The following is a 55786-nucleotide window of genomic DNA, read 5'->3' as shown; positions in this document are numbered from 1 at the left end:
AGGTGGGCGCGGTGGGGCCGGGGATGGGGCGGGTGCGGCTGCAGGGGGGGCCGCTGCAGGTGCGGCGGGTGCGGTGGGTGCGGCGGCGACGGATGTCTCGGCGGCGGGCCGCGCCACCTGCTGCGCCGTAGGCGCGGCAGCCGGCGCGGGGGTCGCGGCCGTCGGCACGGCCACCGGCGCGGCCGCGTGCACCGCGGACGCGGGAGCGAACCCGGCGGGCGGCCACGGGTCGCCGCCCTTCACGCGCGGCAGGCCACGACGCAACGGACGATCCGACACCCCGGCGGCCGGGGGCACGGCGGCCCTGGTCGCCGCAGCTGCCGGCGCCGCCACGGCGGATTCCGCAGAAGGGGATGCCGCAGCAGCGGGTGCCGCAGCAGCCGAGACCGCTGCGGGCGCGGCCGGAACCGCGGCGGAAGCAACGTCCGTCGCCGACCCCGAAGCGGCGGGCGCTGCGGCAGCAGTGGCGGTGGCAGCAGCGGCGACGGTGACCTCGCCCGCAGGCGGCCACGGGTCACCGCCGGCGACGCGCGGCAGGCCGCGCCGGATCGGACGGGTGGCCCGGGCTTCAGCCTCGACCGCGGCCAGCCCGGCGACGGCCGCCTCGGTGGTGGCCGGCGCGACCGGCACCGCCGCGTCAGCGAGCTGTGCGTCAGCGACCTGCGCGTCGGCGACCGGTGTCTCAGCGCCCGCCGCCTGGTCCGGCACGGCATCTGCGACCGGCACGTGCGCGGCCGAGGCATCCGTCGCCACCGACTGGGCCGCGACTGGCTCAGCCGGGTAGTCGACGACCGCGACCGGCGCGTCGCCGCCGGGCGGCCAGGGTTCGCCACCGGGCCATCGCGGGAGGCCTCGGCGGATCGAGCGTGAATACGTCGCCATCGCTCGCTACTTCTTCTTCGCCTCGAGCGAGCTGATCAGCTGCGGCACGACCGTGAACACGTCCCCTACGACCCCGAAGTCGGCGATCTCGAAGATCGGCGCCTCGGCGTCCTTGTTGATCGCGACGATCGTCTTCGCGGTCTGCATGCCCGCACGGTGCTGGATCGCGCCGGAGATGCCGAGCGCGACATACAACTGCGGCGATACCGACACGCCGGTCTGCCCGACCTGATGCGTCTGCGGAATGAATCCCGCGTCGACCGCGGCCCGCGACGCGCCCACCGCTGCGCCGAGCGCGTCCGCGAGCTCCTCGACCAGCACGAACTTCTCCTCCGAGCCGAGCCCGCGACCACCCGACACGACCTTCGCCGCACCACGCAGCTCGGGCCGCGACGACGCCACCACGACCTCGTCGACCGACTCGACCTTCGCCGCCTTCCGACCCGACGCGGTCACCGCGAGCGACTCGACCGCGGGCGAACCCACCGCCTCGGCGCGCGCATCGACCGCGCCCTGACGCACCGTGATCACCGGCGCACCGAACGTCACGGCCGAGTCCACGTTGTACGCACCGCCGTACACCGAATGGTGCGCGACCACGCCCTCGGCATCACGCGACACGCCGACCGCGTCGACCGCGATCCCCGACCGGGTGCGCGCCGCGAACCGGCCCGCGACCTCACGGCCCTCGACCGAGTTCGACACCAGCACCGCATCGGGCCGCACCAGCTCGGCCGCCGCGACCAGCGCATCCACCGCCGGCACCGCAAGCCCCTCGCCGGGCGCCGCGACCAGCACCGTGGACGCCCCCAGCGCCGCAGCGGCATCCGCCAGCCCATCGGCATTCGAGACGACCAGCGCCACCGGGGTGCCGACCGACGCGGCCGCACCCAGCAGCCCCGCCGCACTCTTCGCCAGCGTGCCCGACGGCGTCACGTCCAGCAGCACCAGGATCGCATCGTCGTTGTACTCAGCCATCGTCAAACCCCTCACACCAACCGGTTCTGCACCAGGAACTCCGCGAGCTGCTCGCCCGCGTCGCCCTCGTCCGAGATCTTCACGCCCGCCGCACGCGGCGGCCGCTCCGCGAGCCCGATCACGATCGACCGAGCCGCCTCGGGATCCTCGGCATCCACCCCGAGATCGGCCAGGCTCAACGTCTCGAACGGCTTCTTCTTGGCCGCCATGATGCCCTTGAAGTTCGGGAACCGGGCATCCGGCAGCCGCTCGGTGACCGAGATCACCGCGGGCAGCTCGGCCGACACCCGCATCGTGGCGCCATCGCTCGCCCGCTCCCCCGACACCCGGCCCTCACCGATCTCCACCGAGTTCAGGTTCGACGCCGCGGGCACGTCCAGCAGCTCGGCGATCATCGCCGGCAACACCCCGCCCGAGCCATCCGTCGACAGGTTGCCCGCGATCACCAGATCGAAACCCGTCCGCCTGATCGCCGCCGCGAGCACCTCGGCCGTGAGGCCGAGGTCGGCACCCAGCAACAGCTCATCGGTCACATGCACCGCAGACGCGGCCCCCATCGCGAGACCCTTGCGAATCGTGGCCGTCGACCCCTCAGGGGCCATCGACACCACGACCACCTCGGTGTCCGCGTTCCGGTCGGCATAGCTCAGCGCCACCTCGAGCGACCGCTCACCGATCTCATCGAGCACCGGCTCGTTCGCGGCACGATCCGCAAGGCCCGTCTCGAGCGACAACTTCCGGTCCCCGTACGTGTCGGGAACCTCCTTGACCAGGACGACGATCTTCATCGGCTACTCTCCTCTGCCGGGGTGGAATCGAATGTCAGCGCGCGGGCGCCGACGGACTCACGCGTACCGGATGACCCGTTCGCGTGGACGGGACCGCTAGCGTGGACAGGAATGGCCGAACGCGTCACGAAGGAGGTCGGCATGGCACCGCGCAAGCCGCTGCCGGTGGATCCGATCGCCGAGGCGAAGCGCCAGTGGTCCGAGCACGGCTGGTCGGATGCCGCGACCGGCATGTCCGCCGTCACGTCGATCATGCGGGCGCAGCAGATCATGCTCGGTCGCGTCGAACGTGCGCTCAAGCCGTTCGGCCTCTCGTTCGCACGCTTCGAGCTGCTCAGGCTGCTCGGCTTCACACGCGAGGGACGCATGCCGATGGCGAGCGCCATCGCGCGACTGCAGGTGCACCCCACGAGCGTCACGAACACCGTCGACCGGCTCTCACGCGACGGGCTCGTGCGGCGCGAGCCGCACCCCGAAGACGGCCGCGCGGCGCTCATCCTGCTCACGCCGGAGGGGCGCGAGCTCGTCGAGCGGGCGACGCTCGCCCTCAACGAGGTGTTCGCCGACTCGGGGCTGGCCGAGGACGACACGCTCCAGCTGGTGCGGATCCTCGCGAAGTTCCGCAAGACGGCGGGCGACTTCACCGACCCGCACCCGGTGCCCGACCCGCTCTGAGCGCGAGCGCGCTCAGCTGTGGGTGAACTCGGGTGTGCGCTTGTCACGGAACGCCCCCATCCCTTCGCTCTGGTCGTCGAGCGCGAACGTCGCGGCGAACGCCTGCTTCTCGATGCGCAGTCCCTCGGACAGCGTCGACTCCTGCGCGGCCTGCAGCGCGTCCTTCGCCGCGTACACGACGGGCAGCGACTTCGAGGCGATGCTCTCGGCGACCTTCGCGGCCTCGTCGAGCAGCTCGGCCGCAGGCACGATGCGTGAGACGAGGCCCGCCCGCTCGGCCTCCTCCGCGCCCATCATGCGCCCGGTCAGCACGAGCTCGGCGGCCTTGTACTTCCCGATCGCACGGGGCAGCCGCTGCGTGCCGCCGATGCCGGGGATGACGCCGAGGTTGATCTCGGGCTGGCCGAACTTCGCGGTGTCGGACGCGAGGATGATGTCGCACATCATCGCGAGCTCGCAGCCGCCGCCGAGGGCGAAGCCCGAGACGGCCGCGATGATTGGCGTGCGGAGTCGGCCGAAGTCGCCCCACGACTTGAACGGGTCGTTGAGGTACATGTCGACGTACCCCTTGTCGGCCATCTCCTTGATGTCGGCCCCGGCGGCGAACGCCTTCTCGGAGCCGGTCAGCACGATCGCGCCGATGCCCGGGTCGTGGTCGAACTCCTTGCCTGCCGTGACGATCTCACGGATGAGCGTCGAGTTGAGGGCGTTCAGCGCCTCGGGCCGGTTGAGCGTGATCCATCCGACGCGTCCGCGCGTCTCGACGATGATGGTCTCGTAGTCGGTCACTGGAGCTCCCTCATGCCTCGACGCTCGCGGCGTCCGCGAGCGACTGGTCCCGAATCGTGTTGATGATGCCCGAGAAGTCCTGGCCGGCTCCCTCGCCCGCCGCGAACTCGCCGTAGATGCTGCGTGCGAGCAGGCCGAGCTTGGCGTCCACCCCGGTGAGCGCGATGGCGTGCTCAGCGAGGCCGAGGTCCTTCGACATGAGCGCGCCAGCGAAGCCGGGCTGGTAGTCGCGGTTCGCCGGGCTCGTCGGCACGGGGCCGGGCACCGGGCAGTTCGTGGTGAGCGCCCAGCACTGGCCCGACGCGTTCGAGGCGACGTCGAACAGCGCCTGGTGCGTGAGGCCGAGCCGCTCGCCGAGGACGAACGCCTCGGCGACCGCGATCTGCGAGATGCCGAGGATCATGTTGTTGCAGATCTTCGCGGCCTGGCCGAGTCCCGATCCGCCGCAGTGCACGATGCGCCGGCCCATCGCCTCGAGCACCGGCAGGGCCTCGGCGAAGTCCGCTTCGCCGCCGCCGACCATGAACGCGAGCGTCGCGTTCTCGGCGCCGACGACGCCGCCCGAGACGGGGGCGTCGAGGCTGCGATGCCCGGCGGCCTCCGCGAGCCGGTGCGCGGCGCGGGACTCGTCGACCGCGATCGTGGACGAGTCGATGAACAGCGTCCCGGGACGCGCGGCGCCGAGCAGCCCGTTCGACGTCCCTGCGCCGTCGTAGGCGTCTTTCACGTGACGGCCGCTCTGGAGCATGGTGATGACGATGTCGGCCGAGGCCGCGGCCTCCGCGCCCGACGCCGCGACCGTGATGCCCGCGGCAGCCGCGGCCTCGAGCGCCGCGGGGACGACGTCGAACCCGACGACGTCGTGGCCGGCCTTCACGAGGTTCGCGGCCATGGGACCGCCCATGTGGCCCAGTCCGATGAATGCGATCGTGCTCATGATGTCTCCTTCGACGCGAGTTCCAATTCTGCGGGCAAGCCGAGGCCGTCTGCGGCCGCCAGGCCGAGGTCGCCGTCGGAAGGCGTCTCGAAGACCGCGCTGACGTCGGGCGCCGCCACGGCGGCGTGGCTCGACGGGCTCCACTTCGGGTTGCGGTCCTTGTCGACGAGCTGGGCGCGGATGCCCTCGGCGAAGTCGGGCGCGGCCGACGAGTGCCGCGACACGCGATACTCCTGGTCGAGCGCCGCCGTCAGGCCCGGGAGCTCCCGGGCCCGGCGCAGCGACTCGAGCGTGACGGCCAGTGCGAGCGGCGATTTCTGGTCGATGCTCTCGGCGAGCGCGGATGCCTCGGGGGCGGCGTGGTCCCGAAGCCGCTCGATGATGTCGGTGACCGAGTCGCCCGCGAACACCTCGTCGGTCCAGTCGCGCTGCGCGTCGAGCACGCCCGGCCCGGGCTCGGTCGCGAGCGCCTCGATGACCGTCGCGGCGTCTTCGAACTCGAGCGCCTTCAGCAGCTTGGGGAGGCGATCGCTCGGCACGAACGAGTCGGAGAAGCCGACGAGGATCGCGTCGGCCGGCCCGATGCTCGCGGCCGAGAGCGCGAGCCGGGTGCCGAGCTCGCCCGGCGCACGCGACAGCAGCCAGGTCGCGCCGACGTCGGGAACGAAGCCGATGGTCACCTCGGGGAAGCCGAGCTTGGAGCGCTCGGTCACGATGCGGTGCGAGCCGTGCGCCGAGACGCCGATGCCGCCGCCGAGCACGATGCCGTCCTGGATCGCGACGAACGGCTTCGGGTAGCTCGCGATGCGCGCGTTCATCGTGTACTCGTCGCGCCAGAACGCGGCGGCGCCCAGGCCGTCGGCCTCGGTGACGTCACGGTACAGGCTCACGACGTCGCCGCCCGCGCACAGCCCGCGCTCGCCCGAGCCGACCACCGCGACCGTGGCCACGGTGTCGTCGTCGGCCCATCGGTCGAGCGCCTCGGCGATGAGGCGGACCATGCCGTGCGTGAGCGCGTTGATCGCCCTGGGCCGGTTCAGCGTGAGCAGCCCCAGCCGGCCACGCTGCTCGACGATGACCTCGGCGGGCTCGGCGCCGGTGTCGGCGCCGGTGGCGGCGCCGGTGCCGGCGCCGGGCCCGGTCTCGGCCGGTGCGGCGCTCATCGGGCGCTCGCGAGCAGGTCGCGGCCGACGATGAGCTTCATGATCTCGTTCGTCCCCTCGAGGATCTGATGCACCCGCAGGTCGCGGACCACGCGTTCGATGCCGTACTCGTGCAGGTAGCCGTAGCCGCCGTGCAGCTGCAGCGCCGCGTTCGCGGCGCCGAACGCGGCATCCGTCGCGTAGCGCTTGGCGAGCGCGCAGGCCGGCGCGACGTCGGGCGCGTTCTCGTCCATCTTCTCTGCGGCGCGCTGCAGCAGCGCGCGCGCGGCCTGCAGCTCGGTCTCCATGTCGGCGAGCGTGAACACGATCGACTGGTTGGCCGCGAGCGGCTGGCCGAACGCGTGCCGTTCCTGCACGTACTGCAGCGCGCGCTCGAGCGCCCACTGGGCCCCGCCCAGGGAGCACGCGCCCATGTTGACGCGGCCGCCGTTGAGTCCCTTCATCGCGATGCCGAAGCCGTCGCCCTCGGCGCCGAGCCGGTTGCCGACCGGTACGCGCACGTTGTCGAAGATCACCTGGCGGGTGGGCTGCGCGTTCCAGCCCATCTTGTGCTCGTTGGGGCCGAAGCTCAGCCCCGGTGTGCCGGCCGGCACGACGATCGCCGAGATGCCGCGCGAGCCGGAGCCCGGTCCGCCGGTGCGCGCCATGACGACGTACACCGCGGAGGATCCGGCTCCCGAGATGAACTGCTTGACGCCGTTGATGACGTAGTCGTCACCGTCGCGGACCGCCGAGGTCGTGATGGCCGCGGCGTCGGAGCCGGCACCCGGCTCGGTCAGGCAGTAGCTGCCGAGATCGGTCATGGCCACCATGCCCGGCACCCACGTGTGCCGCTGCACGTCGTTGCCGAACGTGTCGATCATCCACGCGACCATGTTGTGGATCGAGATGTAGGCGGCGATCGTGGTGTCGCCCTTCGCGAGCTCCTCGAAGATCGCGACCGCGTCGCCCCGGGACAGACCCGAGCCGCCGACGTCCTCCTGCACGTAGATGCCGCCGAGTCCGAGCTCCCCCGCCTGCGCGAGCGCGTCGACCGGGAAGTGCTTCGACGCATCCCACTCGGCCGCGTTCGGGGCCAGCACCGTCGACGCGAAGTCGCGCACCGCCTCGACGATCGCGAGGCGTTCTTCGGTGATGATCGTCATGTCCGTCGCCCGCCTCAGTGCATCGTGGGGATGACGAAGCTCGCGCCCTCTTTGATCCCCGAGGGCCAACGGCTCGTCACCGTCTTCGTCTTGGTGTAGAAGCGGAACGCGTCGGGACCGTGCTGGTTCAGGTCGCCGAAGCCCGAGCGCTTCCAGCCGCCGAAGGTGTGGTAGGCGATCGGCACCGGGATCGGCACGTTCACGCCGACCATGCCGACGTTCACGCGGGCGCTGAAGTCGCGCGCCGCGTCGCCGTCGCGCGTGAAGATCGACACGCCGTTGCCGTACTCGTGGTCGGTCGCCATGGCGAGCGCCTGCTCGTAGTCGTCGGCGCGGGCGATGATGAGCACCGGGCCGAAGATCTCTTCTTTGTAGATCGTCATGTCGGTCGTGACGTGGTCGAAGAGGGTCGGGCCGAGGTAGAAGCCGTTCTCGTATCCCTCGACCGTGAGGCCGCGGCCGTCGGCGAGCAGCGTGCCGCCCTCGTCCACACCGATCTGGATGTAGTGCTCGACGCGCTTGAGCGCGTCGGAGGTCACGAGCGGGCCGTAGTCGTTGCCGGCGTCGAGCGCTGCGCCGACCTTCAGGTCCTTGACGCGCTCGGCGAGCTTGGCGGCAAGCGCATCGCCCGTCTCCTTGCCGACGGGCACGGCGACCGAGATGGCCATGCAGCGCTCGCCCGCCGAGCCGTAGCCCGCGCCGATGAGCGCGTCGGCGACCTGGTCGAGGTCGGCATCGGGCATCACGATCATGTGGTTCTTGGCGCCGCCGAAGCACTGCGCGCGCTTGCCGTTGGCCGCGGCCGTCTCGTAGATGTACTGCGCGATCGGCGTCGAGCCGACGAAGCCGACCGCCTTGACGCGGTCGTCGTGCAGGATCGCGTCGACGGCCTCCTTGTCGCCGTTGACGACGTTCAGCACGCCCTCGGGCAGGCCCGCCTCGAGGAACAGCTCGGCGATGCGCAGCGGCACTGAGGGGTCGCGCTCGCTCGGCTTGAGGATGAACGCGTTGCCCGCGGCGAGCGCGGGGCCCATCTTCCACAGCGGGATCATGGCGGGGAAGTTGAACGGCGTGATGCCCGCGACGACGCCGAGCGGCTGGCGCATGGAGTACACGTCGATGCCGGTGCCCGCACCGGTCGAGTACTCGCCCTTGAGCAGGTGCGGGGCGCCCGCGGCGAACTCGATGACCTCGACGCCGCGCTGGATGTCGCCCAGCGAGTCCTCGACGGTCTTGCCGTGCTCGCGGGACAGCGTCTTCGCGAGCTCTGGGGCGTCCTTGGCGATCAGGTCGAGGAACTTCAGCAGCACGCGGGCCCGCTTCTGCGGGTTCGTGGCACCCCAGGCGACCTGGGCCGCCTCGGCGTTCGCGATCGCGGCCTCGACCTCGGCGGTGCTCGCGAGCGGCACCCGGGCCTGGACCTCGCCGGTGCTCGGATCGAACACGTCGCTGAACCGGCCGGACGTGCCGGCGACGTGGCGGCCGCCGATGAAGTGGGTGAGCTCGCGGGTCTTCGTCTCGCTCAGCGTGTCGGTCATGTCGAACATCCCTTCGCGCGCACGTCTGGGGTATGCGCCGGTTCCACGATAGTTGGAGGACAGATAATTTACTAGGTATTGCTACTAATTATTCGGAGTGCCGATCAGACGGGTCGGGTCGGCGGACTACTTCGCGATGAACGCGGCGCGGAGCGCGGCGGATTCCTCGCTGTCGGCGAGCCGCGCGATCGAGTCGCGCTCCCGGTCGAGGTGCTCCCCGTAGCCCGGCAGCCATGCGGCCGCGAGGAGCCGTTTCGACGCCGCACGGGCCGGCGCGGGCACGCGCGCGAGCTTCTCGGCGACGCTCGAGGCGGCCGCACCGACCTCGTCCGCGGGCACGACCGCGCTCACGATGCCCCAGTCGTGCGCGGACGCCGCATCGAGCACCCGGCCGGCGAGCACGAACTCGGTCGCGCGCGTCGGGCCGGCGATCCTCGGCAGCAGGTACGAAGTGCCGCAGTCGGGGCTGAGACTCACCTTGGAGTAGGCGCTCACGAAGGTCGCCTTTTCGGAGGCCACGACGTAGTCGCAGTTCAGCACGATCCCGAACCCGCCGCCCGCCGCGGTGCCCTGCACCGCGCCGACGAGCACCTGGTCCGACTGTGCGAATGTGAGCAGCGCCTCGTGCACAGTGCCCGCGAGCTCGTGCACGTACTCGGCGGGCACGGGGGCCGCGGACATCGCCGCGAGGTCGCCGCCGCCGCAGAACAGGGGGCCTTCGGCGTCGATGAGCACGACCGCACAGGTCTCGTCGGCACGGAGCGTCTGCGCCTGGTCGCGCAGCGCTCGGGCCAGCTCGAGGTCGAGGGCGTTGCCCGCGGCGGGCCGGCTGAGCGTCAGCCGCGCGATCGCGCCCTCGCGTGCGACCCTGAGCACGCTCACTGCGGCCCCATGCGCAGGGCCGCGTCCATGCGGATGGTCTCGCCGTTGAGGTAGTCGTGCGCGGCGATCATCGTCACCAGATCGGCGTACTCGTCGGGCCGCGCCAGCCGCGCGGGGAACGGCACCGACTTCGCCAGCGACGCGCCGACCTCTTCGCCGAGCGACGTCAGCATGGGCGTCGCGACGATGCCCGGGGCGATGGTGTTCACCCGGATCCCGGATCGTGCGAGATCCCGCGCGGCGGCGATCGTGAGGCTCACGACGCCGCCCTTCGAGGCGGCGTAGGCGGCCTGCCCGATCTGCCCCTCGTACGCCGCGACCGACGCGGTGTTGACGATCACCCCGCGCTGGCCGTCGCCATCGGGCTCCTGGCCGGCGATCAGCTCGGCGCTGAGGCGCAGCACGTTGAACGTGCCGACCAGGTTGACCTCGACGGTCCGCCGGAACACGTCGAGATCGTGCACCCCGCGCCCCGACAGGATGCGGACGGCGGGCGCGATGCCGGCGCAGTTCACGACGAGTCGCAGCGGGCGGCCGGTCTCGCGCACGGTCTCGAGCGCCGCCGCGACGTCCTCCGGGCTCGTGACGTCGGCGGCGACGTAGGTCACGCCTTCGATGGCCGGCGCCGCCTCGATGCCCTTGGCCAGATCCAGGCCGACCACCCGCGTGCCGCCTGACGCCAGGCGCGCGGCCGTCGCCGCTCCCAATCCGGATGCCGCTCCCGTCACGAGTGCGACGGCGTTGTCGATCTTCATTCCTCGTCCCTTCAGACTGCGACTCTGACCTGGGCGGCGAGCTGGTTCACGATGACCTCTTCCGCCTCGGCGACCACGGACTCGACCACCTCGCGCGCGCTCAGCACCTCATGGATGAGGCCCTGCGACTGCCCGGCCCACCAGACGCCGCCCTCCATGTCGCCGCCCGCGAGCACGCGCTCGCGACCCCGGACGCCGGAGGCCAGATGCGCGATGTCCTCGAACGTCGCGCCGGGCCGCGACGAGATCTCGACGATCTCCTCGGAGATGGAGTTGCGCGCCACGCGCGCGGTGTTCTTGAACATGCGGAACACGAGCACGGTGTCGCGCTCCGAGTTGGCGACGATCTGGCGCTTCACGTTCTCGTGCACCGGCGCTTCGTGGGTCGCGACGAACCGGGTCCCCATGTTGATGCCCTGCGCTCCGAGCGCCATGGCCGCGGCGAGCCCGCGACCGGTCGCGAACCCGCCCGAGGCGATGACCGGGATGGTCAGTGCGCGCGTGGCCGCCGGGATGAGCACCAGCCCGGGGATGTCGTCCTCGCCCGGGTGGCCGGCGCACTCGAACCCGTCGATGCTGATCGCGTCGACGCCGAGCGACTCCGCCTTCAGCGCATGGCGCACCGCGACCGCCTTGTGGATCACCTTGACCCCGGCCGCCTTGAAGTCGGGAAGATGCGGCTCGGGGCTGCTGCCCGCGGTCTCGACGACCGTGACCCCGCTCTCGATGATCGCCTGCCGGTACTCGTCGTAGGGCACGGGGCGGATCGTCGGCAGGATCGTGAGGTTCACCCCGAACGGCTTGTCGGTGAGGTCCTTGGTGCGCTGGATCTCCGCCACGAGCGCTTCGGGCGTGGGCTGCGTGAGCGCGGTGAGGAAGCCGAGCGCTCCCGCCTCGGCGACCGCGGCGATGAGGGGCGCGGTGCCCACGCCGGTCATGCCGCCGCACGTGATCGGATGCTCGATGCCGAAGGTCCGGGTGAACTCGTTGTCGATCACAGTGGTCTCCTTGGCTCAGGACTTGATGAGGTGCGGGAACTTCGCGTCGACGCCGCCGTCGACGATGAGGTTCTGCCCGGTCACGTAGGCGCTCGCCGCCGTCGTGAAGAACATGAGGGCGCCCGCGATGTCCCGCGTGTCGCCGAAGCGGCCCATGGGCACGTTCGCCTCCTGGGCGGCCACGAACTCGGGGTCGGCGAACAGGCTGTCCTGCGTGCGCGGCGTGAGGATCACGCCGGGCGCGACGGCATTGACGCGGATGCCTCGGGGTGCGAGCTCCACGGCGGCCGAGCGCACGAGCGCGATGAGGGCCGCCTTCGCGGAACCGTAGGCGCTGTGGCCCTGCGCTCCGCGCACGCCCGACACCGAGCTGACGAAGGCGAACGTGCCGCCGTCGGTCAGCTTGGGCGTGAACGCCTCGAGCACGTGCAGGGCCTGCACGTAGTTGAGCGCGAACATCCGGTCGCGGACCTCGGCGGGAGTCTGGTCGGCGGCGTGCCACGCGGCCATGCCGACCACGTCGACGACGCCGTCGATGCCGCCGAGCGCCTCCGAGGCCTGGTCGGCCAGGGCGAGCACGGCGTCGCGGTCGGTCACGTCGACCGATGCCGACCCGCCGCCCACGAGCTCGGCGGTCGACGTCGCACGTGCGCCGTCGAGATCGACCGAGAACACCGAGGCGCCGAGCTGGTGTGCGGCCACGGCCGCCTCCCGGCCCATGCCCAGCCCGGCGCCGAGCACGACGATCCGACGGCCTTCGAGGCGGAACCGATCCGCGTAGACGCTTTCCTCACCAGACAACTTCGTCCTCCATCGTCATCGGCCGATGAGCGCTCGGCCGGTTCCAATCATATCAATCGTCTATAGGATTGACCAAGTGACACGAGACCGGCGATCACAGCGCGTGCCGTGCTCGGCTACGCCGCCGAGAGCGACGGCCATTTGCCGCCGATCCGGCGTGTGACGCGCCGGGCCGCACCGAGCGCGATCTCCCCGAGCTCCCTGAGCCGGTCGCCGCGCACCCCGGACAACCCGGTGAGCGTCATCGCGAACACCACGGCGCCCTCCGCGTCGAACACTGGCACGGCCAGGTTCGCGACGTCGTAGACCCCGTCGGGGCGGATCCCGTCGGCGACGTACGCCGGGCCCTGCCTCGGAATGGCCTCCCACAGTCGACGGCGCACCTCGTCGCGATCGACGACGGTGAGCTCGTCGATCAGGGCGATGACCTCCTCGACGGGATCGTTCGCGAGGCCGATGACATAGCCGTCCTCGCGGACCCGTTCGAGCGACGCGAGCAGCCGCTGCCGGAGCAACGACTCCTGCTCCCCCGGGCCGATGGCGCCGAGCCAGCGATCGATCTCGGCGTCCGAGGTCCACGCGACGAACACCTGCCCGAACGGGGGCACCATCGGGACCCGCTGGCCGACCCAGGCCTCACGCGACTTCGCGCCGGGGTGCCCCTCGATCGCCACGAAGAGGATCTCGCCGGCCGTCGCGACCGTGCCGACGCACTCGTTGCCGAGATCCGCGAGCTCGCGCATCTCGGGCTCCGCGGCCTCGATGACGGGGTACTGGAGCGCCGCGGCATGCCCGAGCGCGACGCCCGCTGGCCCCAGCGAGTAGGTCTTGCGGCGCGGATGGCGCGTCACGTAACCGGCGTCGGTGAGCGCGAGCAGCAGCGCCGACAGCGAGGCGGCGTTCACGTCGAGCGCGCTCGACAGCTCCGAGAGCGTGAACGAGACCCCAGGATGCGCCGTCATATGGTTCAGGGCGGACATCGCGCGCACCACTGCGGGAGCCGGCTTCATTGATGACACCCCACGAGCGTAGCGGCATCCGGTCCGCCGATCCGGGGCGCGCGACCGAGGCAAGCCAACCTTGCAAGGCTTGTACTGTTGGTAGGATGTGTCGGGTCAGCGGATCGAGGACGTCTCAGGCCCTGAGACCCACCCGGCCCGACGAAGGAGTCATCATGTCCCAAGAAGCCAGCGACGGCGTGATCGCGCCCCGGCAGTTCCGAGACGTGCTCGGGCACTTCCCGACCGGCGTCGCGGTGATCACCTCGGTGGGCGACGACGGGCAGCCGATCGGCATGGCCGTCGGATCGTTCACCTCGGTGTCGCTCGATCCGCCCCTCGTGGCCTTCCTCCCCGATCGCGGCTCGTCGACGTTCCCCGCGATCCGGGCCGCCGGGCGGTTCTGCGTGAACGTGCTCGCCGGCGGGCAGGAGCACATCTGCCGCACCTTCGCGATGCGCGGGGCCGACCGGTTCTCCGCGGTCGACTGGCGCCCCGCCCCGCACACGGGCTCGCCCATCATCGACGGCGCGGTGGCGTGGATCGATTGCGAGCTCGGCGACGTGCACGAGGCGGGCGACCACGACATCGTCATCGGCAGGGTGCAGGGGCTCGAGGTCCAGACACCGACCCTGCCCCTGCTGTTCTTCCAGGGCGGCTACGGCACCTTCGCACCCCGGTCGCTCGTCATGGCCTCGCGCGGGCGCCCGAGCGAAGCGGTCCGCGTCGCAGAGGCGGCGCGCGACGACCTCGAGCGGCTCGCCGACACGGTCGGGCTCGAGGTCCGCGTGCTCGCCAGGGAAGAGGACGGCCTCGCGATCGTCGCGACCGCCGGCAATGCCGGAGGAGCTGACCCGGTGGGCGCGATCCTCCCGTTCTACCCGCCGTTCGGCGGCACCATCGCCGCCTGGGGCTCCCCCGAGCTGCGCGCCGAATGGTACGACAGCTTCCCGGCCGAGCTGAGCGCCGAGCAGCGCGCGGAGTTCGACGTCGACCTCGACCGCGTGCGCGAGCGCGGCTGGACGCTCACGTTCCGCAGCGAGGCCGCGACCGAGGCCGAGACCCTCGTCGAGGCCATGGCCGAGTACGGTCGCACGCCGAGCCTCGAGCGCCGGCTCTTCGAGGCGGGGAAGCAGATGAGCGGCCTCGACGATCCCGACCTGCTGGACGAGTCCACGGCCGGCCAGGTGCGCACGATCACCGCGCCGGTGATCGGGGCCAACGGCCCGCTGCTGCACCTCACGCTCTACGGGTTCCCGGCCGACCCCTCGCTCGACTTCGTCGAGCGGGCGCGCGACGTGCTCGTGGCCGCGTCCCGCACGCTGAGCGAGCGGTTCGGCGGCGCCATCGACTGATCGCGCGCGCTCGCGGCCGAGCGCGGGTCCGGCCACGCCCGTCCCGGCCGCACCCCGCGGGTCAGCTCCGCGTGTAGGCCGCGGTGATGGTCTGCCGCACCAGCTCGGCGACCTCGCGCGCGGCCGCCGAGAGCCTGTGCGCCTGCGAGGTCACGATCCCGTAGTTGGCGTCGGCGTGCGGCGCCACGTCGATGTCGAGTCGCCGCAGCCCGAGCTCGGGCCGGAGCGTCTCGATGAGCTCGGTCGCGAGCAGCACGGCGTCGGTGCGTCGGACGAGATCGGCGAGCAGGTCGTAGTCGTCGAGCACGAACGCGGGCGCTCCGAACCCGTGGCGCTCGACGTCGGCGCCCACCGAGGTGTCACGCGCGAACGTGCCCGCGACGACCGGGAACCGCCCGCGGAGCTCGACCTCTTCGGGCGACTCGAGGAGCGGATGACCCTCCCTGGCGAGCAGCGCGAGCCGGGAGCGCGCGCGGATCGAGTCCATGCGCAGTCCGTCGCCGCCGGCCCCGTGCGACTCGCGCGGCACGCCACCGACGTAGAAGTCGAGCTCGCCCGCGTCGAGCATGTACCGCAGCTCGCTGTTCGAGCCCACCTTGACGCGGATCGGGAACCGCTCGCTGAGCCCGAGCAGCGACTCGAGGATGCCCGGCAGGAACAGCGTCGCCGAGATCGGCCCCGTGCCGACGTTCACGGCCGCGTCGCGGCCCGCGCTGATGTCACGCAGGTCGCTCTCGACCGACGCCGCGTGCCGCACGAGCTGCTCGGCCTGGGCGATGAATCTCGTGCCCTCGGTCGTGAGCTTGGCGCCCGCACGCCCTCGCTCGAACAGGCGGACCCCGAACTCGGACTCGAGCGATTGGATGCTCCGGGTCAACGCACTCTGCGACAGGTGCAGGCTGAGCGCCGCGGCACCGAACGTGCCGTGTTCGGCGATGGCGACCGCGTGGCGCAGCCGGTTGACGTCGATCATCGCGTTCTATGCGCCTTCCGCATCGTAAGTGGCTTTACTTGCACTGTACACACCGCCGCCAACGATCGACGATGGGAAGAGGCCGATCGGCGAATGTGAGACGAAGGAGTCCGACGATGACCATGACCGACGCTGGAGCGCCCCCGCTGATCCAGGACGAGTTCCGCATGGCGATGGGCAACGTCGCCACGCCGGTCTCGATCGTCACCGCACACGAGCATGACGCACCGCACGGCACCACGGTCAGTGCGTTCGCCTCGCTCTCGATGACGCCGCCGATGATCCTCGTCTCGCTCGACCGTCGCTCCGAGCTGCTCGAGATCGTTCGCCGGACCGGCTGGTTCGGGGTCAACGTCCTCAGCGCGCACCAGGCCGACACCGCGATGCGGTTCGCCTCGAAGGCGGTCGACCGGTTCGCCGAGGTGGCGTGGTCGCTCGACGCCGGTGTGCCGCGGATCCACGGCGCGGCGAGCTGGGTCGCCTGCGAGGTGCAGTCGTTCGTCGACGGCGGCGACCACGAGGTCGTCATGGGGACGGTCGTGCGCGCCGACCACCACGAGCTGGCCCCGTTGACCTACCACAACCGGCGGTTCGGCACGCATTCCACGCACGAGTGAACACGGCGGATGCCGCGGCGCTCGTGCGCCGCGGCATCCGTTCCCACTCGGCCTGCGTGCGGTCAGTCCTCCAGGTAGGCGTCCAGGATCGGCCCGACCGCGCGGAGCATCGTCAGCGGATTGATCAGCAGGTGGTTCTTGGCCACCTGGTAGTCGCGCGTGCAGCGCCCGATCGCGCTCGGGTTGCGGAGCGCCTGCGAGCCGGCCCAGAGGTGGGCGAAGCCCACCACGCCGTCGGCCACCTCGTGGATGTAGGTGGTCGCCTGCTGGATGCGCGCCCCCAGCTCGGACGAGACCTCGTTCGTCGTCGCCGCCGAACGCTCGATCTCGGCGAGGGTGTCGAGGAAGTACGCGCGCGCGGCCTGATAGGAGGCCTCCCGTGAGGCGAACTCCTTCCGGAACACGTCCGACTCGGCGAGCGTCCCGCCGACGCCCTCCCGCGACTTGGTGCTGGCGATCCGCGCGACCTCCTGGAGGGCGCGCTTCATGATCCCGAGCACGACGCCGCCGTGCCCGGCGACACCGAGCGACGCGCGGCTGATGTGCGGACCCGAGCTGCCGTTCGCGGCGCCCAGCCGGGCATCGCGCTGCTTCATCACGAACGCGTCGGGGATGAACTGCTCGGGCACCCGGTAGTCGTAGCTGCCGGTCGCGACGAGGCCCATCACGTCCCAGTTCCCGAGGATCTCGAACCGGTCGCGCGGAATGTAGACGACCCGGGTGAACGGCGTGCCGTCTTCGAGGTAGCGCTGCTCGCCCTGCTGGTCGACGATCTTCATGTGCGCCGCGATATTGGTGATGTACGTCGAGCCGCTTCCGAAGGGCAGGCGATCCGCGCGACCGCGAAGCCCGCCCTCGACCTCGACCGCTTGCCCGAGCGGGCCTCCGAACCCGCCCAGGATCGCCTTCTCGGGGCCGCCGAAGAGGGCCTGACGGCCCTCCTCCTCGAGGTACATCGCCGCGTTCCGCGTGCCGATGGCCGTGGCCATCAGGACCCATCCGGTCGATCCATCGGCGCGCGAGATCTCCTCGATCGCCTCGAATCCGCTCACGAGGTCGGCCTCGAGCCCGCCGAGCTCCTCGGGCACCCACATCCAGAACAGCCCGGCCGCCTTGAGCGCGTCGGCCGCGACGGCCGTGACGTCGGTCGCGGCCTCGCCCGCGTCGGCCTCCGCGACGATGATCGGCGCAACCGCCTTCGCGCGTGCGAGGGCGCTCCCCGAGATCGTCGCCTCGACGCCCTCGTCCTGCGTGATGGTCATTCGGATTCCTCTCTCAACAGGGTGCTCGGTGCGGGCTCCGGTGCCGTGCCCGGTGTGACGACGGCCTTCACCGCGGTGCCGTCCCGCATCGCGGCGAGCGCGCCGGCCACGTCGGCCAGGTCGTAGCGGTGGGTGACCACCCGCGCGAACGGGAATCGATCGCGATTGGCCTGCACGAACCGCAGGGCCTGCAGTCCGACCTCGGGCCGCGAGCCGAGATTGCCGATGATACGCGCCGACTTCAGCGTGATCGGGACCGGATTGAACGCGACCTCGCGCGTCCCCGAGTACAGGCCCGACAGCAGGTACCGGCCGTGGCGCGCGAGCAGCGAGACGCCTTCGGGGAACGCGTCGGCTACGCCGGCTGCCTCGATGACCACGTCCGCTCCGCGTCCATCGGTGAGCTCGTGCACGCGGGCGAGCCGCTCCTCGGCGCTCGTCGCCCCGAGGTCGATCGCGACGGTCGCACCGAACTCGCGTGCGAGCTCGAGCCGGTGCGCCGGCGCGCCGATCACGATCACGTGACGCGCCGGGCTGAGGGACGCGACCATGGCCGCGGCGATACCGACGGGCCCCGCGCCCTGCACGACGACCGTCTGCCCGGCCTCGATGAGCCCCAGACGCCGTTGGCCGCTGATGGCGGTCGGCAGCGCGCAGCCGAACGCCACGAGCTCCTCGTCGGTCACGGGTCCGTCGACGCGGAAGAACGGCACCAGCCGGGAGAGGCTCGCGACGTCCCGGTACCCCGCGGCGTTGGGGACCGACGCAGGCAACGGCCACTGGCGGTCGTCGCAGGCCTCGCCGGTCGTCCGGCACCCGCGGCACTGCCCGCACGGCGTCGACCCGGCGTACCAGATGATGCGATCGCCGACCGCGACCGGAACCCCGCCCCAGTCGGCCGTGAGGCCGTCGCCGAGCGCTTCGACGACCCCGACGGCCTCGTGCCCGAAGGAGACCGGGCCGGCCGCGTCGTGCACGTGCCCCGCGATCCGGTGCACATCGCTGCCGCACACCCCGGCGAGGGTCACGCGTGCGATGAGCCCGCCCGGCTCGGCCACGGGCGGCGGAGCCGCCTCGACCGAGAGGGCGAGCGAGTCCATGTCGAAGACGGCCTGCGTGCCGGCCTCGACCAGCGGGGTCGTGGGTGACGACATCCGATCCTCCTCAGGTGAGCTCATGACGCTGCCGCGTCGGGTTCATGACGCCGCCGCGTCGACGCGCGTGATGCCGTGCACCTCGTCGCTCCACGCGGAGACGAACGGCTTCGCGCCCACGGGCGGGGCTTCGTCGGAGATGAATCCGTTCCAGGTCGTGAGGTACCGGATGAACCCGTCGCCCACGTCCTGCGATCGCAGGTACGACGCCGAAACCGGCAGCCACCCGGGCACGAGCTCGGGGTCGTCGCGCACCATGCGCGGGAAGTCGGGATACAGGATGCCGGCCTTCCCGATGGCGAGATAGTCGCTGCCCTCGTCGGCCGCCGCGCGCACCGCCGCCCCGGTGCGGATCCGGCCGGCGACGCCCATGCGCACCTCGCCCCGCGGAATCCGCAGGAACTGCCGCATGATCGGGACGCGGTCGGCACGCTCGTCGTCGGGCAGCTTGCCCGCGTCCCACAGCGACAGGTCGATGGAGTCGACCTTCCGCTCGTCGATGAGCCGTTCGACGATCGCGGTGATCTCGAACAGATCCTGGCCGTAGCGTTCCGGCGAGAGCCGGACCCCGACCTGGAAGTCGGGACCGGTCGACGCCCTGATGGCGTCGATCACCGCGAACAGGAACCGCGCGCGGTGCTCCGCCGAGCCGCCCCAGTCGTCGGTCCGCCGGTTCAGCGTGCCACTGAGGAACTGCCCGATCAGGTAGCCGTGCGCGCCGTGGATCTGGACCCCGTCGAACCCGGCCGCCTCGCACCGCGCGGCCGCGCGGCCCCACGCCGCGACGACCTCGGGAATCTCGTAGTCGCGGAGCGCGCGGGCCCCGGTCTCGGCATCCGCCGACGCACTGACGCGCTCGGCAGCGCGGTGGCCGCGCATACCGGCGTGGTTCAGCTGCATCGTGGCGAGGCTTCCCGCGGCCTTCACGGCCTCGGCGAGCCGGGCGAGGCCCGGGACGTGCGCATCGGAGTGGCATCCCGGCTCGGTCGCGAAGCCGCGCCCGCGTGCCTCGACTCCGCTCTCGCTCGTGACGATCCCGCCGAAGCCGCCGCGCGCACGACGGACCAGCCACCGGATCTCGGCGTCGAGCACGGTGCCGTCGCGGGCGCTCTGCGTGTTGGTCATGGGCGCGAGCACGAAGCGATTGGGCATCGCGCGCCCGCGCAGGAACGTGAGCGGCGAGTCGAGCACCGTCACACCGTGCCGCCCGCGTCCGACGTCTGCGCGACCGGGGCCAGCCGCGCCTCGAGCTCCGCGACGTCGTCGTACGTGATCGCGAGCAGGGCCTCACCGGCCCCGACCCACGCATCGGTCCCGCGGAAGGACTCCACATACGCCCGGTAGTCGTCGACCGGCGCGAGCTCACCGCTCTCGGCCACGGCGCGGAGCAGGTTCCAGACCTCGTGCACCCCGGGCAGCAGGAACGGGACGATCTGGATCGCCTGGCCCATCCGCGTCATCTCCGCCACCGACGGCGTCGGACCGGCGTTGCGGTGCGGGATCGCGTACGCGGGCCCCGGCGTCTCGCGAAGCGCCGTCTCGATCTCCGCCCAGGTCTCGAGTCCCTCGTAGAAGATGACGTCGACCCCCGTCTCCTCGCGGTACAGCTGTCCGCGCCGGATCGCCTCGTCGAGCCCGCCGCCGTCGACCGCGCCGTAGCCGTCGGTGCGCGCGACGAGCACGAAGTCGGGATCGACCCGGTCGCGTTCCTCCACGGCCGCGGTGAAACGCCCGATGGCCTCGGCGTCGGACACGAGGCGGATGCCGCCCCGGCCACCGGCCTTCTTCGGCTCGGCCTGGTCCTCGAGATGGATGCCCGCGACGCCCGCGTCGATGAACGCGCGCGTGGTGCGCTGCACGTTCACCGGCCCGCCGTAGCCGGTGTCCGCGTCGCAGAAGACGGGGATGTCGACCGCACGCGCCACGCGCGCGGCGTGCTCGACAATCTCGGTCATCGTCAGGTAGCCGACGTCGGCCATGCCCGCGAGCCAGAACGAGGAGTAGCCGCCCGAGACCTCGAACGCCGCGAACCCGGCCTGCTGGGCCATGCGCGCGTGCAACGGCAGGACGCCGAACGGCATCAGGGTCGTCTCCGTGGACTCGAACAGCGCGCGCAGTCGCGCCCCCTTCGAAGCATCCGTCATCGCGTCAGTCCTCTCGTGGTGTGGCGTGCCTGTCCTAGGTGGCGCGGTTGCCCGCGCTGATGCCCACGCTCTCGTCGGGAAGCGGGATCCGCGGTCCGTCGGTGCGGTCGATCACCGTCTGCGCGAGCGCCGCGAACGTCTCGATCGCCTCGTCGTCGTCGGCCGGGTCATAGGCGTCCAGCGTGTGCACGGATGCCGCGATGCCGAAGAGGATCGACACGACGGCCTTCGCATGCCGCTGGTCCGGGGTCGAGTCGCCGATCATGGCGGCCATGTTGTGCAGGTACCGGTCGCGGATCTCATCGCGGATCTGCTCGGGCTCGGGAGCCGACGCGATGTGCAGCGGGGCGACCGCGTACGGATCGCCCGCACCCATCCTCCGGCGCGCGAAGATGCGTCGGACGAGCTCGCGCCCGACATCTGCCTTCGGGACGAGCTCGCGTTCCTCCTCCAGGCCGGCGGTCGAGGCGACACCCGGCGCGACGAGCCAGAACAGCTGTTCCTTGCTCCCCATGAGCTTCATGACCATCGCCGCCGAGTACCCGGCCTCCGCGGCGATCGAACGGATCGTCACGTCGCGATATCCGACCTCCGCGAACTTGGTTCGGGCGGCCTCGAGGATCGCCTGGTAGGCGGTGTCGCTCATCTGAGCTCCTATTCGACGGTGAGCGGGGCCAGTTCGGCGCCGACTTGGTACACATCGCCGAGGATACGCACCCCCTCGAAGGTGAGCTTCGGCGTCGCCGTCCACGGCCGGCCTGGCCGAGGCGGCTCGGTCGCCTCGATCGTCGCGATGGTCACCCGCGCCGCGATCGACGCCGGCCCGACCAGCGCGGACACCCGGGCACCGTCACCGTCGACCTCGATCATCGGGTCGACGAGCCGGACGTCCAGCATGCCGGCGAAGCCCGTGAAGCGGACTCCGCCGGAGAACAGGTGCTCGCCGTCCTTCGCCGACTCGCCCGGGAACTCGAAGCCGCCCTCACGCTGCTCGCACCCGTCGAACGTCTCGATCGCCCCGTCTTCGAGCCCGCGGATGTATCCGATGAACGACTCCTTGACCGCCCAGTGCAGGCCACGCGCCGACTCGGTCATGCGAGCTGCGACTCCGTCACGAAGGACTTCAGCGGCACCGACGGATCGGCCAGCCGCGGGTCGTCCGCGAGCACCGTCCGGCCGATGAGCGCCTTGGCCTGCGCGTAGTCCTTGACGTTGTTGATCGCGTCGACGGCCGCGACGGTGTTGCCGCGCAGGTACACGACGCTGAACTTGCCCGTCGACGGGTCGCCGCGCAGGACCGGCGCGTCGTAGCCGGTGAGCACCCCGGCGGTCTGCAGCCGGTCGTCGTACTGGTGCGACCAGAACCAGGGCAGCGCGTCGTACGGCTTCGGGTCGCCGAGGATGGCGCCCGCGACGGTCTTCGCCTGGTCGTTCGCGTTCTGCACCGACTCGAGGCGCAACCGGTCGCCCGGAACCCAGTCGGACTCGAAGCTCGCGCAGTCGCCGATCGCGTACACGTCGGCCAGCGACGTGCGGCAGAGCTCGTCGACGAGCACCCCGTTCCCGACCTCGGCGCCGGCCTCGGCGAGCTGAGCGACGTTCGGGATCAGGCCGATCCCCACGATGACGAGGTCGGCCGGGAGCACGCGCCCGGAGGTCAGCTCAACGCCCGTGACGTGGCCGTCGGCGCCGACGATCGCGTTCACACCGGTGCCCAGCAGGATGTCGACACCCTCGCGTTCATGCCGCGCGCGGAGGTACTCGGCGACGTCGACTCCGGTGACGCGCTGCAGCAGTCGCTCGAGCGCCTCGACGACCGTGACCTGGACGCCGAGCTTCCGAAGCGATGCGGCGGTCTCGAGGCCGATGTAGCCGCCGCCGATCACCACGGCGCTCCGGATCTCACCCAGTCGCTGTTTGATCCGCTCGGCGTCGCCCAGCTTGCGCACCACGTGCACGCCGTCGAGCTCGGCCCCGGGCACGGGCAGTCGCCTCGCCTCGCCCCCGGCGCTCCAGACAAGGGTGCCGTAGCCGATGACGCCGCCGTCCTCCGTCGTCACGGTGTGCGCCTGCGGGTCGACGGCGATCACCCGGGAGCCCAGGTGCCGTTCGACGTTCGAGCCGGCCCACCAGGACTCGGAGCGGAAGGCGAGGTCCTCGGAGAGGGTCTCGTCGGCGAGATAGCCCTTGGTCAGCGGCGGCCGTTCGTACGGCGTGGCGACCTCATCGCCGATGAGCGCGATCGAGCCGGTGTAGCCTCCGCCGGTCAGGGCGAAGACGAGTTGCGTGCCTGCGTGGCCCGCACCGACGACCACGACGTCGTAGTGCGACATGTTGGGGTTCCTGTCTTATCCGGGGATCCGGGCGGCGATGCCGTCGATCTCGCTGGTGTACTTGATCTGGCAGCCGAGGCGGCTCTCGTCGCAGAAGTTGTCGTCGGCCTCGAGGAGGTCCAGCTCGTCCTGCGAGGCGCGCCGCAGCTTGCCGGCCCACTCGTCGCCGATCCAGACGTGGCAGGTGGCGCACGACATCTCGCCGCCGCACTCGCCCTCGATCGCCGAAACGCCGGCTTGCACGGCGACCTGCATCAGGCTCTCGCCCTCGCGGGCCTCGACGACCTGCTCCCCGCCGCCCGGGAGTACGTAGACGACCTTTCCCATGTGTGGTGCTCCTTTCAGACGCTCGCGGGAACGAGCGGGGTGTAGGTGACGTCGAACCGGCTGAAGCCGGTGGTGATGTTGTCCGGGATCCACTCGGGCTCGCCCGCGATCTCCATGTCGGGGAACGCCTGCAGCACCTTCGGGAAGAGGCACGCGAGCTCGAGGCGCGCGAGATAGCGACCGAGGCACAGGTGCACGCCCTCGCCGAAGCTCAGGTGCGGGTTGGGGTTCCTGGTGATGTCGAACTTCGCCGGGTTCTCGAAGACGGTCTCGTCCCAGTTGGCCGAGACCTGCGAGCCGAACACCCAGTCGCCCGCGCGGATCTCCTTGCCGCCGATCTCGACGTCCTCCATGGCGATCCGGAACCGCGTGCGGGCCGGGGTGACCCAGCGCAGGACCTCGTCGATCGCGCTGTTGATCAGCGACGGGTCGTCGAGCAGCAGCTGCCGCTGGTCGGGGTTCTTCAGGAACTGCCAGATGCCGACGGCCGCGGTGTTGCGGGTCGTCTCGAGGCCGCCGCCGATGAGGATCGTGAAGTAGCTGCGCATCTCGTGCACGCTGAGCGGGTCGCCGTCGATCTCGACGCGGCTCAGCACCGTCGCGAAGTCGTCCTTCGGCTCATCACGTCGTGCGAGCGCGAGCTGTTCGCAATAGCCGAGCAGCTTGGCGTGGCCCTGCCGGTGGGTCTTCAGCACGTCGCCGTCGATCAGGTACGCGGGGTGGGCCGGCGCCAGCCACTGCCAGGCGGCCTCGCGGAGCATGTCCCAGTCCGCCTCCGGGACGCCGAGCAGTCGCAGGATCACCTTCACCGGGAGGTCGCCGGCGATCTCCTCGACGACGTCGGCGCGTCCCTTGCCCGCGACATCGGCGATGATCTCGTCCACGATCTCCTCGACGTGGCCGCGCATCTTGTTGATCGCCGGGGCACTGAAGTGCTTGTTCACGGGCTTGCGGTACAGATCGTGAATGGGCGGATCGTTCCGCGCCATGCTCGTGTCGAAGCCCATCTCGAAGCGCTCCTCCGGCGTGTAGCGCTTGGTCGTCTTGGGCGGCCGCGTGTCCCAGCGCGAGCTGAAGACGCGCGGGTCGAGCAGCATGTTGCGGACGTCCTCGTACCGGGTCAGGAACCAGTAGTGCTTGCCGTACGCGTCGTCCTGCGCCCAGTGCACGGGGTCCTCATGGCGGAGCCGCGCGAACACCTCGTGGTACTCCTGCGTGCGGTACCAGTCCGGGTCCTGCAGCTTGTTGTCGATCTCGTACCACTCGGACATTCGTGCTCCTGCTTCGTCGCGGGTCGAGGCCGCTCGGCGGCCGGCGGGCCCCCTCGCGGGGCCCGGAAGTGGATGGACGGTCGGTTGGTGAACACGTGTTCACCTCGGTGTCTCATATGAGCACATCGGCCGGTGACTGTCAAGACGGCCACCGGCCGATGCCTCACCCGAGGTCAGGGACGGAAGTCGGCGAGGTACTCGTGCAGCGCGTCGGCGTAGGCCTCCCAGTCGATGTCCTCGACCGACAGGTACAGGTCGATCCAGCCCTCCTGGGTCGTCGGGCTCCCGGACTCGATCTCGAGTCCGCCGCCGACGGTCGCCCATTCCTCGGCGAGCCCGTCGAGCTCCGCCGCGAACGCCTCGGGGTCGGCGATCCCCGCCGGCGCGTTGGCCAGCGCTTCCTCGGTGTACGCCTCGCGGGCCACGTCGATCGCCTCGTTGAACGACGTCGGATCGGCGAACACGACGCCCTTCCCGGGCGCCTCGTTGGCCCATTGCACGTTGCGCTCGAGCGAGGCCTCGACGATCTTCGCGAGCAGGTCGACCCTCGCGTCGAACAGGATCTGCTGCGCCTCGAGCGGCAGCGACTCGAGCACCGACTTCTTGATCACCAGCTGGGAGCCCGACGAGGTCGCGAAGTGCGCCGGGATGAAGTACTTCGCCTCATCCCAGACGCCGAGCGTGATGAACGGGCTGATGACGTTCATGAAGCAGTCGATGACCCCGCGCTGGAGCCCCTCGAACACGTCGGTGACCGGGAGCGTGACGTTCGTCATCGACAGCTGCTCGACCTCTTCGAGGTAGGGCGGACCGGGCGTGCGGATCGTCTTGCCGGCGGCCTGCTCGGCCGTCGTGACCTCGGGCTTGCACATGACGCTGTTCTGCGCGGTGCCCCAGGTCACGAGGGTCTCCGCGTCGTAGGTCGCGAGCTCGTCGGCGAGCGCCCCGCCCTGGTACGCGGCGAACTGGACCGGGGTGCCCTCGATGAGCGACATCGGGAACTCGGGGTTGATGGCGTTCTGCGAGATCGTGGTCTCCCAGACCCCGGTCGGCATGAGGTCGGGCACGTTCGTCGGCGAGACGAACGTGATGTCGGTCAGTCCGGTCTGGATCGCACTGAGTGCCTCCGTCACCGGATGCAGCGCGGCCGCGTAGTAGGTCTCGAAGGTGATCTTGCCGTCCGTGGCCTCGGTCACCTGCTCCATGAACTCCTGCATGGCGATGACGTGCGCGGCGGTCTCCACGTTCGAGTCGCTGTACGTGAGCACGATGGGCTCCATGTCACCGAGCGAACCACCGCCCTCGGAGGGCGCAGGGCTCGAACCTCCGCCTGAGGCGCAGCCGGTGAGTACGAGCGCGGCGGCCAGGCCGCCCCCGATGAATACGCGATGTGACGCCGTCTTCCGCATGAGTTGTCCTTGTCCTCCAGGCACGCCGTTGGCCCGGATGCACGCCACCTTACTCTCAATCTATGTAATGAAAGCAATGTATACACGATTGTGATCAGGCCGCGCCCTGGCGCCGGTCGAGCAGCGGCCCGCGGAGGTACGAGGGGTCTTCGGGGCTCATGCTGCCGGCGGGGAAGCCCGCGGCGGCGTGCTTGTCGACGTCGGCGTCTGACGTCGCGTAGAAGAACGACATCATCGTCTTGCGCTCGAGGATCCGCCACTCGCCGTTCCGGCGCTCGAGCCGGTCGATATACCGGCCCGGGCTCGCGTACGTCACGCCGTCGGGGCGGAGCGAGTGCTGCACGAAATAGGTCTCGGAGTAGGCGAAGTCGCCGTCGAGTTCGGTGCAGGTCTGGCCGAGCACGTGCTGCAGCACCGCGAACCGTTCGCGCACCACCGGGATCACCCACTCGATGTACGCCTCGCGGTCACCTTCGAACGCGCCGTGCTCGTCGTAGCCGTCCTCCCAGTACACGGTGCGCAGGATGTCGGCGTCGGCGCGGTCGATGCCGCGGCAGTACCGCTCCTGGACGTTCCGGATCTCCGCGATGCTCGAGAGTTCGTCAAGCGTGTAGGACATGTCCGCTCCTCATTGATTCGGATCCTGATGCGGTTATCGTATCAATCACTGCAATGATCATCAGGAGAACTCCATGACCCGGTCCAGCGCACTCCCGGTCGAGCTCAGCATCAACTTCCCGGCCTTCGCCCTCGACCGCATCCCGGCGCTCGCGCAGGCGGCCGAGCGCGCCGGATTCGGCGCGCTCCGCGTGGGCGACATGCAGTCGACGCATCGCGAGCTGTACACCGCGCTGACCGTGATCGCGGCGAGCACCTCGCGCGTGCGGTTCGGCCCGGGGGTCACCAACCCCGTGACCCGGCACCCCGCGGTCGCCGCCTCGGCGATGGCGACGCTGCACGAGTTCTCAGGCGGCCGCGCGGTGTTCGGCATCGGCACGGGCGACAGCGCCGTGCACAACCTCGGCGAGCGGTCGGCGACGGTCGCCGAGCTCGAGGCGTACATTCGCGCCATCCGCGACCTGCACTCGGCCGGGCGCGCCGAGTACCGCGACAACACACTCGTGCTCGAGTGGTGGTCCGGCGGACCGATCCCGATCGTCGTGTCCGCCCACGGGCCGCGCATGCTGCGACTGGCCGGCCGGGTGGCCGACGCCGTCGTGGTCGGTCTCGGCATGGGCGAGCCGGCGCGCGAGTACGCCGCCGAGCAGATCGAGGCGGGCGCGCGCGAAGTCGGCCGCGACCCGGCGAGCATCGAGGTCTGGTACCTGGCCTATCTGAACCTCGGGTCCACCGCAGACGACGCCGCCCGCGAGGTGAGCTCGGCACTCGCCGTCGGCGGCAACCTCCTCGCGAAGTCGGCTGCGAAGACGATCATCCCCGACCCGCTTCGCCCGCGTTTCGCCGAGCTGGCGAGCCGGTACTCCTACCTCCAGCACGCCGGAGGCGACGCCTCGAACCCGAACGCCCGGCTCATCGACGAGCTCGGCCTGCGCGACCATCTCGCCGAGCAGTTCGGGGTCTTCGGCACGCCCGCCGACGTGCGAGCGCGCCTGGACTCGCTGGCGTCGGCGGGCGTATCGCGGCTCTGGGGCGCCTACGTCCTGCCCGACCTGGTCGACTTCTTCGACCGGTGGCGGGCGGGCGTCAGCCGTCAGGAGCCGTAGTTCGCCTTGACCACGTCGTTCAGCACGAGGTCGAGCCACGGGCCGAAGTCGGGCAGCTCGCCGTCGTGCGCCGCGACGTACTCGTTCCAGTTGGCCGGCGCCCCGTCGTAGCCGGCCTCCTCGACCAGGCCGAGCCACTTGTCGCCGGTCTCCAGGTAGAGGTCGAGGGACGCGGTCGGGTCGGCCAGCGGTGTCCCCGTCGCAGACCGGCGCGAGTCGAGCACGGTCTCGTGGAACTCGTCGAGCACGTCGACGATCTCACCGCTCGGCTCGAAGAAGTTCAGCTGCTCCATCTGCGCGACCTCGACGTTCGCGGTCATCTCGGCCTGCACGAACGCCTCGAGGTAGGCGGGAAGGCCCTCGTCGAGGAAGGCTTGACGGACGAACTCCGGCAGACCCTCCCACACCGCGGTGTTGACGCCGAAGACGTTGGAGGACCAGCCGCTGAAGGGCACGAAGACGAAGTTCTGCGCCGCTTCTTCGAGTCCGATGTTCACGATGTCGGTGAGGGTCGCCACCGTGCAGTCGATGACGCCGCGCTGCAGCGCTTCGAAGACCTCGGTGTTGGGCAGCGCGACCGGCGCGCCGCCGAGCGCCTCGACCTCGGCCGTGTGCGCCGGCCCGCCGATCCGGATGCGCTTGCCCTGGAAGTCGTCGAGCGTCGTCACCTCGTCCTTGCACAGCAGGTTGTACGCGTGCGAGGTCTGGATGCGCGGAAGGAGCGGCGTGATGCCCTTCGCGGTGATGTCTTCGAGGTATTCAGGGGTCTGATAGGCCCAGTCGAGCGTGGTTCCGATCGCCTGCAGGCTTCCCACGACCGGGGAGTCGTCGGGCGTGAACGCGAGCGGCGACGCCCATTCGTCGGCGGGGTAGTCGGATGCCGTGTACGCCGGGAAGAACGTCCCCATGTCGGTCGTGCCGTTGGAGATCGCGATGCCCTGCTCCGTCGAGGGCACGAGCGCTCCGCCGTAGAAGATCTCGAACGTCAGCTTGCCGCCGGACACCTCCTCCATGGTCTCGGCGAGCGCGTTCAGCGGCTGCGAGTGGATGTTGTCCTCGCCCCCGAACGTCGCCATCCGGAACTCCATGGGTTCCAGCGCGTCCCAGGACGCCCCTTCGACGGTCGGTCCGGCCTCGGTGGCGTCGCCGGACGAGCAGGCGGTGAGCCCGAGTGCGAGGGCGGCAGCGGCTGCTGCCGCCCGGATCGCGGATCTCTGATGCATGGGTGGACCACTCCTTCGTGACGGCCGTCGGCGAGCTCACCGGCCCGCCTCTTCACCCATACAACATTTAAATGATTACGATCTCAAGCACGCTTTGATAACGAGTGCGCGCGCGTCACTTCCAGGAGTCGATGATCGGCTTCGCGGCATTGTCGAGCGTGACCACGTCGATGAGCGCGTGGTTGCGCGCGACGATCACGTCGCGGACCGCGCGGCCCAGGTAGCTGGGATTCCGGATCGTCTGGGTGCCGCCCCACAGGCTCGCGAAGAGCACGACCTCGGTGGCCACGGTGTGCACGTGCGTCGTCGCCTGCCGGATCCGGGCCATCTGCTCGAGGCTCAGCGAGTTGGTCTCCTGCGCGGCCGCGATGCCCTCGCGGACCACGCGGAAGAAGTAGTCGCGCACCGACCAGAATTTCGCGTCGGCTTCGACGAACTCCTTCTTGAAGACCGCGTAGTCGTCGACCGGCACGGTGTAGCCCATGCGCTTCTTGCCCTCGACGATGGTCGCCACCTCGTGCAGGGCGCGCCGCATCAGCCCGAGCGCGACGCCGCCGTGACCGATCACGCTCGACGACATGAGATCGAGGGTCCGCCCCCGGTACGCCTCGCCGGGCTTCGGCAGGAGCGGGGCCGAGTCGAACGTGAACTCGTCGGGCACGAAGGAGTCGTTCCAGCCGTAGCTGTAGCTGCCGGTTGCCGCCATGCCCATGACGTCCCAGTCGCCGTAGACGATCGTCTCGGCCTTCGGCGCCCGGATCGCGCGCGTGAGCGGCGCGCCGTTCTCCCGCAGGACCGGGTTGCCCGCGTCGTCCATGATCCGTACCGTCGTGCCGACCCAGTCGGCGGCGTCCATGCCGCTGCCGAACGGGATCGGCGGGGTGTTCACGCGGTAACCGCCCTCGACCTGCACCGCGGTGCCGAGCGGGTTGATCGTGCCGCACGAGATCGGCTTCCGGCCATCCAGGAACAGCTGACGGAAGCCGGGATAGAACAGCGACGTGTTCCAGGTGGAGACGGCGCTTGCCATGAGCGCCCAGCCCGTCGAGCCGTCGGCCTCGGCGATGACTTCGAAGACCTCGAGCGCGACATCCGCCGGCGCCGCTCCCCCGCCGAGCTCGCGATCGACCAGCATCCAGAACAGGCCGGCGTCCTTGAGCGCCTGTATGGTCGCGGCCGGCATGGCGCCGGCGGCCTCGCCCTCGGCGGCATGCGCCTCCACGATCGGCGCGATCGCCCGGGCCCGTTCGACGTAGTCCGATGCGGCGAGGGCGGCGCTGCCGGTCGATTCGCGGGTGTCGGTCATGGGGGCGTCTCGCTTTCGTTCGTGTCCTGGGGGTGGTCAGTGGCCCTGCATGGTCGGCAGGATGTCTCGGACGAGGCGCGCGCGCATCTCATCGTGCTCGGGCTGGTCGGGGGTCGAGTGCGACAGCACGAACCGGTCGACGCCGAGCTCGGCCAGGCCGTGCAGCCGGTCCAGGCAGTACGCCGGCTCGCCCACGATCGTGTATGCGCTGATGTAGTCGTCATCGAGGCCTCCGCGGCCCTGCCCGCCCTGAGCGTGCTGGCTCACGTCGTAGGTGTCGAGCATGCCCTCGAGCACGGCCCGGTCGCGCTCGGTCGCGAATCCGCGGACCTGGCGGTCCATCACGCGGAATCGTGAGCCGACCGCGACGAACGGCACCACGAGTTCGCGTTCGCGGCGGCCGTCGCCGCCGTCGGTCACCGCGACCGACGTGAACGCCGTGAAGCCGAGCGAGTCGGGGTCGCGGCCGGCCTCCCGTGCACCGGCGCGCACGCGCTCGATCGCCCAGGCGACGCGTTCCGGATCGGCGCCGACCATGAGTGCGACCCGATCCCCCACACGCCCGGCCATCTCCAGCGCCTTCGGCCCGGTCGCGGCGATCTCGACCGGGACCCGGGGCTGCGCACGATCCAACCAGACGAGCGAGCTGCCGTCGGGACCGGTTCCGACCGCGAGGTCCTCGAAACCGTGGATCGCGCCCTCCATGACGGGCGCGACCTCGGGCAGCGGCAGCGTGTCGCCCGCGAGATAGCGCTTCACGAGCGCGGCGAATCGCTCGAACGTGCCGAGGCGGGTCGGCGAGAGGCCGAGATAGGCGAGTGCGGTGTCGCCACGTCCCAGCGCGAGCTGCATGCGGCCGCCCGAGATCTCCTGGACCGCCGCGGCGGCGCTCGCCACGACCGCCGGCTGCCGGGTGAGCGGCACCGTGACGCCGGTCGTGAACCGCAGCCGCTCGGTGCTCATCGCGATCGCGGTGAGCATCACGAAGACGTCGGGCGCGATCGACTGGCTGTCCGCGAAGACGATCCCGTCCCAGCCCTCGCGCTCGTACGTCTGCGCCGCGCCGATGATGCCGGACGGCCGGGGGTCGTGGAAGCGGACGATCGACGTCCAGCACTCCGCGATCGGATGTGTCACGCCACCGACCTCCAGGAGTCGATGATCGGCGCCGCCGCGTTGTCGAGCGTGACCGGGTCGATGAGCGCATGGTTGCGCGCGACGACGAGGTCGCGCACGGCACGGCCCAGGAAGCTGGGGTTGCGGATCGTCTGGGTGCCGCCCCACAGGCTCGCGAACAGAGTGACCTCGGTCGCGACGGTGTGGAGGTGGGTGGTCGCCTGCCTGACCCGCGCCATCTGTTCGGCGGTCAGCGACTGCGTCTGCTCGACCGAGGACATCGCCTCGCGGATCACGCGGTAAAAGTAGTCGCGGATCGACCAGAAGGCAGCGTCCGCCTCGACGAACTCCTTCGCGAAGACGGGGTACTCGTTGACGGGCACCGCGTAGCCCATCCGCTTCTTGCCGTCGACGATCGCGGCGACCTCGCGCAGCGCACGCCGCATGAGGCCGAGCACGACCGCACCGTGCCCGACGACGCCCGAGGACATCAGGTCGAGCGTCGCACCTCGGTAGTCCTGCCCGGGCGGCGGGACCAGCGGTGCCGCGTCGAACGAGAACTCCTCGGGCACGAAGTACTCGTTCCAGCCGTAGGTGTAGCTGCCGGTCGCGGCCAGCCCCATGACGTCCCAGTCGCCGTAGACCGTGGTCTCCGCCTTGGGGGCGCGCACCGCTCGGGTCAGCGGCGCACCGCCCTCCCTGAGCACCGGCGTGCCCTCCGCGTCCACGATCCGCACGGTCGTGCCGACCCAGTCCGCGGCGTCCATGCCGCTGCCGAACGGGACGGGCGGCGTGGTGACGAGGTATCCGCCGTCGACCTTGACCGCGGTGCCGAGCGGCGCCTGCGTCCCGCACGTGATGGGGCGCTCGCCCTCGCCGTAGAGGCGCCGCAGGCCCGGGTAGAACTGCGAGGAGTTCCAGGTCGAGACCGACGACGCCATGAGCGCCCAGCCGGTCGAGCCGTCGGCCTCCGAGATGATCTCCATCACCTCGAGTGCCTCGTCGATCGGGATGCCGCCGCCGCCGAGGTCGCGTTCGACGAGCATCCAGAACAGCCCGGCGTCTTTGAGCGCCTGGATAGTCGCCGCCGGCATGGCGCCGGCGGCCTCGCCGGCCGCGGCGTTGGCCTCGATGACGGGCACGAGCGCCCGGGCGCGCGCCAGGTAGTCGTCTGAGGCGCCGGCGGATGCCTCGGTCGAATCGATCGTTCCGCGGGTCAGGGTCATCGTCTGGTTCCTTGGTCTGCTCGGATCAGGTGCGTCTGCGCTGATCACGCCGTGAACGTGGGCGTGACGACCACGTTCACACTCTTGGTGCCCGGCACCTTGGCCTCGAGGGTGTCGAGCGCCTCTTCGAACCGGTCGAAGCCGAACACGTGCGTGCGCATCTTGTCGAGCTGGACGCGACCGTCGATCAGCAGGTCGGCCGCGGTGCGGTACGCGGCGATGCTGGAGTTCGCCGCGCCGATCACCCGGATGTTCTTCGACGTGATCCGGCCGATCGGGAACCCGTCGACGGTCGCCTCCTTGACCCCGATGTTGACGAACGTCCCACCCGTCTTGACCATCTGCAGGCCCTGCAGGGTCGTGGACGTGATCTTCGGCACGGTGTCGATGACCAGGTCGGCGCCCTGGCCGCCCGTGAGCTCGAGCACGGCCTCGACGGGATCCTGCTGCTCGACGTCGATGACGGCGTCCGCACCGAACTCGAGCGCGAGATCGAGCTTGTGCCGATCGCGGGTCAGGCCCGTGGCGACGATGAGGCCGGACCCGACCGCGCGCTGCGCGGCCACGATCGCGAGTCCGCGCTGACCGCTTCCGAGCACGACGACCGACTGGCCCGCCCGGTGGCCGGGCGTCATGATCGACCACTGGATCGCGCCGCCGAGCGGGTTCCAGAGCGTGGCGGTCAGCGGGTCGAAGTCCGCGGGGAACGGGTAGACGACCGTGTCGGGGTCGAGGTACACGTGCGTGCTGTAGCCGCCCCAGAGGCCGGGCGACACCGTGGTCGGGATGAATCCGTAGACGGGCACGGCGAACCGGCCGGCCGCGCACATGTGCATCCGCCCGTCGGTGCACGGCTCGCATCGGCCGCAGGGAATGACGGGATTGACCGCGACCCGGTCGCCGATGTTCAGGCCCTCGCGGTGCTTCGTCTTGGGGCCGAGGTCCTCGATGACGCCCACGATCTCGTGCCCGTTGATCCGCGGATACTTCCGGTCTGCGGGGACGATCCGGTCCTCGCCGAGGAACGACTCGACGTCGCTGCCGCAGATGCCGTTCGCCTCGACCCGCAACAGCGCGGCGCCCGGCGGGAGCTTCGGGAACGGGATCTCCTCGAAGTGCTGCTCTTTGGGTCCGGTCTGGACGAGCGCGGTCGCGCTGCTGGTCATAGTTCCTCCTTGATACCCGACCATCCTGAGGGTAGCGCTTCATGTCAATAATTGACTACATTCGCTCGCAGACCTGATTCCGTCGCCGCCGGCGGCGAGCGGTCCCGGCTTCATCGAGGAGGCAGCGCATGACCGACTGGAGCGAGATCGACAATTCGCTGCTGGATCCGGCCTGGCTCGCGACGCAGCAGTTCCACGACGTCTACCGCCGGCTCCGCGACGAGGATCCGATCCACTGGACGCGCAACGACGCGTACGGCCGCCACTACTGGTTCGTGACCCGGCACGAGGACGTCGTCGCGTATCTGCACGACCACGAGCGGCTCAGCAGCCGCTGGGCGAGCCGGGTGCCCAAGTCCCCGCAGCGCATCACGCCCGAACAGCGGTTCGCCGAGGGTGGATCGGTGCTGGCCCATCTCGACCAGCCGGTGCACACGCTGTACCGGCGCCCGATGAACAAGCACTTCAGCGTGCCGGCCGTGCGCAAGCTCACCGCGGACATCGAACGGTACGTGGACGAGGTGATCGCGTCGATCGGCGGCCGCACCGAGGCGGACTTCGTCGAGGAGATCGCGGGTGAGCTGCCCGCGCGCGTCATCCTCCGCCTCCTCGGCGTGCCCGAGACGGACTGGCCCGAGCTGCGGGAGGCCGTCTGGCTGTACTTCTCCTCGGCCGACCCCCGCTGGGTGATCGACGACGACCCGGTCAAGACGCGCGCGATCGGGCTGAAGCGGCTCTCGGACTACACGACGCAGATGGCGCTGGATCGCCGCGAGCGGCCGCGCGACGACTTCGCGACCGTGATCGCCAACACGCTGATCGACGACGACGTGCTGAGCGTGATGGAGATCCGCGCCTGGCTGACGGCCCTCATCGCCGGCGGGCTGGAGACGACCCGCAACGTCGCCGCGGTCGGCACCTGGCTGTTCCTGAAGAATCCCGCGCAACGCGAGCTGCTGCTCAGCGACCCGTCGCTCACCGCCGGCGCCGTCGAGGAATGCCTGCGCTGGGCCTCACCCGCGAGCAACCGGCTGCGCGTGGCATCCGTCGACTTCGACTTCCACGGCCGGGAGATCCGGGCCGGCGACTGGGTCGTCGGCTCGCTCGCGTCGGCGAACCGGGACGAACGCGTCTTTAACGATCCGCACCGGTTCGACATCACCCGCAGCCCCAACCCGCACGTGAGCTTCTCGGACGGCATCCACCTGTGCCTCGGCCGCAACCTCGCCAGGCTCGAGCTGCAGGTGTTCCTGCCGCGCATCCTCGCCGCCCTGCCCGACCTCGAGCCCGTCGGCGAGCCGGTCTGGGCCGAGGACAACGTGATGAACGGCTTCGCCGAGTTCCCGGTCCGCTTCTCCAGCCCCGTCATGGCCTGACACCGAACGGCCCGAGTGCGGGGAACACCCGGGCCACGTGGCATTCGTGGGCCTCAGACGCCCGCCATCAGCTGCTGGACGCCGCGCTCCCAGTCGATCTCGGGGTAGAGCTCGCTGAGCCTCGCGATGAGCTTGCGCTGACCGTTCGACACGATGAACACGTTGCCCTCGTGCCAGCCCACGAGCTCCTTGAGCGACGTCATCTTCCAGCCCTCGTCCGTGCGCGTGAACGTGTCGCGGTAATAGCCGACGGTCGTGGAGATGTGCTCGCCGGTCCGGGTGCTCGCCCAGTGCTTGCCCTGCATGACCGACAGCACGGTCGCGTGCTCGCGCGCCTCGTCGAACTCGAACCCCACGGGCGTCTTCAGGTGCTGGCTGAACTCGATCTCCGAGAAGAACTCCTTGAGCGCGTCGACCCAGTCGTCGGTGCGGATGGTGCTGCGGCCGACCTGACTCCCGGAGAGCTCGATGAGGTCGGTCTTCATGTCGTCGGTCCAGGCATTCCGGTACAGGTCCCAGTCGCGCGAGTCCATGCCGAAGCAGTAGCGGCCGATGACGTCGGTGATGTCGGCGCGGTCGAGCAGCTCGCTGAGCCGTGCGGTGTCGGCGTCCCGGCGGGGTCGTGTCGTCGGTTCATTGTGAACGGTGCTCATGATTCGTCCTTTCGTCGGTCGTTTCGTCGGTCGTTCGGTTCGGCGCTCGGGGCCGATCGGTCGCGATCCGCGGTCCGTCAGCTCACCGGATCGGGCAGGTCGAGTCTGATGAGGTCGAGCCCCGCGACGCGGTCGAGCAGGTAGACCAGGCCGCGACCGTCGACGGTCACGTCGTTGGACGAGACGCGACTCGCACCCGGAGCCGGGTCGGGCAGGTAGGAGGCGACGAGCCGCGGCGCGAGCGGCTCGGCGAGGTCGAAGACCTGCAGGCCGTGCGCGAACCACGCGAACGGGATGATCGTGCCGTGGAAGCGCTCGCTCGGCTGATGGCACCCCGTGAACGGCTCCTGCGGCGATCCGTCGACGTCGACGCCGGGCACGGTGATCGTCGAGACCGACACGGGGAGCGTCTCGTCGGTGATGTCGTAGACAATCGCGAACGCGGGCGGTGCGGGATGGATCTTGGAGACGTCCTCGTCGGCGACGACCATGTACCGCCGATCGCGTACGCGATCGGGCAGCACGAGGCAGGTGTGGGTCGGGTGCGGGAACGCCGGGCTGCGTCGCGAGTGCCCGACGGCGACCGGATGCCTCGGGTCCGAGATGTCGAGGATGAAGAAGCCGTGATGCCAGTAGCTGACGTAGAGCCGGTCGCCGACGCGCAGCGGATGGTGGCAGCGGGGCGGCACGAAGTCGTCCCACGGGTACTCCTCGCCGCCGTCCGTCCACTGGCCGGGGATCCACCAGCGCGAGACCTCGCGGGGGTCGGCCGGATCGCGCACGTCGATGATGAACACGAGGTTCCCGCGGTAGCCCTCGGCGGTGGCTGACAGGTACACGTACTCGCCGTCGAAGTCGAACCGGTGCACACCCTTCCCGCCGGTCTCCCACTTGCCCGTGAGCCGCGGGTTGGAGGGGTCGGAGACGTCGTAGATCGCGAGGCCGCCACGGAACCCCTCCGGCCCGCCCTCTCCCCACTGCTCGTGGTTCACGACCATGACGTCGCCCACCGCGCGCACCTTGTGCGAGTGCCAGCCCTGCGGCATCTCGATCTCGGCGAGCTTCACGGGGTGCGCCGGGTCGGCGACGTCGTAGATGCTCGTGCCGTGCGGGGCCTCGATGTGGGCGACGTAGCAGCGGTCGCCGTCGACCCAGACCTGCCCGCCACCCGGCACATCGAGGTGGCACACGAGTTCGGCATTCACGGCCGTGGTCATCTGGCTCCTTCGTTGCGGACGTACCCGCGGTCGAGTGCGCGGACGTCGGGGCAGCCCAGCTGGGCGAGCGTCTCGACGAGCTCCTCGCGCAGGATCGAGAGCACGTCGGCCACGCCGTCCTCACCCGCGACGGCGAGGCCCCACCACGTCGGTCGCCCGATCATCACCGCGCGGGCGCCGAGCGCGAGCGCCTTGGCGACATCGTCGCCCGTGCGGACTCCGCCGTCGAGGTACACCTCGGCCCGCGCGCCGATCGCGTCGACGACCTCGGGAAGCACGTCGACCGCGGCCGGCGCGGAGCCGGACTCCCGGCCGCCGTGGTTGGAGACGACGACGCCGGACGCACCGGCCTCGACTGCGGTCGCGGCATCGTCGGCGCGGAGCACGCCCTTGACGACGACCGGCAGCGACGTCGTGGCGCAGATCCACTCCAGCGTGGCGCGGAGCACGGGGCGCACCTCGGGCGCCCCGTCGGGGAAGTGTGCGAGCTGGACCCGGCTCGAGGGCCGGAACCCGTTGCGGCGATCGTGTTCGCGCATCCGCGCGCGGCGGGGCACGTCGATGGTCACGCAGACGGCCGCGCATCCGGCGGCCTCGGCGCGCTCGAGCAGCCCCTCGGTGTGCGCCCGCCCGTAGTCGTAGAGCTGGAACCACACGGGTGCGCCGGCCGCGGCCTCCACGATGCGCTCGAGCGGATGCGTCGCCAGCACCGCGGCCGGCGCGACGGTGCCGGCTCGTGCCGCGGCGCGCGCCGTCGCGACCTCCCCATCCGGGTGCGCGAGCTGCTGGAGCCCGGTCGGGGCGATCAGCACCGGACTCGAGACGACCGCTCCGAGCACGGTGGTCTCCGTCGAGATCCGGGAGACGTCGACGAAGCGTCGCGGGATGAGCACGTGCCGCTGGAACGCCTCGAGGTTGCGGCGCACCGCCCGCGAGCCGCCCGCGCCCGATTCCACGAAGGCGGCGACGTCGGGGTCGAGCAGGTACGCGGCGTCCGCGGCGTAGTCGGCGAGCGAAAGCAGCATCCCCACCCCGTTCCGGCGCCGTCGCCTCGCGATCAGCATAGTCCGAAGCTGGACTAAGCTATAAATGTTTGTAATGTCCGTCGACGATCGCGTCGCGGGATTCGCACACGGAAGGTCGACGATGACCGAGAGAGAACTGCAGCACCTGCTGGACCAGGCCGCCATCGAGCGCGTCGTGTACGACTACGCGACCGGCCTCGACACCAAGGACTGGGCGCTCTGGCGCTCGATCTTCACCGACGAGGTCCAGGTGAGGTTCCGGCCCGCGGCCGAGGCCGAGTTCACGGGCCTCGGTCAGGACTGGGTCGCCATGACGGCCGACGAGTGGGTCGAGGGGCGACGCGTGCTCTTCACCGGGCTCGCGACCACCCAGCACCAGATGACCAACCCGCGCATCACGATCGACGGCGACACGGCGACCTGCATCATGTACATGCAGGCCATCCACTTCCTGCCCGGGGCACCCGAGGCCGAATACACCCTCGGCGGGTACTACGTCGACGACCTCGTGCGCACCCCCGAGGGCTGGAAGCTCGCACGCGTCAACCTCAACGTCACGTGGGAACGTGGCGACGCGACCATGCTCGAACGCGGACGCGAGCTCGGGCGCCGGCTCGTGCACGGCGAAGGCACCACGATGACGAAGGAGCTGTGATGACGAAGTGGGACACCGACGACCGGATGCTCGACCCCTCGTGGTACGTCACCCCTGAGTACAAGGAGGTCTTCCGCCGGCTGCGCGACGAGGACCCGGTGCACTGGACCGAGGACGACAGCTACGGCAAGCACCACTGGACGATCAGCCGGTACGACGACGTCAAGCAGTTCCTCACGAACCACGCACAGCTCAGCAATCGCTGGGACACGCGCATCCCGGCCACGCCCAAGCGCTACACGCCCGAAGAGCGGTTCGCCATGGGGTTCGACACGAGCATGGCGCGCAACGACCCGCCCATCCACGACCTGTACCGGCGGCCCGTCAACAAGCACTTCAGCGTTCCCGCGATCAAGAAGCTCACGGGGGATGTCTCGTCGATCGTCGACGAGATCTTCGCCGAGGCGCGCGAGAAGGGCGAGGTCGACCTCGTCGACGAGATCGCGGGTGAGCTGCCCGCGCGCGTGGTGCTCCGGATGATCGGCGTCCCGGAGTCCGACTGGGACGACCTCCGCGTCGCCGCATGGCGCTGGCTCTCCCCCGCCGACGACCGGTATCAGGTCGACGGCGACCCGGTGAAGACGTCGCGGCTCGGCCAGCAGACACTCCTCGACTACTGCGGAGAGCTCGCCCTCTCACGCCGACGCGACCCCAAGGACGACTTCGCGACGGTGCTCGGTCAGCTCCGCATCGACGACGACCCGCTGACCGCGCACGAGATGCGCAACTACATGTCGGTGATCATCGGCGGCGGGCTCGAGACCACGCGAAGCGCGGCCTCCCTGGGTCTGCTGAAGTTCATCTCCGACCGCGATCAGGCGCAGCTGCTGCGGGACGACCCGTCGCTCGCACCGTCCGCGGTCGAGGAGGTCCTGCGCTGGGGATCGCCCGTCAGGAGCAAGTTCCGCGTCGCGTCGGCGGACTTCGAGTGGCACGGCAAGGACATCAGGGCGGGCGACTGGGTGGTCGGACTCCTCGCCTCGGCGAACTGGGACGAGCGCGCGTTCGACGCTCCCGAGACGTTCGACATTCGCCGCAACCCGAACCCGCACCTCACACTGGGCGAGGGCATCCACCAGTGCCTCGGGCGCAACCTCGCGCGCCTCGAGCTGGCCACGCTGTTCAAGCGCTTCGTGGTCGAGTTCCCCGACGCCGAGCTCTCGGGTCCCACGGTGTACATGGCCGACCGCATCATGAGCACCCTGCGCGGCCAGTCGGTGCGGTTGAATGCGTCTGCGCCCGCGTTGGCCTGAGAGAGGAAACGGATGTCCAACCCGCGACTGATGACCGATGACGAGCTGCCCGCGGTCTTCGAGGCCGTCTCGAACTGGGGGCGCTGGGGTGCCGAGGACGAGCGGGGAACCGTGAACCTGATCACCCCGGCGGTCACCGCGCGCGCCGCGGCCGAGATCCGCGAGGGCGCGGTCGTCGGATTCGGCTCGATCGACCTCTCCGGCGCGCTCGCCTCGGCCGAGCCGCCCACGCGACACGTCATGCTCAAGCACGGCGAGGACGCGGCCGAGGGCTACGCGTCGGCCACGGACTTCGTCGGCATCGACTATCACGGCGTGCACACGAGCCACTTCGACGCCCTGTGCCACGTCTTCTACGACGGCCGTATGTACAACGACCGGCCGGCCGAGCTCGTGCGAGCCTCGGGGGCCGAGGCGAACACCATCGACGTGTTCCGGGACGGCATCGCGACGCGGGGCGTGCTGTTGGATGTCCCCGCGGTACGGGGCACCGCCTTCGTGGAACCGCTCTCCCCCGTCGTTCCGGCCGAGCTCGACGCCGCCCTCGAGGTGCAGGGCACCGAGCTGCGCGAGGGCGACGCGCTCTTCGTCTACGTCGGGCGATCCGCCCGTCGCGCCGCGACCGGTGGCGACTTCGTGGACGGCGCGCTGCACGTCGCGGGTCTCGACGCGTCGTGCCTGCCCTGGCTGCACGAGCGAGGTGTCTCGGTCCTCGGGTCGGACGGCGCGAACGACGCGCTGCCTCGTCAGGCGGGTGCCGAACGGGTGCCGCTGCATGTCGGCGCGATCGTCTACATGGGGATGCCTCTGCTGGACAATGCGGCGCTCGATCCGCTCGCCGAGGCGTGCCGTGCGCGGTCGCGCTGGAGCTTCTTCACGACGATCTCGCCGCTGGCCATCGGCGGCGGCACGGGGTCTCCCGTGAACCCGGTCGCCATCTTCTAACAGCGCCTCAGCCCCACCGGCGATCGGAGCCCGCTCGTGACCCCAGACCCGTACTACCCGGCGGTCTACCATCTCGGTTTCGTCGTGCCGGACCTCGAGGCGACGCGCGAGACCAACGGCGCCTTCCTCGGCGGGGTCGACTTCTACCGGCACTTCTCGATGGAGGTCCCGGACGTCGAGTATCGCGGCCAGGTGGTCACGTACACGGCCGACGTCGCGTTCTACGACTCGGACAACATCCGGATCGAGCTCATCCAACCGACCGGGCCGGGCCCGTCCCCGTACCACGAACACCTCGCCGCCGGCGGCGGCACGAGCGGCGTCCATCACGTGGCGTACCTCGTGGAGTCGATCGACGAGCACCTCGCACGCGCGCGAGCCGGCGGCAGCGAGCCTCGGCTCGTGCTCGAGTCGCCGCTTCCGGCGGGCAACGGCAGATACGCCTACTACGAGGGTCTGCTCGAGGGCATCGTCGTCGAATTCATCGAGCGCCACGCCTGAGGGCCGCCCCTCATCGGAGACGCCCTTCGACCGGATACGCCGGATCGTTGTATCCGGGCGATGACGGATGCCCCGGGGCGACGAGCGCGTCGACCGCCGCCTCGTCCTCGTCGTCGAACCGCGTCCGGGCGGCCGCGAGGTAGGCCTCCCACTGGTCGAAGGTCCGCGGGCCGGCGATCACCGAGCTGATGGCGGGGTTCGCGAGCACCCATCCCAGCGCGAACTCGGTGAGCGTCATGCCCTTCGCGTCGGCGTGCCGGGCGAGCCGCTCGGCGACCGCGAGCGATTCCGGCCGCCACTCGGTCTGCAGCATGCGGGCGTCGCCGCGCCCGGCGCGACTCTCCGCGTCCGGCGTCGTCCCAGCGCGGTACTTGCCGGTGAGCACGCCCCTGGCGAGCGGGCTGTAGCTCACGAGCCCGACGCCGTAGTGCACCGAGGCCGGGATGACCTCGCGCTCGGCGGTGCGCTCGACCGCGCTGTACACGGGCTGGCTCGCGACCGGCCGGTCGAGTCCGAACGCATCGGCGAGCTGGCACACCAGCCCGATTCGCCAGCCCGCGAAGTTGGATACCCCGAAGTACCGCAGTTTGCCCTGCCTAATCAGGTCGCCGAGCGCCCGCACCGCCTCGGGCAGGGCCGCGTCGCTGAAGCTCCGATGGAGGTAGACGACGTCGAGGTAGTCGGTGCCGAGCCGGCGCAGGCTCGCGTCGACGGACTCCACGATCCACTTCCGCGACGACCCGCCCTGGTTGGGGCCGGGTCCCATCGAGCTGCCGAGCTTCGTGGCGAGCACCCAGTGGTCGCGATCCTCCCGGATCGCGGATCCGGTCACCACCTCCGATTCGCCGCCCTGGTACACATCAGCCGTGTCGATGAAGTTGACGCCCGCATCACGTGCACTCGCGATGATGCGGTGCGCCGTCGCACGATCGGTCGGACCCCCGAACATCATGGTGCCGAGGCAGACCCGGGAGACCTGCAGGCCGCTTCGTCCGAGCGGGCTAATCGCCATCGCGGAGCCCACGCGTCACCGTTCCGTTCGGAAGAAGCTCCGGAACGCGTCGGCGACCGCCTCGGGCTGTTCGAGCGGCGGCACATGGCCCGCGCCCTCGATGCCGACCAGGGTGCCGCGCTGGACGCCCTCGGCGATGAACCGCATCTTGCCCTCGGCGTCACCGAGGTCGAACTCGGACCAGATGGAGAGCACGGGAACGTCGATCTCGGCGAGCCGCTCGCCGATCTCGTGCGCGTCGAGCGCGTCGAGGTAGCGCGCGTACGTCTCGTCGTCGGCGCCGACCAGCGACGCGACGAGTGCATCGATCTCTGCCCCGCGCGTCTCAGCAGCGCCGGGGGCGAACCAGCGGTCGCCGACGTCCGCGGCGCGGGCCACCGTGCCCTCGTTCCGCACGGCGGCGGCCAGCGGCGCCATGCTCGGGTCGCTCGCGGTGCGCGCGACGCTGCACACGGCCGCCACGGCCGCGACCCGGTCCGGGTGCCGGAGGGCGAGCTCGAGCGCGACCGCGCCGCTGATGGAGTCGCCCGCGAAGAACGCCCGCTGGGCGCCGACGTCGTCGATCACCCGGACGACGGCGTCGGCGAGATCACTGATCGTGAACGCCTCGTGCACGACGGGTGCCCCGTTGAACCCGAAGTGCTCGAAGGTCACCGTGCGGTAGTCCGGTGCGAGCCGGGCGGCGACGCCGTCCCACATCGAGGCCGGCGCGCCGAGCGCCGGCCCGAGGACCACCAGCGGGGCGTCGGCCGGGCCGACGGGTTCGCGCGTGTACAGGTTCAGGCGAGGCATCCGTGATTCTCCTATAAACCTTGTTGGGATTGTAATGACAGCCAAGCACACTGCTACGCTCGGAGACAATCCCCGCAGTGATCACTGCCGATCCGCTTGGAAGGATGCCTTCGATGACGAGCTCTGCGTCGTTCGCCCGCGCCGCGGCCTATCGCGCTCCGGAGCACATGACCCTTGAGGAGTTCCCGCTCCCCGAGATCGGCGACGACGACCTGCTCCTCGAGGTCATCATGTGCGGCGTGGACGGCTCGGAGCTGGCCATGTACCGCGGTGCCTTCGACTACGTGAACGAGCGCGTGCCCGTCATCTTCGGTGACGAGATCATCGGGCGCGTCGCTCAGATCGGTCCCGTGGCCGCCGAACGCCGTGGGCTCGCCGTCGGCGACCGGGTCGTCGTCGAGGCGCGCTGGCCCTGCACCGAGGGGTGCCACGCCTGCGACCGGGGCCAGTACTACCTGTGCGAGCGGCGCGGCCTGAAGAACGGATACGGCACGCTGTCGGCCGAGGCGCCGCCGCACCTCTGGGGCGGCTACTCGACGCACACGTTCGTCCCGCCCGAGGCGCTGGTCTACCCCGTGCCCGACGACCTCTCCGACCGCACGGCGCTCATTGCTGGCTCGCCGTTCGCGAACGGCCTCAGATGGGCGGATGCCACGGACGTGCCGGTCGGCGGACACGTGGCCGTCATCGGACCGGGGCCACAGGGCCTCAGCTGCGCCCTGGCCGCGATCGCGACCGGCCGGCGGGCGACGCTGATCGGCCTCGAGGCCGATGCGGAGCGCCTGAAGCTCGCCGCCGAGTTCGGGGCGACCACCTTCGTCACCGACCGCGACGGCTCTCCCGAGGCGGTCGCGCGAACGGCCGCCGAGATCGTCGCCCGGCACGGCGACGTCGACGGGGTCATCGAGGTGTCCGGCTCTCCCGCCGGGAAGGCGCTCGCGATGCACCTCGTGCGCGTGCTCGGCACGATCGTGAGCTCGGCCTCCCCCAACCCGTCGACGCAGCCGTTCGACTGGCGGCTGCTGATGTGGAAGGAGATCACGCTCAAGGGCCGGCTCTCGCACCCGCACACGGTCGAGACCGCGTTCGAGCGTGCGCGCGAGCTGCAGCGGCGCGGCATCGACCTCGGCGACTGGATCACGCACGTCTTCCCGCTCGGCGAGGTCGCGAACGCGATTCGCACGGCCGCGTACCAGACCGACGAGCGGCCGATCAAGGTCGCGCTCGACCCGCGAGCATGAGCGAGCAGGGTCACACCGGCCACCCCGGCCCGACGACCCACGACCGATCGGAGTGAGCGTGGCATTCGACGTCGCCGGACGTGTGGTCTTCGTCACCGGGGCCGCGAGCGGCATCGGCGCGGGCATCGCCGAGGTCTTCGCGGGCGAGGGCGCGACCGTCGTCGCGGCCGACCTCTCGGCCGGTCGCCTCGCTGACGAGGTGGCCAGGATCGACGCGCTCGGCCTGCCGGGATCCGTGCACGCGGCCCCGCTCGACGTGACCGACCCCGGCGCCGTCGAGCGAGCCCTCGACGCCGTCGCAGCGCAGCACGGCGACCTCGACGCGGTCGTGAACTCCGCCGGGATCTTCATCGACATCGACCCGCGCGACATCGACCGCGACGCCGTCCGGAAGGTCATGGAGGTGAACTTCTTCGGCACGCTCAACGTGTGCCGGGCGGCCACCCCGCACCTCATCGCGAGCCGGGGCAGCATCGTCAACCTCGCGACCGGCGGGCTCGACCGGCCGCTGCCCGCCCAGCTCGCCTACGTGGCCTCGAAGGCCGCGGTGGTCGAGCTGACCCGGACGATGGCCCTCGCGCTCGGCGCCGATGGCGTGCGCGTGAACGCCGTCGCGCCCGGCTACATCGACACGCCCATGATCCGGCGCAACCACACCCGGCCCGACGGCACCCTCTCCCCCGAGTGGGAGGACCAGCTCGAGACGTACCGCTCGTACTCCCCGCTCCACGTGGTCGGCGAGCCGAGCGACGTCGCCTGGGCCATCGTCTATCTCGTGTCCGACGCCGCGAAGTTCGTCACCGGCCAGACCCTGCGCCCGAACGGCGGGTTCGTCGTCCCGCGCTGACGCGGGACTGCAGGCGACCGGATGCCTCGTGGACGACGACGCCTCGACGATCGGCTCGGCGTTCGTGGACACGCCGGCCGGGCGGGTGCACGCGCTCACCGCGGGCACCGGCGACCCGCTCGTGCTGCTGCCGCACGGCGGGAAGCTCGGTGCCGCGATTGCGGCGAGGCATCCTGAATCGCTCACCGGGTTCGTCTTCGCCGGCCTGACGCACAGCATCGTGCTCGGAATCGCCGCCCGCGCTGTGACGCTCGGCGACCACCCGACCGTGCGCGCCCTGCTCGGAGCCGAGGCATGCGGCGACGCGTGGCGACGCGCGTTCACTCGCGCGGTGCTCGCCTTCGACCTCGAGTCCGCGCTGCGCGACGCGCTCGCGTTGCGCTGAACCGCGAACCCCCCGAAGTCCCGGAGGACCTCGAGGGGGTTCGCGATCGGCGTGCGCCGCTACTGGGCCGACGATATCCCCGGCAGCCAGAGGGCGAGATCGGGCCAGGCGATGAGGACCACGAGCATCACGATGCAGGCCGCGATGAACGGCATCACACCCTTGAACACGTCGGTGATCTTGAGCCTCAAGCCCATGCCCTTGGTACTGGACTGTGCGATCGCGAGGACCACGAAGTTCAGCACGCCCAACGGCGGGGCCACGAGGTCGATCTCCGCGAGGATGATGAGGAAGACCCCGAACCAGATCAGATCGACGTCGAGCGCGACCAGCGGGCCGATGAACACCGGGATGGTCAGCAGCATCATCGCGAGCGTGTCGAGGAAGAAGCCGAGGATGAGGTAGATCGGGATCAGCAGCAGGAGGAATCCGAGCTGGTCCAGGCCGAGCTCGATCACGCCGTCGGCGACCCACTGCGCGAGCCCGCTCAACGCCATGACCCGGGTGAGCAGGTTCACGCCGACGAGCAGGAGCATTACGGCGGCCACCGCGGACACGGTCTCGAGCAGGGTGCTCGAGAAGTAGGACCCGACGACTTTCCGGGTCGGGACGGTGGAGGCGCCCGTCTTGAGGCTCTTCCTCGAACGCGTGATGACGAGTCCGAGTCCGAGGATCAGCGTGACCAGCGCGCCGTACGCGCCCGCCTCGGTCGCCGTGAAGACGCCGAAGTAGATCCCGCCGAGGACGACGACGATGATGATCAGCATCGGGACCAGGTGGATGAGCGAGGCGAACCGCGCCTTCCACGGGAAGCTCGACCCACGCGGTGCCGAGCTCGGGCTGATCCACGCCCACAGGATGATCACGATGGTGAACAGCAGGGCGAGTGCGAGACCCGGCACGATTCCGGCGAGCAGCTGCGGGCCGACCGGGGTCTCCGCCACGCCCGCGTAGATCACGAGCAGCACGCTCGGCGGGATGACCTGTCCGAGGGTTCCGGCCATGCCGGTCGCGCCCATCGCGAGCGAGGGCTTGTAGCCGGAACGGATCATCTCCGGGATGGAGACGCGGCCGATCGCGTAGGTGACGCCGATCGTGCTGCCGCTCGTGGCCGCCATGCCGGCACCCGCGAAGTTGGTCGCGATCGCCAGACCGCCCGGAAGCCGGCTCAGCCATTTCCGCGCCGCGTCGTAGGCGCCGCTCATCAACCCGCTCTTGCCCATCGCGACGCCCATGAGCACGAACATGGGGATGACGCTGAGCGACCACGAGGCGAAGGAGTGGAATACGACCTCTTTCAAGGTGCCGACCACGGCATTCGGTCCGACCAGGAGATACAGGCCGAAGATCGCCGCTGCCGACATCGCGATCCCGATCGGGATCTTGAAGAGCATGAGAGCCATCATCAGGAGGATGATCACGAACCCGACGATGAGTTTGCTCGACGGCACGACGAACAGGTACACCGCGAGCAGGATCGTCACCGCTGCCGTGACGATGAGACCGATCGTGAAGCGCTTCGCGGTCAGCGCCTCCTTCATCTCGATCGGGGTCTTGACGTTGGGCGGCTGAGGCGCATCGCGCAGCATCGTGCTCATCGGGTCTCCACCTTCCCAGCGGTCGTGGACTGCGTCTTCGCAGCGCCGATCTCGGGCTCCAGGTCGTCGAACACCGTCTCCTCGGCGTGGATCGCGTCCAGCGCCTCGTCCTCGTCGTTTGCGCGGAACTCGGGCACGGTGATCGCGCGCAGCAGCTGCGCGAACGCCTGCAGGAAGAGCCCGACCATGCCGACCACGATGACGAACCGGTAGGGCCAGATCTCGAGCCACGGCGTGCCCACGGCCTTCTCGCCGAAGTTCATCGCCTCGACGGCCTTCTCGGTGCCGAACAGGATGAACATGGCCGTCGTCCCGAGCGTGAACACCATGCCGACGATCTCGATGATCCGCTGGGTCCGGGGCCTGGTCGGCGCGGTCAGCAGGTTGACGCGGAGGTGCTCACCGCGCAGCAGCGCGTAGCCGAGCCCGAGCGAGACGAGCGTCGGCATCCACGCGAACTGGGTGAGGTCGAGCGTGCCGGGCAGCGGGCGGTTGAAGAAGAACCGTCCGAGCACGTCGAAGACGACGTTGAGCATGAGGCCGACGGTGGCGATCCCGCCGAGCACCGCGAGCAGCAGGCTCAGCCGATCGATCCACTTGAGCCACGGCATGCGTTCGGTCGCGTTGTCGACAGCCGTCATCTCACCGCCCCCTCACGAGTGCGTCCACGTCCCTGAAAGGGCCCGGGTCACGGAAATCCGTCATGGTTCAACCTCTTCGTTGATGTCTCGCGACAGGTGGTTCGGGGCTTGCGCCTGAGCGACGATAACACAGAAGACACCCCCGTGCTATTAATCCTTATTAGTTTAACAACTTCGCCGTCCGCGGCGGCGAAGCACCGCCGCGAGCACCGCGAGCACGACCGCCCCAGCGGCGCTCGCGACCGCCGCCACCGGTGGGATCCAGAGCGGGCCGGCCGCATCCAGCACCCCTGCGCTCACGGCCGCGCCGACCGCACCGCCCGCCTGGACGAGCGCGGCGAACAGGGCGAACGTCGTCGCCGGGTTGTCGGGATGCAGCCGCCCCATCTCGACCTGGGCGGCCGGGAACGTGGCGTTCTGCGCGAGGCTCCAGACCACGACGACGATGGCCGCGACGAGGAAGCTCGGCGCGATCGAGAACAGCGGAGTCGTGAGGCTGATCGCGACGAGCCCCCAGGTGGCGACCGAGAACCCGCTGAACCGGTCGATCAGTCGCCCGCCGAAGAGTGCGGCGACCACGCCCGCGAGTCCGTAGATGACCAGCAGCACCGGCACTTCGAGGTCGGTGACCCCGGCCGAGGCCTCGACGATCGGGGCGAAGTAGGTCGTGATCGAGTACTGACACCACGCGAAGAGCAGCGCGACGAGCCCGAGCACGAGCACGGCGGGCCGGCGGAAGGGCGCGAACTGCTCGGCCAGCGTCGCCTTGGGAGGACGCGGCGTCGCGGGGACGAAGCACAGACCGATGAGCCCGATCGCCCCGAGCGAGGCCAGGAACAGGAAGGCGCCCGTGTAGCCGAGCCAGACGCTGAGGAGCGCCCCGAGCGGCACACCCGTGGCGACCGACAGCAGGATGCCGGCCGAGAGCATGCCGAGCGCACGACCCTGGCTCCCGGCCGGGGTGATCGCGATGGCGATCGCGGCCGCCTGCGGCGGGATCGCGGCGGCCGCCACCGCGACGATCGCGCGCGACAGCATGAACGTGGCCACGTCGGGCGCGAGCCCCGAGAGCACCGTGCCGCCGATGAAGAGCAACAGTCCGCCCGCCATGATCGACCGGCGCCCGAACCTGGACAGGACGATCGGCAGCAGCGGGCCGATCACGGCGTACGTGAGCGCGAACACGGTGAGGCCGAGGCCCGCGACCGCCGCGCTCGTGTCCAGCCCTTCGGCGATCGCGGGCAGGATGCCCGCGAGGATGAGGGCGTTCGTGCCCACCGCGTACACGGCGAACAGCACGAAGATCAAGCGCCAGTTCATGCGGCTGCCTCCGTGGGCTCGGTCTGGCGGGGCTGGCGGGTGCGACTGGCGCGCTGGGCGCGCCGGGCGCGCAGCAGCCCCGCGCAGACGATCGCCGAGAGCAGTGCGGCCACCCCGGCTGCGTACGCGATCCAGTTCGCGCCGGGCCCCGTCAGCATGAGGGCGCCCACCGCTCCCCCGGCGGCGGCGCCGAGCTGCACGGCCGACATGTTCGCGCCGACCAGTGTCGCGGGGTTCGTCGGATGCATGTGCCCGAGCAGCGCATTCGTCGACGGGCCCACGAGGGAGCCGGTGAGGCCGAACGCCGCGATCGCCGCGAACGCGACCACCGGGCCGAGGGGCACCCCGAGGACCGGGGTCGCGACGCTCATGACCAGCACGCAGACGAGGATGACGGCGAGGCTCCCGAACCGGTCGATCAGGCGCCCGCCGACGGCCATCGAGACGATGTTGCAGATCCCGAACAGCGCGAGGGCCGCGGTGACCATCGCGGCGTCGGCGTCCGCCGCGAACTCGAGGACCGGGAACATGTAGGTCAGCACGCTGAAGAACGAGATCGAGTACAGGAACGTGAAGAGCAGGACCGCCAGGACGACGGGCTCGGCGAGCGGCCGGAACTGCTTGCGCAGGGTCGACCGCTCAGCCCGCACCGACATCCGCACGGAGACGAGGCCGGCGAGCGTCACCGCGGCGATCGCCGCGGTCAGCAGGAACGCCGACCGGTAGCCGAACGCCTCGCCGAGCAGCGTGCCGACCGGGACGCCGAGCGCCATCGAGACCGCGAAGCCCATGCTCACCCAGGCCGCGGCGGCCCCCTTCCGCCCGGGCGGGGAGATCTCGATCGCCGCGGCGATCGCCTGCGCGGTGTACGCCGCGGTGCCCAGCGCGACGACGGCGCGCGCCGCGTAGAAGCTCCAGATGTCCCACGCGAACGCGGACAGCACGACGCCTCCGAGGAAGACGATGAGCGCCGCGATGGCGATCGCGCGGCGGCTGAACCGCGAGAAGACGATGGGGATGAACGGGGCCGTGAGCGCGTAGGTGCAGGCGAGCACGGAGACGCTCACGCCCACGGCCGCCTCGCTCGCACCGAGCGTGTGCGCGATCTCGGGCAGCAGCCCGGCGATGAGCAGCGAGTTCATCCCCGACGCGACCATGCCGAGCGCGAGGAAGAAGATCCTGACGTTCACCGGCGGCGCCGGAGCGTCGCCCGCGGGCCCACGACCCCCGCGTCGGGGAGGCCCCGCGGGCGCCCGGCAGAGCCGGTCACCAGTCGACCACGAGATTCCGGATCCCGTAGATGAATCCGTCGTTCTGCATGGTGACCGCGTCGGGAACGTCCGCGACCCGCATGCCGGGGATGCGGGTGAGCAACTGCTCGAACGCGAGGTACAGCTCGGCCCTCGCGAGGTTCTGGCCGAGGCACATGTGCGGCCCCGCGCCGAAGCTGATGTGTCCGCGGTCGTTGCGGTCGATGTTCAGCTCGTACGGGTCCTCCCACCGGCGCGGGTCGTAGTTCGGCGCACTGATGTTGACGATGACCCCGTCGCCCGCGGCGACCGCGTGCCCGCCGATCTCGAGGTCTTCCTTGGCGACCCGCGACAGCGTGCCGTCGACGAGCGAGTGCATGCGGATCATGTCCTCGACCATGGCGGGGATGAGCGACAGGTCCGCCGTCACGCGCGCGCGGATCTCGGGCCGCTCGAACAGTTGCAGCATGCCCATCGAGATCGTGTTCGCGGTCGTCTCGTGGCCGGCCACGATCGTCATGAACACCTGCCCGAGGATCTGCCGGTGCTCGATCCGACCTTGCTTCGACTCCTCGATGAGGGTGCCGATCAGTCCATCCCGGGGCTGCTCGTACTGCGCGGTGATCTCGGCGTCGAGGAGGCCGTACATCTCCTGCGCCGCCGCGGCCAGTTGATCGGCAGGGGTCGAGGCGGCCGTGGTCAGGTTGGACAGGCGCTGGATGTCGCCGCTGATCGCGTAGTCCACCCCCAGCAGCGCGCAGATCACCCTGGTCGGGATCACGAGACTGACCTCTTGGTGCAGGTCGACCGGGCCGCCGCGGGCGAGAATGGCGTCCACGGCCTCGGTGACGATCCGCTCGAGCTCGGGGTGCAGCTCGTTCACGCGCTTGGCCGTGAACTGGCGCGCCATCATCCGGCGGTACGTGCCGTGCATGGGCGCGTCCATGTGCCGCAGCATGGTGTCGTTCGCGCGTGATGTGACGCCCTTTCGGACCTTGGGGAAGTGTGGATGCTGCGCATCCACGGAGATGCCGGGATGCTCCAGCGTCTGCCGGACCTCGTCGTATCGCAGCACGACCCACGCCCGCTGGTCGCTGTGCAGCTCGGCCTCGACGAGCGGAGCCTGCTCGCGCCAGCGCTCATAGGGCTCGGGCGGCCGGAAGGGCTCGTCCCGGAGCTGGGGGAACCAGGGCGTGTCCGAGCGGGGGCTGTCTGCGAGCGCTGCTTCCGTGGTCATTCGACTTCGACTCCTCATGCACGACGTTGTGATGGGCGCAGCCGATCGGTCGTCGGCTGTAATCATTTAAATCATAGCGTGTACGCGGCGGCGCGCCCGGCTGATCCACCGGGCCCGTCTGGGTACTGTTGGAGCAGCTCGACGGGCGGATCTGGCGGATCTGGCGGACCGAAGGAGATGCGGAACATGGACTTGAGGCACCTGCTGCTCGGAGTCGACTCGATCGACGAGGGCCGGATGCTCCGTGTGCCAGCCTCGGCGATGGAGCGGTGGGCCGCTGACACGATCCAGGCCGCGCGCGTGCCCGCGGGCGCTCGGATCGGCTTCACCGGCGACGCGGAGGCCGTCGAGGTCGACGTGCGGACCGGAGACGCGCTGCAGCTCGCGACACCCGCCGAGCACGGCGAGTTCACGGTCTATGTCGACGGCGAGCGCCGGCAGGCCACCCGGGTCGAGGACGGCACGGCCGCGACCGTCCGCGTCGAGCTGCCGGCCCGCGATCCCGGTGCACGCGTCGAGATCCACGTCCCCGAGCGCGCGGAGCCGCGCATCTTCGGCGTTCGCGCGCTCGGCGGCGAGGCACGACCCCTCGAGCCCGGCCCGCGGTGGGTCGCCTACGGCGACTCGATCACGCAGGGCTGGACGACGAGCGACCCCGGCGCCGCCTGGACGGCCGTCGCCGCACGCGCCACCGGGTTCGACCTGCTGAACCTCGGATTCGCCGGGGCGGCTCGGGGCGAGCTGCCCGTGGCGGCGCACCTCGCCGCCACGCCCGCCGACGTCATCAGCCTCGCGTGGGGCACGAACTGCTGGGCGCAGATCGAGATGGACGCGGCCTACATCCGCGAGCTCATGCGACTCTTCCTGGCCATGGTTCGGGCCGGACACGCCGAGACGCCGATCCTCGTGGTGAGCCCCGTGATCCGGCCGAACGCCGAGCAGGTTCGGAACGGGTCGGGCGCGACCCTCGCCGACCTCCGGGCCGGGCTCGAGGATGCGGTGCACGCGTTCCAAGACCGGAACGGCGACGCGAACCTGCATCTGCTGCCGGGCGTGCCCCTCATCTCGGCGGACCAGCTCGACCCCGACGGCATCCACCCGAACGACGCCGGTCATGCGGCGATCGGCGCGGCGGTGGCCGAGCGACTGAGGCAGCTCCGCCCCTGATCCCGGCGCCGCCGCCGCTCATGAGCGATCGAATCGCTCGATCACACGCTCCACCGGACCACCTCGAGCGGCCCCTCCTCGGGTGTCGGCGGCTCGAACCGCTCGAAGTACTCCGCCGCCGTCTGCTCGGTGAGCGGCCAATCGTCGGCCCGCCTGCCGTGCCGGTCGCCTACGCGGCTCAGGATCGTCTCGAGGTTCGTCGCCATGTAGACCGTCTCCGGCACGATGCCCTGCGGTGCGAGCAGTGCGCGGAACTCATCGCGTTGTCGCCGGAACCAGAATCCGAAGTCGAGCACGACATCGTTCCCGGTCGCAACATGGCGCAGCAAACGCGCCTTCAGGTCCGCTGCCACCTCGGCGACCACGTCGGCGGAGGGCATCGTCGTGATTCCGCGCTCCCAGAACTCCACCTCGAACGACAGACGCGTCCAGCCCTCGCGTTCAAGGCGCTTGGCGTAGGTGGTCTTCCCGGCACCGCCTGGCCCGCACATCATCACGACGCGGGGTGCTCGTGTCTTGTCCGCCGTCACCCGGCCGACGTTACGCGCCGCCACTGACGTCGAGACCGGTCGCGCTCCGCTCACCGCGACCGACGCGCCGGCATCGTTCCTCCGCAGGAGGGACTCGCGCATACCCGGAGGAGTTCAGCGACGTCGATCCCGCGACGCGATGCCCAGACCTGTCAGGCCGCTCCACGGAGGGGGTCGAGTCGGCCGGCGTGCCGTCGGTGTCGGGGAGCACCGCCTCGATCTCGAACCGTATTGGCCTACGCGCTGCGCGCGCACCGAGGAGCACCTCGGCCGCGCGGGCGCGTGGCTGCGTGGCTGCGTGGCCGCGTGGCCGCGTGGCCGCGTGGCGGTGTGGCGGCATGGCGGCTTTGGCGCGTTGGCGCGTTGGCGCTCGACCGCATGACCGCGTGACCCAGCGACCGCGTGAGCGCGTGGGCGCGTGGACGCGTGGACGCGTGGGCGCGTGGCCGCATCACCGCGTAGCCGAGTGACCGCTCGAGCACCTGACCGCGTGGCGACGTGGCGACGTGGCGACATGGCGGCGTGGCGGCGTGGCCGCGTAGCCGCGTGGCCGCTCGACCGGCTCATGCCGTGGTCGGATCGTCGGCTGCTGCTCCGTGCTGGAGTCCATGGCGGGAGTGGATGTCGGTGGGTGCGTGGATACTGGTGCGCATGACGAACTCTCCGCTCGACCGGCTGCATGCCGAGGTGGCTGAGCTCGCCGCCGAGTGGGCGGCGGCGCTGCCGGCACTCGGCGGTGAAGCGGCGAGGGGTTCGATGGGTGCGGGTGCGGGTGCGGGTGCGGCAGACTCGAGCGCCGTGTTGGCCCCGACGCGGGGGGCGGGCGGTGCAGGGGCGAGCGGCGCGGGCACGAGCGGCGCGGGCGGCGTTTACGCACACGGTGCTGGTGGCGCCCGTGCACGCGTTACCGGGGGCGCACCCGCAGGCACCACGGCCGCTGCTCGCGCGTCCGAAGCGGGCGCGCCTGGAGCCGGCACGGCCGACGCGGTTCCCACCGAGGCGAGCTCGACCGAGACTGCGCGCGATGGCGGAAGGACTGAGGTCGCGGCGGCTGGTGGCCCGGCGGTTGCCGACGCGGCGGTTGCCGACGCGGCAGTTGCTGGTGCGTTGGGTGGCGGTGCAGCAGTTGCTGGTGCGTCGGCTGGTGGCGTTGATGCCGGTGACGTGGCCGGCGCGGGTGGGAGTGGTGGGGGCCGAGGGTTCGAGGCGCTGAGTGGTCCCGGGTTGGTGCGGGTCATCGAGCGGGCGGGGCAGGTCAAACGGATGGTGGACGCGTTCCTCGCCCATGCCAGTGCTGAGGTGGCGCGGCGGTCGGTGCCGGAGTTCGGTGCTGAGGGGTTGGCGAAGCAGCACGGGCATGCCAGCCCGGTCCGGTTGATCGAAGCCGCGACCGGCGGCGCGTCAGGTGAAGCAGCCCGGCTGGTCGCGGTCGGGCAAGCGATCCAGGAACGTCAGTCGTTCACCGGGACGGTGCCGGCGAAGTTCCCGCACGTGCGCGCCGCGCTCGACACCGGGCGGTTGAGTGTGGAGGCGGCGAACCTGATCACCGGGATGCTCCGCCGGGTCGAGCTCCGCGCCGACCCCGACCGGGTCGGCCGGTATGAGCAGAAGCTCGTCACGCTCGCGGCCGGGCAGCCGCTATCGCTGGTGCGACGCGCGGTCACCACCGCGCACGCCCAACTCGACACCGACAGCATCGGACCGGCCGATGAGCGGTTGCATGCTGAGCGGTCGTTGACGTTCCGTGAAGACCCGGACGGGGTGTTCCACCTGCGGGGCCGGCTCGACCCGATCACGGCCGCACCGATCAAGGCCGCGCTCGACGCGATGGTCAGCGACGCCCTCCGCCAACGCGGCTCCGGCGGCACCACCACCGCGGTGGCTGCAGGTGGTGCCGGCGGTAGGGGTGGTGCGGCGGCCTCGGTCACGCGTGGGAGTGCGACCGCTCTCGGTGTTGCCACGAACACTGGCGCGGGTCCGGGGGCTGGCGCGGGTGCTGGGGCTGGCGCGGGTGCTGGCGCTGGCGCTGGGGCTGGGACTGGGGCCGAGGCTTGGACCACGCGGGCGCGTACGACCACGTTCGGAACTGCCCTTGGCGCCGGGGCTGGAGGCGGAGGCGGAGCTGGAGCTGGGCGCGAGACCGGGTCCGAAGGTGTGGGGCCGGTGGTTGAGGATCGGCGGTCGATCCCGCAGATCCGGGCCGACG

55 protein-coding genes and 1 pseudogene are annotated in these 55786 nt (G+C 70.6%); 15 read left to right on the top strand and 41 right to left on the bottom strand.

Annotation, left to right across the window (positions count from 1 at the left end):
- The 3 genes and pseudogenes from RH864_RS17440 to RH864_RS17430 all read right to left on the bottom strand — a co-directional run.
- Window positions 1–882 (bottom strand): annotated as a pseudogene (locus RH864_RS17440) (cytochrome b/b6 domain-containing protein); the annotation flags it as partial.
- A gap of 6 nt (window positions 883–888) precedes the next feature.
- On the bottom strand, window positions 889–1860 hold the full coding sequence (locus RH864_RS17435; protein ID WP_310518851.1) for an electron transfer flavoprotein subunit alpha/FixB family protein: 972 nt from the start codon (window positions 1858–1860) through the stop codon (window positions 889–891).
- Between the two features lie 11 nt (window positions 1861–1871).
- Window positions 1872–2648 (bottom strand): electron transfer flavoprotein subunit beta/FixA family protein, encoded by a 777-nt coding sequence (locus RH864_RS17430; protein WP_310518850.1) that lies wholly within the window; start codon window positions 2646–2648, stop codon window positions 1872–1874.
- Window positions 2649–2789: 141 nt separating this feature from the next.
- Between RH864_RS17430 and RH864_RS17425 the strand changes: the two genes are divergently transcribed.
- Entirely contained in the window at window positions 2790–3323 is a 534-nt protein-coding gene (locus RH864_RS17425; RefSeq protein ID WP_310518853.1) for a MarR family winged helix-turn-helix transcriptional regulator, read from the top strand.
- Between the two features lie 12 nt (window positions 3324–3335).
- Here RH864_RS17425 and RH864_RS17420 read toward each other — a convergent pair whose 3' ends face one another.
- From RH864_RS17420 to RH864_RS17375, 10 genes are all read right to left on the bottom strand, one after another.
- Window positions 3336–4112, bottom strand: coding sequence for an enoyl-CoA hydratase (locus tag RH864_RS17420; RefSeq protein ID WP_310518849.1), 777 nt, complete (start codon window positions 4110–4112; stop codon window positions 3336–3338).
- A 10-nt stretch (window positions 4113–4122) separates the two neighbouring features.
- Window positions 4123–5049: a 3-hydroxyisobutyrate dehydrogenase gene (gene mmsB, locus RH864_RS17415; RefSeq protein ID WP_310518848.1), complete on the bottom strand. Its 927-nt coding sequence runs from the start codon at window positions 5047–5049 to the stop codon at window positions 4123–4125.
- Window positions 5046–6212: an enoyl-CoA hydratase/isomerase family protein gene (locus tag RH864_RS17410; protein WP_310518847.1), complete on the bottom strand. Its 1167-nt coding sequence runs from the start codon at window positions 6210–6212 to the stop codon at window positions 5046–5048. The genes mmsB and RH864_RS17410 overlap by 4 nt, the downstream gene beginning before the upstream one ends.
- Window positions 6209–7357 (bottom strand): acyl-CoA dehydrogenase family protein, encoded by a 1149-nt coding sequence (locus tag RH864_RS17405; RefSeq protein WP_310518846.1) that lies wholly within the window; start codon window positions 7355–7357, stop codon window positions 6209–6211. The genes RH864_RS17410 and RH864_RS17405 overlap by 4 nt, the downstream gene beginning before the upstream one ends.
- A 14-nt stretch (window positions 7358–7371) precedes the next feature.
- Complete coding sequence (locus tag RH864_RS17400) at window positions 7372–8895, bottom strand: CoA-acylating methylmalonate-semialdehyde dehydrogenase (protein ID WP_310518845.1); 1524 nt, start codon at window positions 8893–8895, stop codon at window positions 7372–7374.
- Window positions 8896–9021: 126 nt separating this feature from the next.
- Window positions 9022–9777 (bottom strand): enoyl-CoA hydratase/isomerase family protein, encoded by a 756-nt coding sequence (locus RH864_RS17395; protein ID WP_310518844.1) that lies wholly within the window; start codon window positions 9775–9777, stop codon window positions 9022–9024.
- Window positions 9774–10532, bottom strand: a complete 759-nt coding sequence (locus RH864_RS17390; protein ID WP_310518843.1) for an SDR family NAD(P)-dependent oxidoreductase — start codon at window positions 10530–10532, stop codon at window positions 9774–9776. The genes RH864_RS17395 and RH864_RS17390 overlap by 4 nt, the downstream gene beginning before the upstream one ends.
- An 11-nt stretch (window positions 10533–10543) precedes the next feature.
- Window positions 10544–11530, bottom strand: a complete 987-nt coding sequence (locus RH864_RS17385) for an NAD(P)H-dependent flavin oxidoreductase (protein WP_310518842.1) — start codon at window positions 11528–11530, stop codon at window positions 10544–10546.
- Between the two features lie 15 nt (window positions 11531–11545).
- Window positions 11546–12331, bottom strand: a complete 786-nt coding sequence (locus RH864_RS17380) for an SDR family NAD(P)-dependent oxidoreductase (RefSeq protein WP_310518841.1) — start codon at window positions 12329–12331, stop codon at window positions 11546–11548.
- A gap of 116 nt (window positions 12332–12447) precedes the next feature.
- Window positions 12448–13341, bottom strand: coding sequence for an IclR family transcriptional regulator (locus tag RH864_RS17375; RefSeq protein WP_310518852.1), 894 nt, complete (start codon window positions 13339–13341; stop codon window positions 12448–12450).
- A gap of 164 nt (window positions 13342–13505) precedes the next feature.
- On the opposite strand from RH864_RS17375, the gene RH864_RS17370 reads away from it, so the two are divergent.
- The gene (locus tag RH864_RS17370; RefSeq protein WP_310518840.1) at window positions 13506–14684 is read left to right on the top strand and encodes a flavin reductase family protein; all 1179 of its coding nucleotides are present in this window, start codon (window positions 13506–13508) and stop codon (window positions 14682–14684) included.
- A 61-nt stretch (window positions 14685–14745) separates the two neighbouring features.
- Here the strand turns inward: RH864_RS17370 and RH864_RS17365 are convergent, their stop codons facing one another.
- Window positions 14746–15657 (bottom strand): LysR family transcriptional regulator, encoded by a 912-nt coding sequence (locus RH864_RS17365; RefSeq protein WP_310518839.1) that lies wholly within the window; start codon window positions 15655–15657, stop codon window positions 14746–14748.
- Window positions 15658–15773: 116 nt separating this feature from the next.
- Here RH864_RS17365 and RH864_RS17360 point away from each other — a divergent pair, with 116 nt between their 5' ends.
- A complete protein-coding gene (locus RH864_RS17360; protein ID WP_310518838.1) occupies window positions 15774–16274 on the top strand; it encodes a flavin reductase family protein in 501 nt (166 codons plus the stop codon).
- A 62-nt stretch (window positions 16275–16336) separates the two neighbouring features.
- Here the strand turns inward: RH864_RS17360 and RH864_RS17355 are convergent, their stop codons facing one another.
- The 11 genes from RH864_RS17355 to RH864_RS17305 form a co-directional block, all read right to left on the bottom strand.
- Entirely contained in the window at window positions 16337–17536 is a 1200-nt protein-coding gene (locus RH864_RS17355; protein WP_310518837.1) for an acyl-CoA dehydrogenase family protein, read from the bottom strand.
- Window positions 17533–18690 carry a zinc-binding dehydrogenase gene (locus tag RH864_RS17350; protein WP_310518836.1) on the bottom strand — a complete coding sequence of 386 codons (1158 nt, stop codon included), beginning with the start codon at window positions 18688–18690 and terminating at the stop codon, window positions 17533–17535. Before RH864_RS17350 ends, RH864_RS17355 begins: the two co-directional genes overlap by 4 nt.
- A gap of 42 nt (window positions 18691–18732) precedes the next feature.
- A complete protein-coding gene (locus RH864_RS17345) occupies window positions 18733–19881 on the bottom strand; it encodes an NADH:flavin oxidoreductase (RefSeq protein WP_310518835.1) in 1149 nt (382 codons plus the stop codon).
- Window positions 19882–19883: 2 nt separating this feature from the next.
- Window positions 19884–20834: an isocitrate lyase/PEP mutase family protein gene (locus RH864_RS17340; protein ID WP_310518834.1), complete on the bottom strand. Its 951-nt coding sequence runs from the start codon at window positions 20832–20834 to the stop codon at window positions 19884–19886.
- Window positions 20835–20868: 34 nt separating this feature from the next.
- Entirely contained in the window at window positions 20869–21480 is a 612-nt protein-coding gene (locus tag RH864_RS17335) for a TetR/AcrR family transcriptional regulator (protein WP_310518833.1), read from the bottom strand.
- 8 nt (window positions 21481–21488) lie between these two features.
- Window positions 21489–21929, bottom strand: a complete 441-nt coding sequence (locus RH864_RS17330) for an HtaA domain-containing protein (RefSeq protein ID WP_310518832.1) — start codon at window positions 21927–21929, stop codon at window positions 21489–21491.
- Complete coding sequence (locus tag RH864_RS17325) at window positions 21926–23167, bottom strand: NAD(P)/FAD-dependent oxidoreductase (protein ID WP_310518831.1); 1242 nt, start codon at window positions 23165–23167, stop codon at window positions 21926–21928. The genes RH864_RS17330 and RH864_RS17325 overlap by 4 nt, the downstream gene beginning before the upstream one ends.
- Before the next feature lie 15 nt (window positions 23168–23182).
- Window positions 23183–23494, bottom strand: coding sequence for a 2Fe-2S iron-sulfur cluster-binding protein (locus RH864_RS17320; RefSeq protein ID WP_310518830.1), 312 nt, complete (start codon window positions 23492–23494; stop codon window positions 23183–23185).
- A gap of 14 nt (window positions 23495–23508) precedes the next feature.
- Window positions 23509–24765, bottom strand: coding sequence for a cytochrome P450 (locus RH864_RS17315; RefSeq protein WP_310518829.1), 1257 nt, complete (start codon window positions 24763–24765; stop codon window positions 23509–23511).
- A 173-nt stretch (window positions 24766–24938) separates the two neighbouring features.
- Window positions 24939–26045, bottom strand: a complete 1107-nt coding sequence (dctP, locus tag RH864_RS17310) for a TRAP transporter substrate-binding protein DctP (protein WP_310518828.1) — start codon at window positions 26043–26045, stop codon at window positions 24939–24941.
- 223 nt (window positions 26046–26268) lie between these two features.
- Entirely contained in the window at window positions 26269–26793 is a 525-nt protein-coding gene (locus RH864_RS17305) for a nuclear transport factor 2 family protein (protein WP_310518827.1), read from the bottom strand.
- A 73-nt stretch (window positions 26794–26866) separates the two neighbouring features.
- Here RH864_RS17305 and RH864_RS17300 point away from each other — a divergent pair, with 73 nt between their 5' ends.
- On the top strand, window positions 26867–27898 hold the full coding sequence (locus tag RH864_RS17300) for an LLM class flavin-dependent oxidoreductase (protein ID WP_310518826.1): 1032 nt from the start codon (window positions 26867–26869) through the stop codon (window positions 27896–27898).
- On the opposite strand, the gene dctP (RH864_RS17295) is transcribed toward RH864_RS17300, so the two are convergent.
- The 5 genes from dctP (RH864_RS17295) to RH864_RS17275 form a co-directional block, all read right to left on the bottom strand.
- Window positions 27886–29121 (bottom strand): TRAP transporter substrate-binding protein DctP, encoded by a 1236-nt coding sequence (gene dctP, locus RH864_RS17295; protein ID WP_310518825.1) that lies wholly within the window; start codon window positions 29119–29121, stop codon window positions 27886–27888. The genes RH864_RS17300 and dctP (RH864_RS17295) overlap by 13 nt on opposite strands.
- Before the next feature lie 115 nt (window positions 29122–29236).
- A complete protein-coding gene (locus tag RH864_RS17290) occupies window positions 29237–30427 on the bottom strand; it encodes an acyl-CoA dehydrogenase family protein (protein ID WP_310518824.1) in 1191 nt (396 codons plus the stop codon).
- Window positions 30428–30463: 36 nt separating this feature from the next.
- Window positions 30464–31564, bottom strand: coding sequence for an LLM class flavin-dependent oxidoreductase (locus RH864_RS17285; RefSeq protein WP_310518823.1), 1101 nt, complete (start codon window positions 31562–31564; stop codon window positions 30464–30466).
- On the bottom strand, window positions 31561–32769 hold the full coding sequence (locus RH864_RS17280; protein ID WP_310518822.1) for an acyl-CoA dehydrogenase family protein: 1209 nt from the start codon (window positions 32767–32769) through the stop codon (window positions 31561–31563). Before RH864_RS17280 ends, RH864_RS17285 begins: the two co-directional genes overlap by 4 nt.
- A gap of 44 nt (window positions 32770–32813) precedes the next feature.
- Window positions 32814–33935 (bottom strand): zinc-dependent alcohol dehydrogenase, encoded by a 1122-nt coding sequence (locus tag RH864_RS17275; protein WP_310518821.1) that lies wholly within the window; start codon window positions 33933–33935, stop codon window positions 32814–32816.
- A 128-nt stretch (window positions 33936–34063) separates the two neighbouring features.
- Between RH864_RS17275 and RH864_RS17270 the strand changes: the two genes are divergently transcribed.
- Complete coding sequence (locus tag RH864_RS17270; RefSeq protein ID WP_310518820.1) at window positions 34064–35311, top strand: cytochrome P450; 1248 nt, start codon at window positions 34064–34066, stop codon at window positions 35309–35311.
- Between the two features lie 53 nt (window positions 35312–35364).
- On the opposite strand, the gene RH864_RS17265 is transcribed toward RH864_RS17270, so the two are convergent.
- From RH864_RS17265 to RH864_RS17255, 3 genes are all read right to left on the bottom strand, one after another.
- The gene (locus tag RH864_RS17265) at window positions 35365–35964 is read right to left on the bottom strand and encodes a nuclear transport factor 2 family protein (RefSeq protein WP_310518819.1); all 600 of its coding nucleotides are present in this window, start codon (window positions 35962–35964) and stop codon (window positions 35365–35367) included.
- A 77-nt stretch (window positions 35965–36041) separates the two neighbouring features.
- Window positions 36042–37181 carry an LVIVD repeat-containing protein gene (locus tag RH864_RS17260; RefSeq protein ID WP_310518818.1) on the bottom strand — a complete coding sequence of 380 codons (1140 nt, stop codon included), beginning with the start codon at window positions 37179–37181 and terminating at the stop codon, window positions 36042–36044.
- The gene (locus RH864_RS17255) at window positions 37178–38206 is read right to left on the bottom strand and encodes an alpha-hydroxy acid oxidase (protein ID WP_310518817.1); all 1029 of its coding nucleotides are present in this window, start codon (window positions 38204–38206) and stop codon (window positions 37178–37180) included. Before RH864_RS17255 ends, RH864_RS17260 begins: the two co-directional genes overlap by 4 nt.
- Window positions 38207–38327: 121 nt before the next feature.
- Here RH864_RS17255 and RH864_RS17250 point away from each other — a divergent pair, with 121 nt between their 5' ends.
- From RH864_RS17250 to RH864_RS17235, 4 genes are read left to right on the top strand one after another with little or no spacing between them, the layout of a single operon-like run.
- Window positions 38328–38861 carry a nuclear transport factor 2 family protein gene (locus tag RH864_RS17250; RefSeq protein WP_310518816.1) on the top strand — a complete coding sequence of 178 codons (534 nt, stop codon included), beginning with the start codon at window positions 38328–38330 and terminating at the stop codon, window positions 38859–38861.
- Window positions 38861–40114, top strand: a complete 1254-nt coding sequence (locus tag RH864_RS17245) for a cytochrome P450 (RefSeq protein WP_310518815.1) — start codon at window positions 38861–38863, stop codon at window positions 40112–40114. The genes RH864_RS17250 and RH864_RS17245 overlap by 1 nt, the downstream gene beginning before the upstream one ends.
- 30 nt (window positions 40115–40144) lie before the next feature.
- Window positions 40145–41059, top strand: a complete 915-nt coding sequence (locus tag RH864_RS17240) for a cyclase family protein (protein ID WP_310518814.1) — start codon at window positions 40145–40147, stop codon at window positions 41057–41059.
- Window positions 41060–41095: 36 nt separating this feature from the next.
- A complete protein-coding gene (locus tag RH864_RS17235; RefSeq protein WP_310518813.1) occupies window positions 41096–41560 on the top strand; it encodes a VOC family protein in 465 nt (154 codons plus the stop codon).
- Window positions 41561–41570: 10 nt separating this feature from the next.
- Here RH864_RS17235 and RH864_RS17230 read toward each other — a convergent pair whose 3' ends face one another.
- Together RH864_RS17230 and RH864_RS17225 are read right to left on the bottom strand one after the other, a co-directional pair.
- Window positions 41571–42572 carry an aldo/keto reductase gene (locus RH864_RS17230; RefSeq protein WP_310518812.1) on the bottom strand — a complete coding sequence of 334 codons (1002 nt, stop codon included), beginning with the start codon at window positions 42570–42572 and terminating at the stop codon, window positions 41571–41573.
- Between the two features lie 15 nt (window positions 42573–42587).
- Window positions 42588–43364 (bottom strand): alpha/beta fold hydrolase, encoded by a 777-nt coding sequence (locus tag RH864_RS17225; RefSeq protein WP_310518811.1) that lies wholly within the window; start codon window positions 43362–43364, stop codon window positions 42588–42590.
- Between the two features lie 113 nt (window positions 43365–43477).
- Here RH864_RS17225 and RH864_RS17220 point away from each other — a divergent pair, with 113 nt between their 5' ends.
- The 3 genes from RH864_RS17220 to RH864_RS17210 are packed head-to-tail and all read left to right on the top strand — an operon-like array spanning window position 43478 to window position 45837.
- Window positions 43478–44605, top strand: coding sequence for a zinc-dependent alcohol dehydrogenase (locus tag RH864_RS17220; protein WP_310518810.1), 1128 nt, complete (start codon window positions 43478–43480; stop codon window positions 44603–44605).
- 58 nt (window positions 44606–44663) lie between these two features.
- Entirely contained in the window at window positions 44664–45452 is a 789-nt protein-coding gene (locus tag RH864_RS17215; protein WP_310518809.1) for an SDR family NAD(P)-dependent oxidoreductase, read from the top strand.
- 28 nt (window positions 45453–45480) lie between these two features.
- Complete coding sequence (locus tag RH864_RS17210) at window positions 45481–45837, top strand: hypothetical protein (protein WP_310518808.1); 357 nt, start codon at window positions 45481–45483, stop codon at window positions 45835–45837.
- 59 nt (window positions 45838–45896) lie between these two features.
- Here the strand turns inward: RH864_RS17210 and RH864_RS17205 are convergent, their stop codons facing one another.
- The 5 genes from RH864_RS17205 to RH864_RS17185 form a co-directional block, all read right to left on the bottom strand.
- Entirely contained in the window at window positions 45897–47435 is a 1539-nt protein-coding gene (locus tag RH864_RS17205) for a TRAP transporter large permease (RefSeq protein WP_310518807.1), read from the bottom strand.
- A complete protein-coding gene (locus tag RH864_RS17200) occupies window positions 47432–48076 on the bottom strand; it encodes a TRAP transporter small permease subunit (protein WP_310518806.1) in 645 nt (214 codons plus the stop codon). Before RH864_RS17200 ends, RH864_RS17205 begins: the two co-directional genes overlap by 4 nt.
- A 165-nt stretch (window positions 48077–48241) precedes the next feature.
- The gene (locus RH864_RS17195) at window positions 48242–49396 is read right to left on the bottom strand and encodes an MFS transporter (RefSeq protein WP_310518805.1); all 1155 of its coding nucleotides are present in this window, start codon (window positions 49394–49396) and stop codon (window positions 48242–48244) included.
- Entirely contained in the window at window positions 49393–50586 is a 1194-nt protein-coding gene (locus tag RH864_RS17190) for an MFS transporter (protein ID WP_310518804.1), read from the bottom strand. The genes RH864_RS17195 and RH864_RS17190 overlap by 4 nt, the downstream gene beginning before the upstream one ends.
- A 76-nt stretch (window positions 50587–50662) precedes the next feature.
- A complete protein-coding gene (locus RH864_RS17185; protein WP_310518803.1) occupies window positions 50663–51883 on the bottom strand; it encodes a cytochrome P450 in 1221 nt (406 codons plus the stop codon).
- A gap of 186 nt (window positions 51884–52069) precedes the next feature.
- Here RH864_RS17185 and RH864_RS17180 point away from each other — a divergent pair, with 186 nt between their 5' ends.
- Window positions 52070–53050 (top strand): SGNH/GDSL hydrolase family protein, encoded by a 981-nt coding sequence (locus tag RH864_RS17180; protein ID WP_310518802.1) that lies wholly within the window; start codon window positions 52070–52072, stop codon window positions 53048–53050.
- A 41-nt stretch (window positions 53051–53091) separates the two neighbouring features.
- On the opposite strand, the gene RH864_RS17175 is transcribed toward RH864_RS17180, so the two are convergent.
- Window positions 53092–53580, bottom strand: a complete 489-nt coding sequence (locus RH864_RS17175) for an AAA family ATPase (protein ID WP_310518801.1) — start codon at window positions 53578–53580, stop codon at window positions 53092–53094.
- Window positions 53581–54604: 1024 nt separating this feature from the next.
- Here RH864_RS17175 and RH864_RS17170 point away from each other — a divergent pair.
- Both RH864_RS17170 and RH864_RS17165 read left to right on the top strand, forming a co-directional pair.
- The gene (locus tag RH864_RS17170) at window positions 54605–54793 is read left to right on the top strand and encodes a hypothetical protein (protein WP_310518800.1); all 189 of its coding nucleotides are present in this window, start codon (window positions 54605–54607) and stop codon (window positions 54791–54793) included.
- Window positions 54794–54807: 14 nt separating this feature from the next.
- A partial coding sequence (locus RH864_RS17165) for a DUF222 domain-containing protein (protein ID WP_310518799.1) occupies window positions 54808–55786 on the top strand: 979 nt, incomplete at its 3' end.

It is taken from the genome of Agromyces aerolatus, assembly GCF_031432255.1.
Classification (GTDB): domain Bacteria; phylum Actinomycetota; class Actinomycetes; order Actinomycetales; family Microbacteriaceae; genus Agromyces.
This window is presented reverse-complemented; position numbering and strand designations above follow the sequence as displayed.

Excerpts from the sequence above, each read along its gene's own strand:
- RH864_RS17435 (WP_310518851.1), bottom strand. The coding sequence starts at position 1,860 with ATGGCTGAGTACAACGACGATGCGATCCTGGTGCTGCTGGACGTGACG.
- RH864_RS17430 (WP_310518850.1), bottom strand. The coding sequence starts at position 2,648 with ATGAAGATCGTCGTCCTGGTCAAGGAGGTTCCCGACACGTACGGGGAC.
- RH864_RS17425 (WP_310518853.1), top strand. The coding sequence starts at position 2,790 with ATGGCACCGCGCAAGCCGCTGCCGGTGGATCCGATCGCCGAGGCGAAG.
- mmsB (WP_310518848.1), bottom strand. The coding sequence starts at position 5,049 with ATGAGCACGATCGCATTCATCGGACTGGGCCACATGGGCGGTCCCATG.
- RH864_RS17410 (WP_310518847.1), bottom strand. The coding sequence starts at position 6,212 with ATGAGCGCCGCACCGGCCGAGACCGGGCCCGGCGCCGGCACCGGCGCC.
- RH864_RS17405 (WP_310518846.1), bottom strand. The coding sequence starts at position 7,357 with ATGACGATCATCACCGAAGAACGCCTCGCGATCGTCGAGGCGGTGCGC.
- RH864_RS17400 (WP_310518845.1), bottom strand. The coding sequence starts at position 8,895 with ATGACCGACACGCTGAGCGAGACGAAGACCCGCGAGCTCACCCACTTC.
- RH864_RS17390 (WP_310518843.1), bottom strand. The coding sequence starts at position 10,532 with ATGAAGATCGACAACGCCGTCGCACTCGTGACGGGAGCGGCATCCGGA.
- RH864_RS17375 (WP_310518852.1), bottom strand. The coding sequence starts at position 13,341 with ATGAAGCCGGCTCCCGCAGTGGTGCGCGCGATGTCCGCCCTGAACCAT.
- RH864_RS17370 (WP_310518840.1), top strand. The coding sequence starts at position 13,506 with ATGTCCCAAGAAGCCAGCGACGGCGTGATCGCGCCCCGGCAGTTCCGA.
- RH864_RS17365 (WP_310518839.1), bottom strand. The coding sequence starts at position 15,657 with ATGATCGACGTCAACCGGCTGCGCCACGCGGTCGCCATCGCCGAACAC.
- RH864_RS17360 (WP_310518838.1), top strand. The coding sequence starts at position 15,774 with ATGACCATGACCGACGCTGGAGCGCCCCCGCTGATCCAGGACGAGTTC.
- RH864_RS17355 (WP_310518837.1), bottom strand. The coding sequence starts at position 17,536 with ATGACCATCACGCAGGACGAGGGCGTCGAGGCGACGATCTCGGGGAGC.
- RH864_RS17350 (WP_310518836.1), bottom strand. The coding sequence starts at position 18,690 with ATGTCGTCACCCACGACCCCGCTGGTCGAGGCCGGCACGCAGGCCGTC.
- RH864_RS17340 (WP_310518834.1), bottom strand. The coding sequence starts at position 20,834 with ATGACGGATGCTTCGAAGGGGGCGCGACTGCGCGCGCTGTTCGAGTCC.
- RH864_RS17335 (WP_310518833.1), bottom strand. The coding sequence starts at position 21,480 with ATGAGCGACACCGCCTACCAGGCGATCCTCGAGGCCGCCCGAACCAAG.
- RH864_RS17330 (WP_310518832.1), bottom strand. The coding sequence starts at position 21,929 with ATGACCGAGTCGGCGCGTGGCCTGCACTGGGCGGTCAAGGAGTCGTTC.
- RH864_RS17325 (WP_310518831.1), bottom strand. The coding sequence starts at position 23,167 with ATGTCGCACTACGACGTCGTGGTCGTCGGTGCGGGCCACGCAGGCACG.
- RH864_RS17320 (WP_310518830.1), bottom strand. The coding sequence starts at position 23,494 with ATGGGAAAGGTCGTCTACGTACTCCCGGGCGGCGGGGAGCAGGTCGTC.
- RH864_RS17315 (WP_310518829.1), bottom strand. The coding sequence starts at position 24,765 with ATGTCCGAGTGGTACGAGATCGACAACAAGCTGCAGGACCCGGACTGG.
- dctP (WP_310518828.1), bottom strand. The coding sequence starts at position 26,045 with ATGGAGCCCATCGTGCTCACGTACAGCGACTCGAACGTGGAGACCGCC.
- RH864_RS17305 (WP_310518827.1), bottom strand. The coding sequence starts at position 26,793 with ATGTCCTACACGCTTGACGAACTCTCGAGCATCGCGGAGATCCGGAAC.
- RH864_RS17300 (WP_310518826.1), top strand. The coding sequence starts at position 26,867 with ATGACCCGGTCCAGCGCACTCCCGGTCGAGCTCAGCATCAACTTCCCG.
- dctP (WP_310518825.1), bottom strand. The coding sequence starts at position 29,121 with ATGCATCAGAGATCCGCGATCCGGGCGGCAGCAGCCGCTGCCGCCCTC.
- RH864_RS17290 (WP_310518824.1), bottom strand. The coding sequence starts at position 30,427 with ATGACCGACACCCGCGAATCGACCGGCAGCGCCGCCCTCGCCGCATCG.
- RH864_RS17280 (WP_310518822.1), bottom strand. The coding sequence starts at position 32,769 with ATGACCCTGACCCGCGGAACGATCGATTCGACCGAGGCATCCGCCGGC.
- RH864_RS17275 (WP_310518821.1), bottom strand. The coding sequence starts at position 33,935 with ATGACCAGCAGCGCGACCGCGCTCGTCCAGACCGGACCCAAAGAGCAG.
- RH864_RS17270 (WP_310518820.1), top strand. The coding sequence starts at position 34,064 with ATGACCGACTGGAGCGAGATCGACAATTCGCTGCTGGATCCGGCCTGG.
- RH864_RS17265 (WP_310518819.1), bottom strand. The coding sequence starts at position 35,964 with ATGAGCACCGTTCACAATGAACCGACGACACGACCCCGCCGGGACGCC.
- RH864_RS17260 (WP_310518818.1), bottom strand. The coding sequence starts at position 37,181 with ATGACCACGGCCGTGAATGCCGAACTCGTGTGCCACCTCGATGTGCCG.
- RH864_RS17255 (WP_310518817.1), bottom strand. The coding sequence starts at position 38,206 with ATGCTGCTTTCGCTCGCCGACTACGCCGCGGACGCCGCGTACCTGCTC.
- RH864_RS17250 (WP_310518816.1), top strand. The coding sequence starts at position 38,328 with ATGACCGAGAGAGAACTGCAGCACCTGCTGGACCAGGCCGCCATCGAG.
- RH864_RS17245 (WP_310518815.1), top strand. The coding sequence starts at position 38,861 with ATGACGAAGTGGGACACCGACGACCGGATGCTCGACCCCTCGTGGTAC.
- RH864_RS17240 (WP_310518814.1), top strand. The coding sequence starts at position 40,145 with ATGACCGATGACGAGCTGCCCGCGGTCTTCGAGGCCGTCTCGAACTGG.
- RH864_RS17230 (WP_310518812.1), bottom strand. The coding sequence starts at position 42,572 with ATGGCGATTAGCCCGCTCGGACGAAGCGGCCTGCAGGTCTCCCGGGTC.
- RH864_RS17225 (WP_310518811.1), bottom strand. The coding sequence starts at position 43,364 with ATGCCTCGCCTGAACCTGTACACGCGCGAACCCGTCGGCCCGGCCGAC.
- RH864_RS17220 (WP_310518810.1), top strand. The coding sequence starts at position 43,478 with ATGACGAGCTCTGCGTCGTTCGCCCGCGCCGCGGCCTATCGCGCTCCG.
- RH864_RS17205 (WP_310518807.1), bottom strand. The coding sequence starts at position 47,435 with ATGAGCACGATGCTGCGCGATGCGCCTCAGCCGCCCAACGTCAAGACC.
- RH864_RS17200 (WP_310518806.1), bottom strand. The coding sequence starts at position 48,076 with ATGACGGCTGTCGACAACGCGACCGAACGCATGCCGTGGCTCAAGTGG.
- RH864_RS17195 (WP_310518805.1), bottom strand. The coding sequence starts at position 49,396 with ATGAACTGGCGCTTGATCTTCGTGCTGTTCGCCGTGTACGCGGTGGGC.
- RH864_RS17185 (WP_310518803.1), bottom strand. The coding sequence starts at position 51,883 with ATGACCACGGAAGCAGCGCTCGCAGACAGCCCCCGCTCGGACACGCCC.
- RH864_RS17180 (WP_310518802.1), top strand. The coding sequence starts at position 52,070 with ATGGACTTGAGGCACCTGCTGCTCGGAGTCGACTCGATCGACGAGGGC.
- RH864_RS17170 (WP_310518800.1), top strand. The coding sequence starts at position 54,605 with ATGGCGGAAGGACTGAGGTCGCGGCGGCTGGTGGCCCGGCGGTTGCCG.